A 49,339-nucleotide genomic window follows, 5' to 3' on the forward strand; every position below is an offset into this window, starting at 1 on the left:
GGACGTCCTCGACGGGGATGCCCGCGACCTCGTTGACGATCTCGGCGAGGTCGGCGCGGATCTCTTCGGTGGTGGCCATGTGCGTGGTTTCCTCTTCTCTGTTGTCACCATCGGTGGTGGCGGTTGTGGTCCGCGCCGTGCCTGGCGCGGGGCAAGGGTCTACGGCACGGTGATGACCTGGGCGGCGTACGCCAGGCCGGCACCGAACGCGATCAGCAGCGCGAGATCGCCGCTCTTGGCCTGGCCCTCCTCGATCATCCGATCGAGAGCCAGGGGGATCGAGGCCGCCGAGGTGTTGCCCTGGTCGGCGATGTCGCGGGCAACGGCGACCCCCTCGGGGAGCTTCATGGCGCGAGCCATGGCGTCGATGATGCGCATGTTCGCCTGGTGCGGCACGAAGACGTCGAGGTCGTCGGGCGAGATGCCGGCCTTGTCGAGCGCCTGCTGCGCGACCTTGGCCATCGTGAACGACGCCCAGCGGAAGACGGGGTTGCCCTGCATGGTCAGGTAGGGGAGCACCGGCCGCTCCATCGCGATGATGTCGCGCCAGTCCTCCTTCTGTCGGATCAGGTCGAACTGCTCGCCGTCGGAGCCCCACACCACCGGGCCGATGCCCGGGGTGTCGCTCGGTCCGATGATCGCGGCGCCGGCGCCGTCGGCGAAGATGAACGCGGTACCCCGGTCGGTCATGTCGGTGAGGTCTGAGAGCCGCTCCACGCCGATCACCAGCGCGTAGCGTGCGCCGCCACCGCGGATCATCTGGTCGGCGAGGGCGAGGCCGTGGCAGAAGCCGGCGCACGCGGCCGAGATGTCGAACGCCGCGGCCTGGTCGGTGCCGAGCTCGTAGGCGATCGCGGTCGCGATCGCGGGCGTCTGGAGCAGGTGGGTGACCGTGGCGACGATGACGCAGTCGATCTGGCCGGGGTCGATGCCGGCGTGGTCGAGCGCCTTCCTGGCGGCGCCCACGGACATCACCTGCACGGTCTCCTCCGGTGTGGCGAACCGTCGCTGCCTGATCCCGGAGCGCTGCTGGATCCACTCGTCGCTGGAGTCGATCGCCTCGATGACGTCGGCGTTCGGGACGACGCGTGACGGGCGGTAGCTGCCGAGGCCGAGGACCGCGGCGTACGTCGAGCCGCTGTCGGTCGTGAGCGTGGCCATCAGGCTGCTCCCACCGGGTGGAGCCGGACGAGGGGCTGGCCCGGCGAGACCAGGTCGCCGTCCTCGACCAGCCACTCCACGACCTGGCCGCCGTGCGGCGCCCGCACCTCGGTCCTGTCACGCGAGCTGGCGACGTCGCCGAGCGCGGCACCCGGCTCGAGCACGGTGGCCTCGCCGGCCTGCTCGGAGCGGTGGAAGGTGCCCTTGGAGGGCGAGACGACCATCAGCCAGGTGGGCGTGGTGTCGATCACCGACGCCTCACCGTGCTTGGCGCAGAACGCCCGGGCGTCGTCGAGCTGGTCGGGGGTCTTCAGGGCGAACGTCTCGACGCCGGGCAGGGCGCGCTTGGCGATGCCGGTGAGCGTGCCCGCAGGCGGCATCTCGAGCAGGCCGGTGACGCCGAGGTCGGTCATGGTCTCCATGCAGAGGTCCCAGCGGACGGGTTGCGCGATCTGGCCGACGATGCGCTTCATGATCTGGCGACCGTCCTGGATGACCTGACCGTCGCGGTTGGAGATCCACGGCGTACGCGGGTCATGGGTCGAGACCGAACGGGCCAGCGTCGCGAGGTGTCCGACGGCGGGGGCCATGTGCTCGGTGTGGAACGCGCCGGCCACGCTGAGGGGCACCAGGCGGGCCTTGGCGGGAGGTTTCTCCGCGAAGGCCTTCAGCTGCTCCATCGTGCCGGCAGCGACGATCTGGCCCGGACCGTTGTTGTTGGCCGGCACGAGGCCCTGGGCCTCGATGGCGGCCAGCACCTCGTCGGGGTCGCCGCCGAGGACGGCGGTCATGCCGGTCGCGGTCGCGGCGGCAGCCTCGGCCATCGCCTTGCCGCGCTCGCGCACGAGGACCATCGCCTGCTCGGCGGTGATGGCCCGGGCACCGGCGGCCGCGGCGAGCTCGCCGACGCTGTGCCCGGCGACGGCCCCGATCTGGCGGAACACGTCGGCCGGGTGCGGAAACACCTCGAGTGCCGCGATCAGCCCGGTGGCGACCAGCAGTGGCTGGGCGATCTGGGTGTCGCGGATCGTCTCGGCGTCCGCCTCGGTCCCGTAGTGCGCCAGATCGATGCCTGCGACGGTCGACAACCACTGGAACCGGGAGGCGAACGTCGGATCCTCGAGCCAAGGGGAGAGGAAGCCGGGGGTCTGGGCTCCCTGGCCGGGAGCGACGATGACGAGCACGGCTCCACCCTTCCGGGTCGGGGGTGTCCCGTGCGCGTCGGGCGCGCACGAAACTGACCACACGAACTTTGTAGGTTTCCTACAACGTTTCGTCCAGCGTACGAGGGTGCGCCTGGCGGCCGAGCACAAGGGCGAGCTGCAGCGTCAGCCCCTCCCGCGGATCTGTCGCGGAGAGGCCGGTCAGCTCGGCGGACTGGCGGAGCCGGTAGCGCACGGTGTTGGGGTGGACGAACAACGCACGGGCGGCCGCCTCGAGCGACTGGCCGTTCTGGAAGTACGCCGTCAGCGTGTCGATGAGCGTGTCCTTGGCGCCGCTCAGCGGCACGAACACCGCCTCCACGAGGTGGCGCCGGGCGTGCCCGTCACCGGCGAGCACCCGCTCCGGGAGCAGGTCGTCGCTGGCGACCGGCCGAGGCGCATCGGGCCAGCCGACCGCGGCCCGCAGCCCGGACAACGCGGCCCTCGCGGAGGCGTGGGCCGAGGCGAGGTCGTCGGCGCGTGGCCCCACGACCACCGGCCCGTCGCCGAAGAACCGGACGACGGTGTGGGCGGCCTTGTCGGCGTCGGTGACGCCACCGAGGATGACCACGAGCCGGTCGCCCTGGACGGCGCACAGCGCGTCCAGGCCGGCGCCGCGAGCAACCCGGCGTACCTGGTCGAAGAGGTCCTCGATGCGGGGAGAGGGCACCGGCCCGAGGACGACCGTGACGCCTTCGCGTTGGGCCCAGCCGAGCGCGCTGGCCCGCGAGGTGACGGCCTCGTCGGCCTCGGCGCGGATCACGGAGTCCACGACGAGCGCCTCGAGGCGGGCGTCCCATGCGCCGCGCGCCTCGGCGGCCCGGGCGTAGACCTCGGCGGTGGCGAAGGCGACCTCGCGGGCGAACCGGAGCACGGCGGCATGGACGGCCGGCGCGTCGGCCACGTCGACGACCTCGTCGACGTGGGCCTCGACGACCTCGATGCCCAACCGCACCAGGTCGACGGTCTGACCCAGGGTGATGACCCCGGTCATGCTGCGTGGTGCGGCTCCGAAGACCGCGGTCGCGGTGTCGCCCGGGAACGCGTTGTCGTCGCCCAGCCGGAACCAGTCGACGAACCCCTGGATGCCGGCGTGGAGGATCTGGCCGACCCAGGACCGGCTCTCGGCCGACAGCTCGGCGAACCACGGCACGTCGGTGAGCATCCGCGACATCGCGGCGGAGCTGAGGGCGCCGGTCGAACGGCGCAGCGCCGCGGCGGCACGTTCGCGCGAGCTCCCGTCGCCCGGGCTCGTGGGTACGACGCGCACGCTCACGTGCCGACCCTAGAGGTAGGCCTCCGACGGAGTCACGACGGACCGACGTCGGAGAAACCCGCCATGAACGCCGGGTTTCCTGAGCCCGACCAGCGGGTACGTCTGGTTGAATCTCGCAGGACCCGCGCCCGAACACCTGTCCTCGACCAGGAGGCCGACCCGCCGATGCGCCAGCACCGCGTGCAGCACGTGACCATCCACGGGCATCGGCGTGCGTACGTGAAGGCGGGGAAGGGGCCGACCCTGCTGCTGCTGCACGGCCTCGGCTGCACGCACCGCACCTGGCTACCGGTGCTTGACTCCCTGGCCCGTCGCTACACGGTGATCGCGCCCGACCTGCTCGGGCACGGGCAGTCCGACAAGCCGCGGGCCGACTACAGCATCGGCGCCTTCGCCAACGGGATGCGCGACCTGCTGACGGTGCTCGGGATCGACAAGGTCACGGTGGTCGGCCACAGCTTCGGTGGGGGCGTGGCCATGCAGTTCGCCTATCAGTTCCCGGAGCGCACCGAGCGGATGGTGCTGGTCGGTTCTGGGGGCCTGGGCCCCGAGGTGTCCGCCGCGATCCGCGCCATCACGACCACGGGCTTCTACCAGGTGATGGGTGCGCTCACCATGCCCGGCGTACGCCATCTCGGCACCGCCGGTCTCAAGGGTCTGTCCCGCACTGGGATCAAGGAGTTCCGCGACTTCGACGAAGTCGCCGAGATCTACCAGTCCTTGCGCGACCCGGCCGCGAGGGCCGCGACCAGGCACGTCGTACGCGCGGTCGTCGACTGGCAGGGCCAGATCGTGAGCATGGCCGACCGCGCCTACCTGACGGAGGCGATGCCGATGTGCGTGGTGTGGGGCGACCAGGACCGCGTGATCCCGGTCAGCCATGCGGCACGCGCGGCCGAGCTCGCGCCGAAGGCCCGGGTGGAGGTGATGCCGAATGCGGGGCACTTCCCGCACAAGGACCACCCCGAGCGGTTCGTGAGGATCCTCAACGACTTCGTCCGGAGCACGAGCCCCGCGACGTACTCCCGCGCCCGGTGGCGCCGCCTGCTCCAGCAGGGGGCGGCGTCGGCCGTGCCGCTCCGGGCGGTCGAGGCTCCGACCGCCTGATCGGGGAATCATCGCGTAGCGATCGACCTTCTCCTCACATGGAACTCGCCGATGCGCTCGAAGCCGCCCGCGCCACGCACCAGTCGGTGCTGACCACGCTGCGTCGGGACGGGAAGCCACAGCTCTCGAACGTGCTGCATACGGCGGACGCCGACGGCGTGATCCGGGTGAGCACGACCACCGACCGGGCGAAGTACCACAACCTCCGGCGCGAGCCCTGGGCGGCGCTCAAGGTCGACGGCGACAGCTTCTGGTCGTACGCCGTGATCGAGGCCGACGTGACGTTCTCCGAGGTGGCGACGGCCCCGGACGATGCCGCGGCCGACGAGCTGGTCGAGTACTACCGGTCGATCAGCGGCGAGCACCCGGACTGGGACGACTACCGGCGCTCGATGGTGGCCGACCACCGCGTCGTCGCCCGGCTGACCCCGACCCGGGCGTACGGCGCTCTCCGGTAGGCAGCGCGCCCCTAGTCGCGGGCCTTCACCGGCAGGCTGACGCGGATCACCGTGCCCTTGCCCTCAGGCCCGGGGGAGTCGATGTCGATCAGGCCGGCGTGGCGCTCGACCACGATCCGTCGGGCGATGTCGAGGCCGAGCCCGGTCCCCTTGCCGACGTCCTTGGTCGTGAAGAACGGCTCGAACGCGCGGGCGATGACCTCCGGTGGCATGCCCGATCCGGTGTCGGCGATCTCCACCACGACCCGGTCGCCCTCGACCCTGGTGCGCACCGTGAGGGTGCCCGCGCCGTCCATCGCGTCGACGGCGTTGTCGATCACGTTGGTCCAGACCTGGTTCAGCTCGCCGGCGTAGGCGTCGATCGGCGGGAGGTCGGCGTACTCACGGACCACCGTGACGCCGCCCTTGAGCTTGTGGCCGAGCATCGTCAGCGTGCTCTCGAGCCCGTCGCGGACGTCGGTGCGTTGCCGGGACGCCCGGTCGAGCTGGGAGTAGGAGCGCACGGCTGCGACGAGGTCGGAGATCCGGTGGACGGCGTCCTTCAGGTCGCCGAGCAGGGTCTTGGAGGCGATCGTGGCCGACACCCACTCCAGCCCGAGGGTCAGCGACCGGTCACCGAGCGCCTCGCGGGCGCGCTCGCACCAGTCGTCGTCGATGCCGCCGGCGGCCAGCTGCGTCGCGAGCCCCCACGGGTCGGCCACTCGATGTCGCTCCAGCCAGCCGGCGAGGTCGCTCTCGCGGTCGGCGAGTGCCAGGGAGTCCATGGGACCGGGCTCGGTCGTCTCGCGACGGAGCCCGTCGAGGGCGGTGAACTGGGCTGCCGTGATGTCGTCGCGGGCCAGCCGGGTCAGCGCCTCGAGCAGGGCGGTGCAGCACTGCCCGAGCTCGTCGACGGTGCGGCTCGCCGCGGCCGCCGGGTTGTTGATCTCGTGGGCCAGGCCGGCCGCCAGCGTGCCGAGCGTGACCAGCGCATCGCGCTGCCGCACGGTGGACTCGATCGAGCGGGCCGTGTGGTGGAGGCCGCCGATCAGGTGCCCGGCGAGCGGGAACCAGTGGTTGACCAGCTCGCGTAGCCGAGGCGCATCGAGCCGGAGCACCCGACCGGGCGTCGCGCCGCGACCGGTGGCCAGGTAGATCCCGTTGTCGTCCCAGGCCCGGAAGCCGCCGGCCCATCGGCCCGGGACGTCCATCCGGGCGACCACGACGTCCTCACGGCCGACCTTGCGGACCAGGTCGAGCGACCCCTCGAGCAGCATCCACCACTCGTCGGCGTGCTCGCCCTCGGTGAACAGCACGTCGCCCGGCTCGAACGGCACCTCGTCACCACCGGTGGCGAGCTCCGCCAGCTGGTCATCGGTCAGCCCGGTGAACAGCTCGATGTCGCGCAGCTCGTCGATGTCCATCGGTGGCCCTTCTCAGACCGTCGCCAGATAGCGGTGGACCAGGTAGATCGACATGGCACCCTCGCCGACCGCCGACGCGACCCGCTTCATCGACTCCTGCCGGACGTCGCCTGCAGCGAAGACGCCCGGCATGCTGGTCTCGAGGGCGTACGGCGCGCGGGCGAGGTTCCAGGGCGTGTCCGAGGTCGCCACCTCGGGACCGGTGAGCACGAAGCCGTGCGAGTCGCGGGCGACCTCACCGAGCCAGTCGGTGCGCGGCGACGCGCCGATGAAGACGAACAGCCACGAGGCTTCGACCTCCTCGCGCTGCCCCGATCCGCGCTCGACGAGCGTCAGCCGCTCGAGGTGGTCCTCCCCGTCGGCACCGCCCACCTCGGTGGCGCACCGGACGGTGATGTTGGCGGCGGAGGTGATCCGGTCCACGAGGTACGTCGACATGGTGGCCAGCAGGTCGGACCCGCGGACGACGAGCGTGACCTGCTTGGCGTGCCGGGCGAAGTTCAGCGCGGCCTGGCCGGCGGAGTTCGCGCCACCGACGATGTAGACCATCTCGCCGGCCGTCTGGGCCGCCTCGGCCGCGGTCGCCCCGTAGTAGACGCCCTTGCCGGTCAGCCCCTCGACGCCCTCGGCCTCGAGCCGCCGGTAGGAGACGCCGGTCGAGACGACCACCGAGCGCGCCTCCACCTCGGCCCCGCCCGCGAGCAGCACCGCCCGGACCGTGCCGCGTTTCTCGAGCCCGATGACCTCGCGTGCGAGCACCAGCTCGGCGCCGAACCGCGAGACCTGGGCGAGTGCGCGCTGGGCGAGGTCGGAGCCGCTCAGTCCCTTGGGGAAGCCGAGGTAGTTCTCGATCGCCGAGCTCTGGCCGGCCTGCCCGCCCGGGGCCTCGCGCTCGACGATGATCGTGCTCAGCCCCTCGGAAGCGGCATACACCCCTGCCGCGAGCCCGGCCGGGCCGCCGCCGACGATGCAGACGTCGTACAGCGGCTGCTGGGCCTCGACGTGGAGGCCGAGGGCGCCGGCGGCCTCGAGCAGCGTCGGCGACCGCAGCGGCTCGCGGTCGGGCACCAGCACCAGGGGCAGGTCCGTGCGCACGCCACCGGCCAGCTCGAACAGACGCCCGCCCTCCTCGTCGCGCTCCACGTCGTACCAGCGGTAGGGGACGTGGTTGCGGGCGAGGAACGTCTTCAGCTCGTGGGTGCGGTCGGACCAGCGGTCGCCGACCACCTGGATGTCGTTGGTGACCTCCGGGTGGCCCCGTCGCCAGTCGTCGAGCAGGTCGTCGATGACGGGGAACAGCCGGTCCTCCGGCGGGTCCCACGGCTTGAGCAGGTAGTAGTCGAGGCCGATGTCGTTGATCGCGGCGATCGCGACGTCGGTGTCGGCGTACGCCGTGAGCAGCAGGCGCTTGGCCTCGGGCGCGACGTTCTGCGACTCGCCCAGCAGCTCGATCCCGGTCTTCTCCGGCATCCGCTGGTCGCTCACGATCAGCGCGACCGGGTCGGTGCGCAACGCCAGGGCCGAGAGCAGCTCGAGCGCCTGGACGGCCGACGTCGCCGACAGCACGCGGTACGCCGAGCCGTACTGGCGCTTGAGATCGCGTGTCAGCGCGGCCGACACCTGCGGATCGTCGTCCACGGTGAGGATCGTCGGCCGGCTCATGTGTGGTCCCCCTGACTACGCGTCGGCTCCAGAGAGACTAGGCGTCGCCGCCCTCCTGCTTGACGCCGGACACCGCGGTCGGGTCGTCGATGCGGTAGTGATCGAGCGCCTTCTGCACCGTGTCGCGACCGACCTTCCCCTCCTCGGCCAGCCCGGCCAGGGCCTGGCAGACCACCGACTCCGCGTCGATCTTGAAGAAGCGTCGTGCCGCCGGACGCGTGTCGGCGAAGCCGAAGCCGTCGGCGCCGAGAGTGTGGAATCGCTGCGGCACCCAGCGCGAGATCGTCTGCGGCACGGCTCGCATGTAGTCACTGACGGCGACCACGGGGCCCGGCGCACCGTGCAGCTTCGAGCTGACGTACGGCGTTCGCGGCTCCTCCAGAGGGTGCATGAGGTTCCACTCCTCGGCCGCGAGAGCGTCGCGTGAGAGCTCGTTCCACGACGTGACCGACCAGAGGTCGGCCGCCACTCCCCAGTCGTCGTTCAGCAGTTGCTGGGCCCGCTGGATCCACGGCAGGCCGACTCCGCTGGCCAGCAGCTGAACCCGCGGCGCCTCGCCGGCCAGCCCCTCGAGCGGTCCGGCGAGGTGGTAGAGACCACGCAGCAGGCCGTCGACGTCGAGCCCCTGCGGCTCGACCGGCTGCGACATCGGCTCGTTGTAGACGGTGAGGTAGTAGATGACGTTCTCGCCGTGCGGGTGGTCGTCGGTGGGGCCGTACATCCGGTGCAGGCCGTCCTGCACGATGTGCGCGATCTCGTAGGCGAACGCCGGGTCGTAGTGCACGACGGCGGGGTTGGTCAGGGCGAGGAGAGGCGAGTGCCCGTCCGCGTGCTGCAGACCCTCGCCGGTCAGCGTCGTACGACCGGCCGTGGCGCCGATCAGGAAGCCACGGGCCAGTTGGTCGGCCATCGCCCAGATCGAGTCCCCGGTGCGCTGGAAGCCGAACATCGAGTAGAAGAAGTAGAACGGGATCATCGGCTGGCCGTGCGTGGCGTACGCCGAGCCCGCGGCCGTCGCGGACGCGACACAGCCCGCCTCCGAGATGCCCTCGTGGAGCATCTGGCCCTGCGGGGACTCCTTCCACGCCAGCAGGAGCTTGCGATCGACCGACTCGTAGAGCTGCCCGGCCGGGTTGTAGATCTTGGCCGAGCTGAACATCGAGTCCATCCCGAACGTGCGGTACTCGTCGGGTGCGATCGGCACGATCCGCCGGCCGATCTCGTCGTCCTTCATCAGGTCCTTGAGCAGCCGGACCAGCGCCATGGTGGTGGCGATCTTCTGCTTGCCGGAGCCCTGCTTCAGCTCGTCGTACATCGTGTCGCCGGGCAGCGTGATCTTCACCGGGTCGACGCGGCGCATGGGGTTGCCACCGCCGAGGGACCGCCGGCGGTCACGGAGGTACTCCAGCTCCGGGGAGCCCTCGCCTGGGTGGTAGAACGGCGCCGAGCCGTCGAACTCGTAGTGCTCGTCGATCTTCTGGTCGGAGATCGGCAGCTCGAGCCGGTCGCGGAACGCCTTCAGGGTCGCGGCGTTCAGCTTCTTCATCTGGTGGGTGGCGTTGCGGCCCTCGAGGGCGTCGATCGTCCAGCCCTTGATGGTGTGGGCCAGGATCACCGTCGGCTGGCCGACGTGCTTCGAGGCGGCCTCGAACGCGGCGTACACCTTGCGGTAGTCGTGGCCGCCGCGCGGCAGCAGCTCGATGTCGCGGTCGGTCAGGTTCTCGACCATCTTCCGCAGGCGCGCGTCGCCGCCGAAGAAGTGCTCGCGGATGTAGGCCCCGGTCTCGACCGAGTAGGTCTGGAACTGTCCGTCCGGGGTCTTGTTCATCTGGTTGACCAAGACTCCGTCGACGTCCTGGGCGAGCAGCGCGTCCCACTCGCGGCCCCAGACGACCTTGATCACGTTCCACCCAGCGCCACGGAAGTAGGACTCCAGCTCCTGGATGATCTTGCCGTCGCCACGGACCGGGCCGTCGAGCTGCTGGAGGTTGCAGTTGATGACGAAGGTGATGTTGTCGAGCTCCTCGCGGGCGGCCAGACCGATCGCGCCGAGGGACTCCGGCTCGCCCATCTCGCCGTCGCCGAGGAACGCCCAGACGTGCTGGTCGCTGGTGTCCTTGATGCCGCGGTTGTGCAGGTAGCGGTTGAAGCGCGCCTGGTAGAGCGAGTTCAGCGCGGCCAGCCCCATCGAGACCGTGGGGAACTCCCAGAACTCCGGCATCAGCCGCGGGTGGGGGTACGACGACAGCCCGGCGCCCGGACCGTGCTGCACCTCCTGGCGGAACCGGCCCAGCTGCTCGGCGGTGAGGCGCTGCATCAGGTAGGCGCGCGCGTAGATGCCCGGTGACGCGTGCCCCTGGATGAACAGCTGGTCGCCGCCGCCGGGGTGGCCCTTGCCGCGGAAGAAGTGGTTGTAGCCGACCTCGTACAGGCTTGCGGCCGAGGCGTACGTCGCGATGTGGCCGCCGACCTCGAGGCCCTTCCGGTTCGCCGACGACACCATCACCGCGGCGTTCCAGCGGATCAGCCGACGGATCTGGCGCTCCATCTCCTCGTCGCCGGGGAACCACGGCTCTCGCTCGGGCGTGATCGTGTTGATGAAGTCGGTGCTGCGCAGCGCCGGGACCCCGACCTGCTTCTCGCGGGCCCGTTCGAGCAGCCGCAGCATGACGTAGCGGGCACGCTCACGACCGTGGACGTCGGTCAGGTCGTCGAACGAGTCGAGCCACTCCTGCGTCTCCTCGGGGTCGATGTCCGGGAGCTGCGTCGGGAGGCCCTCGTGGATCACGGCACGCGTCTGGCCGGCCTCGCTGCCGGTCGATGCGCTGGCCGCGGGGGTGGCGGCGGAAGTCTCACTCACCTCTTCATCGTGTCACGCGGGTCACGCGCGTGAAACCGAGCCATCGGCTACCGGCGGGTAGGCCGGGCGACGCCCACCCGTCGGGACGGCTTGCGCACTCGCACGGAGTCGGGTGGACTACTGCCCACCACGCCGCCGGTCAGGCGGACCGGCGGCGGAGAAGAGGCATGGAGGAGACCGTTGAGCCCGACCGCTGGTGGCGGTACCACCCCTACCGACGCACTTGCTGGTCCGGCCGCGCGGCTCGGGTTCAGCAAGGGCATGGTCGTCCAAGAGCTCGGCTGGGACTCCGACACCGATGACGACCTGCGCGTCGCGATCGAGGACGCGCTCGACTCCGACATGGTCGACGCCGACTACGGGAACGTCGTGGACGCCGTCGTGCTCTGGTGGCGCGACGAGGACGGCGACCTGGTCGACGGGCTCGTCGACTCGTTGACCGACCTCGTCGGCGGCGGGGCGATCTGGCTGATGACGCCCAAGGTCGGCCGGCCCAACGCCGTCGACCCGGCGGACATCACCGAGGCGGCCCCGATCGCCGGGCTCGCCCTGACCACGACAGCCGCGGTGAGCAAGGAGTGGGCCGCCACGCGGCTCGTCACCCCGAAGTCTCGCGGGTGACGCCCACCTCTCTCGGGGCTCGTCCGGTCGTCAACCGGGTCGTGTCACGGACCCTCGGTCTGGCCGGCACGGTCGGTACGCCGGTGCGGGTCCTCGGCGGTTCCGGGATCCTGCGACCGCTCTCCCCGACCGTCCTCGCCCGCATCGGCAAGGCCGTCAAGGAGTGGGGGACCGGTCCGGCGGGCGGATTCATCGCGATGGCGTTGCGTGACCCCGACCGGGTCGGCCTGGTCGACGAGCTCGGTTCACTGACCTTCCACGAGATGCACCGCCGCTCCAACGCCCTGGCCCGGGCGCTCGCCGAGTACGGCGTGCGCGAGGGCGACAGCGTCGCGGTGATGTGCCGCAACCACCGGGGGTTCGTCGACGCGATCATCGCGACCGCGAAGTGCGGGGCCGACATCCTCCTGCTCAACACGGCGTTCGCCGGCCCTCAGCTGGTCGACGTCCTCGATCGTGAGCGGCCGCGGGTCGTCATCCACGACGAGGAGTTCACCGGTCTGCTCGAGAAGGCCGACGTCGAGACGCGGCTCCTCGGGTGGGTCGACAGCAAGGACGCCGCACCGGACTCGATCGAGTCGCTGATCCCGGCGTACGACGACGCCGATCTGAGCGCGCCCGGCCGTCACGCGCGCATCGTGATCCTCACCTCCGGCACGACGGGCGCCCCCAAGGGTGCACCGCGCAGCGAGGCCGGGATCGGTGCCGCGGTCTCCCTGATGTCGCGGATGCCGCTGCGCTACGGCTGGCGCACCCACATCGCCGCGCCGCTGTTCCACACGTGGGGATTCGCCCATCTGGCCCTGTCGATGCTGCTCGGCTCGACCGTCGTGCTCCGGCGCAGGTTCGACCCCGAGCAGTGTCTGAAGACGGTGGCCGACGAGCGGTGCGACTCACTGGTCGTGATCCCGGTGATGCTGCAGCGGATCCTGACGCTGCCCCAGGAGACCCTCGACCGCTACCCGCTGCCGACGCTCGAGGTCACCGCCGCCTCCGGCTCCGCGCTGCCCGGCGACCTGGCGCGGGAGTGGATGGACAACTTCGGCGACAACCTCTACAACATCTACGGCTCGACCGAGGTCGCCTACGCCTCGATCGCCACCCCTCGCGACCTGCGAGAGGCGCCGACCTCCGCCGGCAAGCCGCCCTGGGCGACCGTGGTGAAGATCCTCGACGAGGACGGGCACGAGCGACCGACGGGTGAGACCGGCCGGATCTTCGTCGGCAACGGCATGCTCTTCGAGGGCTACACCGGTAGCACCGAGTCCAAGGAGGTCGTCGACGGGCTGATGTCCTCCGGTGACGTCGGACGGTTCGACGAGAACGGCCGCCTGTACGTCGAGGGCCGCGACGACGAGATGATCGTCTCCGGCGGGGAGAACGTGTTCCCGCAGGAGGTCGAGGATTGTCTGTCGCGGCACGAGGCGGTCGTCGAGGTGGCGGCGATCGGCGTCGACGACGACCAGTTCGGCAAGCGGCTCCGGGCCTTCGTGGTGGTGGGTGAGTCGAGACCGAACGAGGACGACCTCAAGGATTGGGTGAAGCAGAACCTCGCTCGCTACAAGGTTCCGCGCGAAATCGTGTTCCTGGATGAGCTGCCTCGCAACGCGACTGGCAAGATTCTCAAGCGTGAGCTCGCTGAACTCGACTGACGGGCCGGCGCCCGAGGTGCGCGAGGGCTCTCCCGCGCCCGACTTCACCCTGCGTGACCAGTTCGGACAGGACGTGACGCTCTCGTCGTTCGTGGGCCAGAAGGCCGTGGCGCTGATCTTCTTCCCCTGGGCGTTCTCCAACGTCTGCACGAGCGAGATGAACGGGATCCGCGACCGGCTCGACGAGTTCCTCACCTTCGACACCGAGGTGCTCGCGATCTCGACCGATCCGACGTACTCGCTGCGGGTCTTCGCCGACACCGACGGGCTCAACTTCCCGCTGCTCAGCGACTTCTGGCCGCACGGCAAGGTGGCCGCGGCGTACGGCGTCTTCGATGACGACCTGGGGGTCGCCCGGCGCTCGTCGTTCGTGCTCGACAAGGACGGCATCGTGCGCTGGGTGGTGCACAACCAGCTGCCCGACGGCCGCGACCTGGGGGACCACCTGGCCCACCTTCATCAACTGGCCTAGACCAGCCGGATGATTTTCAATCAAATGGCCGTTTGAATGTTGGAACTGCCCGATCTCGTCGGTACTGTTCTGCTCGTCGAGCCGCTGGTGACCCGAGACGCCAGCGGCTCGACTCATTTCTGCCCACGGTCGCCGACTGCTCCGTAGCGCTAGGTTCGCCGCGTGAGGTCGCCCCGGATCGTCGTGGTCATGGGCGTCTCAGGCTCGGGCAAGACGACCGTCGGCATCGCTCTCGCCGACTCCCTCGGTTGGGAGTTCGTGGACGGCGACGACCTGCATCCGCCCGCCAACGTGTCGAAGATGGCCGCCGGTGTCCCGTTGACCGACGACGATCGCTGGCCCTGGCTGGAGACGATCGGACGGTGGATCGACGTACGGCGGAGTGCGGGCGCCGGCGCGGTCGTCGCCTGCTCGGCCCTGCGCCGCTCCTACCGCGACCTCCTGCGTCGGGGACGGCCCGAGGTGCAGTTCTGCCACCTTGCCGTGGACGCCGACCACCTGCGCGAACGGCTCGCGCACCGCCGCGGTCACTACATGCCGGCGTCCCTTCTCGCCAGCCAGCTGTCGAGCCTGGAGCCGCTCGACGAGGACGAGCCGGGCGTCACCCTCGACGGCCGCGAAGGGCTCGCGGAAGTCGTCGCCGAGGCTCGCGCGGCCCTGGGCCTCGGCGGCGGCGACGGTTCGGCCGAGGCGGCGTTGCTCCCGTAGTCTGTGCCGCGCTCGGCGGTCCATGTGCACGAGTTGAGGGCGCATAGCTCAGCTGGTAGAGCGCCTCCCTTACAAGGAGGATGTCAGGGGTTCGAGTCCCTTTGCGCCCACACCCAGGAGCCAACCGTTGGTCGGCCAGCGCCGGGAGCTGTCAACCGGTCCGAGCATCGGTGAGCACCCCACACCTTGGCGCCCCGAGATGCCGGCGGTCAGACCCCGGCGGCGGTGACGATCGCGTCGGTGAGGAAGCCGGCGAGCAGGCCGATCAGCACGCCCACATAGATCAGGTCCCGGCGGGAGCTGCGGCCGGCGATCGCGAGCAGCTGGATCACGACGTACAGGATCGACCCGGCGGCCAGGGTCAGGAAGATCACCGAGACCGGCTCACTGGTGAACGAGTGACCCACGGCGGTGCCGACGAACGTCGGGCCACCACCGATCGTGGCCAGCAGCAGGAGGAGGCCCCAGCTCGGACGTGCGGCCGAGTCGGCCTCCGCCTCGGCGGCCAGCGGCGCGACGATGCCGAAACCCTCGGTGGCGTTGTGCAGCGCGAAGCCGATCACCAGGAGGGTCGCGAGCGCGATCTCGCTGCTCGCCGCTGCCTGTCCGATCGCGAGGCCCTCGGCGAAGTTGTGCAGCCCGATCCCGACGGCGATCAGCAGGGCCAGCTGCTTGCCCGGTGACCATGCCGCGATGCCGCGCGGGCGCAGTTCCTGGCCGGCCATCGCGCCGGGCCCCATCGACTGGCGGGTCCGGCGTACCCGACGGCCCATCCAGGCCTCGTACTGCTGGAGTCCGAGCAGGCCGACGGTGAGTCCGCCGGCGAACAGGAGCCCGTACCCGAACGTCGGGCCGAGGCCGGCGCCGGTCTCGTGGTGGGCGGCCAGGCCTTCGTCGATCGGCTCCCAGGCCGCCGACAGCACGTCCCAGACCAGGAAGATCAGCACGCCGATCGCCAGCGCGTTGAGAGACACCCGCAGGGCTTCGCTCGGCCGTCGCATGCGGCCAAGCGGCATCCCGATCAGAATCGTCACCCCGGCGATGAAGCCGAGGAGGAGGGTCTTGCCGAGGCCCATGCGGGTCCTTCCGGGGAGCGGGCGCAAACTTAGGCAAAGCTAACCTAGGGGTTTTCGGCTCGGCAATGGGGCCAACCATGGACCGACGTACCGGGGATAGATTCCTTCGCATGATCGTCCCGTTCAGTGTCAACGACTTCCTGGACCGCGCGACGGCGGTCTTCGCCGACCGCATCGGCATCGCAGACGAGCCGGACCAGCCGGCGGACTCGCTCGGCGACCTGAGCTACGACCGCGTCCAGGCACTGGCGGCCGCGATGGCGGCCAGGCACGACCAACTCGGACTCGACGTGGGCGACCGGGTCGCGTTCGTGTCGCACAACAGCGCCCGGTTGTTCACGGCGTTCTGGGGCGTCTGCGGCTATGGCCGCGTGCTGGTGCCAGTGAACTTCCGGCTCTCCTTCGACGAGGTGCAGTACATCGTCCAGCACTCCGGCTCTCGGGTCGTGTACGTCGACCCGGAGCTGAAGGACGCGCTCTCCGGACTCGAGGCGGAGCACGTGTTCGTGCTCGGTGACGACGACGACCTCTTCCTGGAGGGGGTGGAGCCGCGGGCCTGGGAGCCCGACGAGAACGCGACCGCGACGATCAACTACACCTCCGGCACCACCGCCCGACCGAAAGGCGTGCAGATCACGCATCGCAACATCTGGACCAACGCCGTGACGTTCGCGCTGCACGCCGGCGTCACCGACCGCGACGTCTACCTGCACACGCTGCCGATGTTCCACGCCAACGGCTGGGGGATGCCGTTCGCGATGACGGGCTGCGGTGTACCCCAGGTCGCGCTGCGGAAGGTCGACGGCATTGAGATCCTGCGCCGTGTCGAGAAGTACGGCGTCACCGTCATGTGCGCGGCCCCGGCGGTCGTCGCTGCGGTGCTCGCCGCGGCACCCGACTGGGACGGTGAGATCCCCGGCCGCGACCGGACCCGGATCATCGTCGCCGGTGCGCCGCCGCCGACGAAGACCGTGGCGCGGGTCGAGGCCGAGCTGGGCTGGGAGTTCGTGCAGATCTACGGGCTCACCGAGACCTCGCCGCTGCTGACGGTGAACCGGTCGCGGTCGGAGTGGGACGACCTCGACCCGGAGGAACGCGCGCGCAAGCTGGTGCGGGCCGGGACCCCCGCCATCGGCGTGAGCCTGGAGGTCGACGACGAGGGTGAGGTGCTCGCCCGTTCCAACGTCTGCCTCGAGGGGTACTGGCGGCAGCCGGAGGAGTCCGCCCGAGCGCTCGCGGACGGCTGGTTCCACACCGGCGACGGCGGCTTCATCGACGGCGACGGCTACCTCGTGATCGCGGACCGCAAGAAGGACGTGATCATCACCGGCGGCGAGAACGTCTCGTCGATCGAGGTCGAGGACGCGATCTTCAGCCATCCGGACGTCGCGGAGGTCGCCGTGATCGGCGTTCCCGACGAGAAGTGGGGCGAGACGATCAAGGCGCTCGTGGTGAAGGCCGAGGGGTCGGCGCTCACCGAGCAGGAGCTGATCGACTTCGTGAAGGGCAAGGTCGCCCGTTACAAGGCGCCCACGTCGGTGGAGTTCCGCGACGTCCTTGCCCGGACGGCCACCGGGAAGCTGCAGAAGTTCAAGCTGCGTGCGCCGTACTGGGAGGGCCGCGAGCGCCAGGTCAACTAGTGTCGCTACGTGCCGACGCTGGGTGAGGTGGTGGACCTGGTCCACGGGTGGTACCCGCCCGAGACCGCCGACGACTGGGACGCCGTGGGACTGACCGCCGGTGACCCCGACGCCGACGTACGTCGCATCGTGCTGGCGGTCGACCCGGCGCTGCCGACGGCCCGTGAGGCGGCCGACTGGGGGGCCGATCTGCTGCTCACCCATCACCCGCTCTTCCTGCGCGGCGTACACGGAGTCGCCGAGTCGACCGCCAAGGGCCGGACCCTGGCCACGCTGACGCGGGCGCACTGCGGTCTCCTCACCGCCCACACCAACGCCGACCACGCCGACCCCGGCGTCTCCGACGCGCTGGCCCGCGCGCTCGGGCTGCGCGACGCCCGGCCGGTCGACCCGAGCGGCCGACCGCTCGACAAGCTCGTCGTGTTCGCGCCGCCCGGTGACGCCGACCCGATCCGCGAGGCGATCGCCGAGGCGGGCGCGGGCCGGATCGGCGACTACGACAGCTGCTCGTGGATGGTCACCGGCGAGGGCCGCTTCCGTCCGCTCGAGGGGGCGCAGCCGGCGATCGGCCGGGTCGGCGAGCTCGAGCAGCTGGCCGAGGTGCGCATCGAGGCCGTGCTGCCGCGGGCACGTCGCGCGGCCGTCGTACGCGCGATGCTCGCGGCCCACCCCTACGAGGAGGTCGCCTTCGACGTGATCGAGCTGGCCGACGCCGGCACCGCGAGCACGGGCGCGGGCCGCGTCGGGGAGGTCGACGAGACGACGCTCGGGGAGTTCGCCGACCACGTCGCCCGGATCCTGCCTCCGACCGCCCGCGGCGTGCTGGTCGGCGGTGACCCCGACCGCGTCGTACGCCGAGTGGCCGTCTGCGGAGGAGCCGGCGACTTCCTGCTCACCGAGGCACTGGCCAGCGGGGCCGACGTGTACCTGACCAGTGACCTGCGCCATCACGTCGCGGGGGAGTTCCTCGAGACGGGCGGGCCCTCGCTGCTCGACGTGAGCCACTGGGCTGCCGAGTGGACGTGGCTGCCGGAGCTGGCCAGGCGGCTGGGCGAGGAGTGGGGCGATACGGTGGAGGTCCGGGTGAGCACGATCTGCACCGACGTGTGGCAGGCCCGCAGGTGAGACACCCCCGACCGTCCCCCCTCACAGCACAGGAGCCCGCGTGAAGGCCGACCCGTCCGCCCAGGTGAGACTGCTGGACCTGCAGGACCTGGACGCTCGCGCCGACCAGCTCCGCCACCGGCGCCGGTCCCTCCCCGAGCACGCACGCCTCACCGAGCTCGCGGCGAGCAGGAGCCGGATCGACGGCCAGGCCCAGGACGCGCGGATCGCCGTCGACGACCTCACCGTCGAGCAGACCAAGGTCGACGCGGACGTCGAGCAGGTCAAGTCGCGCCGCGAGCGCGACCAGCAGCGGATCGACCAGGGTCTGGTGAGCAACCCCAAGGACATCCAGCGGATGCAGCAGGAGATGGTCTCGCTCGAGCGGCGGATCACCTCCCTGGAGGACGACGAGATCGAGGTGATGGAGCGGCTCGAGGAGGCTCAGGTCGCCCTCGACAAGCTGTCCGGCGAGCTCACCGACACCGACGCCCAGATCACCGAGGCCACGTCCGCCCGCGACGCCCAGCTGGCCGAGATCGACGGCTCACTCGGCGAGCTCGACGCACAGCGCGGTCCGATCGCGGCGGAGCTCCCGGCCGACCTGATCGCCCTGTACGACCGGCTCCGCGAGAGCAAGGGCGGCGTGGGCGCGGCCCTGCTGCGCGCCGGCAGCTGCAGCGGCTGCATGCTCGACCTCGACAACGCCGAGCTGGCCACGATCCGGGCGGCCGCGGACGACGACGTGATCCGGTGCGAGGAGTGCAGCCGGATCCTGGTCCGCACCTCCGAGAGCGGTCTATGAGCACCGCTTGGCTCCTGGCGATGTGATGCGGGACCGGATCAAGCGCGTCATCGTGGAGGCCGACGGCGGCTCGCGTGGCAACCCCGGCAGGGCGGCGTACGGCGCGCTGGTCAAGGACGCCGACACCGGTGAGGTGCTCGCGGAGGAGGGCACCACCCTCGGGGTGGCCAGCAACAACGTGGCGGAGTACCGCGGACTGATCGCCGGACTCACCATGGCCGCCGAGATCGCCCCCGATGCCGACATCGAGGTCCGGATGGACTCCAAGCTGGTCGTCGAGCAGATGAGCGGCAACTGGAAGATCAAGCACCCCGACATGCGGCCGCTGGCCATGGAGGCCAACCGCCTGACGAGCAGCAGGCGAGGCGGCACGACGTACACCTGGGTGCCGCGCGAGCAGAACAAGCACGCCGACCGGCTGGCCAACGAGGCGCTCGACGGCAAGCGGACCGGGATCACCTGGCACATCGGTGAGCACGCGCGCCCGGGGGCCGACGAGGAGGCGGACTCCGCGGTCGAGGAGGCGCAGAGCCCCGAGGGGCAGCGGTCGATCCAGACCGAGGTGTCCGGCTACCGCGGCTGGTCACCGCCCGGCGGGCCGGTGACGACGCTGATCCTGGTGCGGCACGGCGCCACGTCGCTGACGGCCGAGAAGCGGTTCTCCGGCGGGCTCGCCGGCAGCAATCCCGGACTCACCGACGAAGGCCGAGCCCAGGTCCGCGAGGTCGCCGACTGGCTCGCTCCGATCGGCGAGGCGGTCGACGTCGTGGTCACCTCGCCCGTACGCCGGACCCGCGAGTCAGCCGAGATCGTGGCCGAACGCCTCGAGGCGGCCCTGGTCGAGGAGCCCGGGTTCGCGGAGATGGAGTTCGGCAGCTGGGACGGGATGACGTTCGCCGAGGTCCGCGACCGGCGCCCGGACGAGATCGATGCCTGGCTCGGCCACCTCGACGTCGCTCCCGGTGGTGGTGAGACGTTCCGCGAGGTCGAGAAGCGGGTGGAGGATGCGCTGTCGCGCGTGCTCGAGACGTACGTCGGCAAGACCGTCGTCGTGGTCAGCCACGTGACGCCGATCAAGATCCTGGTCGCCCACGCCGTCGATGCCCCGCTGTCCGCGCTGTTCCGGATGGAGCTCTCGACCGCGTCGGTCAGCGTCGTGTCGTTCTTCCCCGAGCCGAGCAGCGACGGCGTCCGCGGCTCGATGCGGCTCTACAACGCCCAGCCACCCGGTGCCGGCCAGATGCTCGACCCGCAGCGCTGGTGAACCCGTCAGAGCTCGCTGACGACGACGTCGAGCCGGATGCCGGTCCTGGTCGCCGGCCCGGTCTCGACGATCCAGCCGAGGTCGGCCAGCAGGGTCGCGAGCGCCGTCGCCGTGCGCGCGTCGCGGCCGTTCTCGAGGACGGTGCGGACCAACCGTCCCTTGGTGGCCTTGTTGAAATGGCTGACCACCTGGCGGCTGCCGTTCATCTCGTGCAGCACCCGGAGTCTGACCACCCGGCGGGCCAGGTCGGGTGCGGGCCGCCAGAACGCCGCGTACGTCGTCGAGCGCAGGTCGACGACGAGCCCGCTGCCGGCTCGCCCTCGCACGACCGGGTCGAGATGGGTCCGCCAGTGCGCCGCCACGCCGCCGAGCCCGGGCAGCGTGACGCCGCCCCCGAGCCGGTACGGCGCGATCCGCTCACCCGGGCGGACCAGCCCGTACAGCGACGACACGATCGCCACCCGGGCCAGGGCCCGTCGATGGGCCGAGGCGTCGAGGGCCGTGAGGCCGAGGGCGTCGTAGAGGACGCCGGTGTAGATCCGTTCCGCGGGTGCCGCCGGCAGCGCCCCGAGCCGCGCGTTACGTCGTACGTCGTCGACCTGGCCGGGGCTGAGCCCCAGCACCCGGATCGCCTCGTCCTCGGGGCCCCGGCACAATCCGACCAGGGCCTCGAGCACCTCCCGACGCGCGTCCGCCAGGACTCCGGCGCCGAGGTCGATCGGCTTCCCCCGCTGCGGCTCGGCCTTGCCCTCGCTGGGCGGCAGCAGGATCAGCACGCGGCGAGGCTAGCGCCCGAACCTCATCACTAGGGTGGGGGCATGTCCTCGAGCCGAGTCGTGCGTGTCCACGCCCGAGACGAGGTCGCCGCGCAGTCGTTGCGCGACGGGATCGCACGGATCCAGTCGGAGCTCGAGGTGACGCCGGCGTTCCCGGCCGAGGTCGAGGAGGCGGCGAGCCGGGCCGCAGCGGCGCCGCGGCTGCCCGATCTCGACCGCACCGACATCCCGTTCGTGACGATCGACCCGGCGTCGTCGATGGATCTCGACCAGGCGCTCCACATCGAGCGTGAGGGCTCGGGCTACGTCGTGCACTACGCGATCGCCGACGTCGCGGCGTTCGTGCGATCCGGCGACGCCGTCGACGTCGCCTCCCACGCACGCGGCGAGACGTTGTACGGCGCCGACTCCAAGATCCCGCTCCACCCGACGTCCCTCTCGGAGGGCGCCGCCTCTCTGCTGCCCGATCAGGTGAGGCCGGCCCTGCTCTGGACGATCCACGTGGACGACACCGGCGAGGGCACCGACGTCCACGTCGGCCGCGCGCAGGTCAGGTCGCGGGCGAAGCTCGACTACGTCGGTGTCCAGCAGGCCATCGACGACGGCACGGCCGACGAGGTGCTGCTGCTGCTCAAGGAGGTCGGCGAGCTCCGGCTGCAACGTGAGGCGGCGCGCGGCGGCATCTCGCTGCCACTGCCCGAGCAGGAGGTCGAGATCACCGGAGACCGGTGGTCGCTGGAGTTCCGTTCGATGATCCCGGCCGAGACGTGGAACGCCCAGATCTCGATGCTGACCGGCTTCGCCGCGGCGTCCCTGATGGTCTACGCACGCGTCGGCCTGCTGCGCACGCTGCCTCCGCCGCGCCAGCACGACTTGCAGCGCCTGCACCGCGTCGCGCGGGCGCTCCACATCGACTGGCCCGCCGAGCAGCTGTACCCCGACTTCATCCGCAACCTCGACTCCCGCAAGCCCGCCGAAGCCGCGATGATCACGGCCTGTGCCAGGCTCCTGCGCGGCAGTGGGTACGTCGCGTTCGACGGCGAGATGCCGGCCGACCCGATCCACGCGGCACTCGCCTCGGAGTACGCCCACGTGACCGCCCCCCTGCGCCGGCTCGGTGATCGGTACGCCGGCGAGATCTGCGTGGCGCTGTGCGCCGGCACCGACGTCCCGACATGGGTTCTCGCCACGCTGTCGGAGATCCCCGACGTGATGAAGGACGCCGGACGCCGAGCCGCCCAGTACGAAGCCATGGTGCTCGGCCTGGTCGAGGCCGGGATCCTGCATCAGCGGGTGGGAGAGACCTTCGAAGGGGTCGTCACGGACGTCGACGAGAAGGACGACACCCGCGGCAGGATCACGATCCAGGACCCCGCCGTCGAGGCGCGCGTGACCTCCTCCGCCGCGCTGCCCCTGGGCACCGAGGCCGAGGTGCGGCTGACCCAGGCCGACATCGACTCCAGGTCGGTCGTCTTCCAGATCGACTGACCCGGGCGCGTGTGAGCGAGGTCCCACACCGCGAAGTTGCCGAGGATTTCGCGCTGAGCGACGAATGCGCTTAACCTTCTGTTGAGACTTCGTCGGGTTGCGACCGACCGGCAATCCCCCCCTCGCCGGACCACCGGGAGCGCCCGACGATGGGCCCAGACACCCCCCAAGACTGTGGCCCTCAAGACGACCGCCCCACCCGCGCGCCTCGCGCTGCCGGTGGGGCGGTCTGTCTGTGGCGGCAACGGCCGCTGCCCCGGCATCGTGCGCGAGCTGCTGCGCGACGCGCGGATCTGCCGCGGGGGCGCGCCGTCGTACGCCGTCGCGTGGCCGGACCAGCCGTCGGTGGTCAGCTCGGAGGCGGCTGGCGGGGTGTGAACGTCACCGCGGCCGGCTCCTCACCGGGCCAGCTCAGGGTGGTGACCGGTGCCGGAGTGGTGGCGACGACCCGGCCGTGTGCGACGACGTGGGTGGGGCGCACCTGGCGCCGCACCGCGTCGTACCCGTCGACCGCGGGCAGCAGCAGGAAGCTCGCCGGCGCGCCGGCGCGGACGCCGTACGCATCGCCGAGCCCGAGCACGGCGGCCGCGCGCGAGGTGACCATCCCGAAAGCCTCCTCGATCTCGTCGCGCGAGAGCAGCTGCGTGGCGTGGGTGCCGACATGGGCGACCTGGAGCGAGTTGGCGGTGCCGAGCGGGTACCACGGGTCCATCACGTCGTCGTGCCCGAAGGCGACGTTGACCCCGGCGGCCAGCAGCTCCTTGACCTGGGTCAGCCCGCGGCGCTTCGGGTAGTCGTCGAAGCGGCCCTGCAGGTGCAGGCTCACCATCGGGTTGCAGACCATGTTGATGCCGGACCGGGCGATGATCCGGTGCAGCTTGTAGCTGTACGCCGGGTTGTACGAGCCCATGGCCGTCGTGTGGCTGGCGGTCACCCGCTCGCGCAGGCCCGACCTGGCCGCCCGCGTGGCGAGCACCTCGACGAACCGCGACTGCTCGTCATCGATCTCGTCGCAGTGGGCGTCGACGCGCAGGCCGTGCCGGTCGGCGAGGTCGACGGCGATCTCCACCGAGCGCACGCCGTCCTCCCGGGTGTCCTCGAAGTGCGGGATCGCACCGATCACGTCGACGCCACGCCGGGCCGACTCGGTCAGCAGCTCCTCGCCGCCCGGGAACGAGCAGATGCCCTCCTGGGGGAAGGCCACCAGCTGCAGGTTCACCACGTCGCGGACCCGGTCGCGGACCTCGAGGAGTGCGTCGAGCGCGACCAGTGACGGGTCGGTGACGTCGACGTGGCTGCGGACGTGGAGGGTGCCGTTCGCGGCGTACCAGCGCAGGGTCTGCTCGGCCCGTTCGATCACGTCCTCGCGGGTGAGCATCGGCTTGCGCTCGGCCCAGCAGGCGATGCCCTCCCATAGCGTGCCGCTCTTGTTCCAGCGCGGCTGACCGGCGGTGAGCGCCGCATCGAGGTGCACGTGCGGCTCGACGAACGGCGGGGTCGCCCAGGCGCCGCCGCCCGCGATGACCTCCCGGGCCTCGACCGGATCGTCGGCGACGGGGGTAGCGCCGACGATCCGGCCGCCGTCGACGTGGAGGTCGACGGCCGAGAGCTCGCCGGTCTCCTCGTCGCGGACCCGGACGTCTCGGACCAGCAGGTCGATCACGAGCCGCTCTCCGGACGTGCCATGAGGCAACAGATCTCGAACCCGAGCGTCGCCGCGGCCAGCGACGTGATCTCGGCGTGGTCGTAGGCCGGGCTGACCTCGACCAGGTCGGAGGCGACGATCTGCTCGCGGGGCAGGGCGCGCACCAGCGCAAGCAGCTCGCGCGAGGTCAGACCTCCCATCTCCGGCGTTCCGGTGCCGGGTGCGAACGCCGGATCCAGGACGTCGATGTCGATGGAGAGGTAGATCGGGTTGTCTCCGACGCGACGTCGTACCCGCTCGGCGACCTCGGCCACGCCGAGCCGGTCGATGTCGTCGGCCCGGATGATCTCGAAGCCGAACCGGGCGTCGTCGACGAGGTCCTGCGCACTGTAGAGCGGGCCGCGGATGCCGACATGGCTGCCGGCGTCCTGGATCAGCAGTCCCTCCTCGTGCGCGCGCCGGAAGATCGTGCCGTGGGTGCGGTCCGCCCCGAAGTAGCTGTTCCAGGTGTCGAGGTGCGCGTCGAAGTGGATCAGCGCGACCGGACCGTGCTTGCGGGCGACGGCGCGCAGGCCACCGAGGGCGATGGTGTGGTCGCCGCCCAGCATGACCGGGCGCCCCTCGGACGCGAGCAGCTCGTGGACGCCGTCGTCGACCTGTTGGAGGGCGGCGTCGATGTCGAACGGGTTGCACGGCACGTCCCCGGCATCGACCGCCTGCAGCACGGCGTACGGCGAGACGTCCTGGGCCGGGTTGTACGCCGGCCGGAGGTGCCGGGACGCCTGTCGGATCGCGCTCGGACCGAAGCGGGCGCCGGGGCGGAACGAGACGCCGCCGTCGAACGGCGCGCCGAGCAGCGCGACGTCGAAGCGGCCGACCTCGTCGATCCGGGGGAGGCGGGCGAACGTCGAGGCACCGGCGTACCGCGGCACCTGGGTGCCGTCGACGGGTCCGAGAGGTGTGTCGGTCATGGGGTGCTCATCGGATCTCCGGCTGGGGGAAGACGCGGGGGGTCAGCGCGAGCGAGCGGACGTGCTCGGCGATCTCGCGGCCGGTGGCGAACCAGAGTCCGGACAGGCCGGCCATGGTCTCGATCAGGGTCTCGAGCGCCCGGAGGCGGCCGAGGCGCCCGCTCAGGAAGGGGTGGATGGTCAAAGTGAAGCACGAGCCGTGCCGGTGTGCCTCGGTCAGCTCGCCGGTCCACAACGCGAGCGCCTTCGCGGGGTCCTCGATGACTCCGGGGCCGAACAGGTCGGGCACGAACGCGAACTGCTCCCAGTCGTCGAGCGCCCACGCGACCGGGATCTCGACGATGCTCCTCGCGCCGGCGCCCGGGCGCTCGGCCAACTCGTAGGGAAGGTCGGAGTCCATCAGGCTGGAGTCGTAGACGAACCCGCGGTCGAGCAGCAGCTCGGCGCTGGCGTACGTCGTCTCCCACATGGGGGCGCGGTACCCCACCGGCCTGACCCCGACGACCCGCTCGAGCGCGTCGAGGCCGCGGTCGAGCACGTCGGCCTCCTGCTGCCGGGTCATCCCGGCGATGGCCTCGTGGAGGTAGCCGTGGTGGGCGATCTCGTGGCCCTCGTCGCGCACCCGCCGGAGCAGGTCGGGGTAGCGCTCGGCGGTGTAGCCCGGGCAGAAGAACGTCGCGCGCAGGTCGTGCCGCGTCAACAGGTCGAGGACTCGCGGCATCCCGGTCAACGGCCCGTACGCCTGGTGAGACATCGCCGAGAGCCGGTTTCGGCTCTCGGGGTCGACGGTGAGCGCGACGTCCTCGGCGTCCATGTCGAAGCCGAGGAACGCCGCGGCGCGTCCGCCGTCCGGCCAGGCGACCGGTCCGGCCGGCTGGGTCACGTCGTGGGTCTGCTCCTCGTCGGGACCCGGCATCACGCGCTTTCGGCGCCGAGGGCGGGCGTCGCGGGGGCAGTACGACGCGACAGTGCGACGTAGGAGAGGAAGCCGGCCACGATCGCACCCGCCAGCCAGGACAGGTCGATGCCACCGAGGTGCTTGGCGGCCGGACCCTGGAGATAGGACGGGATGCCGTACTCGAACATCCAGGTCGCCACCATGCCGAGCAGGAACGGGATGATCGCCTCCCAGATCACGTCCGGGACGTGGGGAGAGCCCGGTGGCTCGAAGAGGGCGTTGACGTCGATCTGCTGCTTGGCGATGCCGTAGTAGTACACGAGCATGATCGCGCCCCACGGCGCCACCCAGGTGACAAGCCCGGCGAGCCAGCCGTCGAGGTTCGTCGCGAAGTCGCCGTTGAGGATCAGGTAGATCGTGAAGATCGTGGCGAGGACGCCCACGCCGTACGACAGCCGACGTCGGTCGATGTTCCAGTCGAGGGTCTGCGCGCACAGGCCGCACGAGTAGATGTTGAGCACGTTCGTGGCGATCGGCCCGTGGAGCACCAGCAGGAGCACGGGGATCGCCAGGCCGCCGAACGCATTGACGACGAGCTGACCGGGGTCGATGTCCTGCGAGACGGTGGCCAGGGTGGCGCCGAAGATGCCGAGCCAGACGGTCGGGATGAACTGGCCGAGCACGCTGCCGAGGTAGAGCTTGCGGCGCGACACACTCCGCGAGACGAAGCGCGAGTAGTCCGACGCGTACGCGAACCAGGTGATGCCCCACCCGATGCCGATCGCGGTCATCAGGGTGGTCAGCGAGCTCCACAGCGCCTTGCCGTGCAGCCCGGCGCCGGCGTAGCCCCAGTCGACGTTGGTCGTGTCGGACGTCCAGGCCACGATCGTCATCGCCAGCAGCACGAGGATCGTGATCGGCACCGTCCAGCGCTCGAAGCGGGCGATCGCCCGGAAGCCGATCGCGGCCAGCCAGACCTGGATCGCCATGATCACGATCGCGACCGTGATCTTGAGCCCGTCGCCGCCGTGGATGCCGATCTTGTCGAAGAGCGCGACGACCAGGTCGAGGATGATCCAGGTGTTGATGGCGCACCAGCCGATGGCCAGCAGGCCCTGGAGGGCGGCGGGAAGGTAGGCGCCGCGCCTGCCGAACGCCGCGCGCGAGAGCACCATCTGGCTGACCGCGGTCTGCTGGCCCATCAGCACGAAGAAGCCGAAGACCGCCATCCCGATCAGGTTGCCGATGACCAGGACCCCGACCGTCTGCCACAGGCTCAGGCCGAGGTAGATGCCCAGGGCGCCGAGCACCCAGTTGATCGGGGCGATGTTGGCGCCCATCCAGATCCAGAACTGGTGGGCGACGGTGGAGGTCCGAGCGTTCTCCGGGATGGGGACGAGGGTGTGTTCGACGGCTTCGGTGACACCGAGCTCATCGGCGTTGATCGACACGGTTCCTCCGGGTCTGACGGGTGTTCGGCTGCCGGGCAGTCAATTCCCGCCTTGCATCATCTGTCAAGGTATGTTGTCGCATCAGTCAACGTCGTCACGTCCGTGCGCCGTGCCGATCTGCCGGTCCCGGGGAGGATGGTCATGTCGGTCGAGCCGCAGTCCGCGCCGCCCGACGGTGAGGTGGGCCCGCGACTGCGTCAGCTCCGGGAGCTGAAGGCGCTGTCGGCGCGCCAGGTGGCAGAGCGCGCCGGGGTGTCCGCGGCGTACCTCAGCCGCCTCGAGAACGGCCGGATCAGCCCGACCGTCGCCACCCTCGCCCGCCTGGTCTCGGCGATGGGGGAGACGATGGCGACGCTCTTCCAGGACGCCCCGGGCGTCGCGACCCCCGTCGTACGCCGCGCCCAGCGCCACCTGATGCGCAGCCGCGGCGTCTTCGACTCGCAGGTGACGCCGGGCTGGGCGACCCGGCTGGAGATCCTCGAGTCACTCGTCGAGCCCGGCGGGGGGAGCAGCGGCCGGCTGCACACCCACGCCGGCGAGGAGGAGTGCGTGCTCGTGCTCGAGGGCGAGCTCGAGCTCTGGCTCGCTACCGACCGCCACCACCTGGACGTCGGCGACTCCGCCACCTTCGACTGCCGTACCCCCCATCGTTGGCGCAACCCGTCCACCGAGCCGTCGCGGGTGCTCTGGATCATCACCCCGGCCAGCTACTGACGGGTCCGTCGGCGAAACGTTGGTTTCTCTGGGTGGCCGCCCGGGCCCAACAGGGGCACACTGGGGCGCGACCCTTTGACGTTCTCCGGGGGGATGAACGCGTGGATGACCGAGATGTGGCGTCGTTGGTAGGCGGTATCGCGATCGTGACCATGCTGATGGTCATCGGCTGGCTGCTGGTGGTGCGGGCTTCCGGCCCGAGCAGCGGCCCCGATCAGGCAGGTCTCAGCGGTGCGCTGTCCTCCGCTACCCCCTCCCTGCAGCAGCAGGTTCAGCCGGACCAGGTGCGGCGCTGCATCGAACCGGACCAGGCACGGCGCCCGCACGGGCACTCCACGAGCATGTTCCGGATGGGCAAGATGTCGCTGCCCGCGAGCCGGATCTGGCTGGCGTACGGCGTGCCCTGGTGCGCCTCCGCGGTGCCCTTGTCGTCCGCGGGGCCGTCGTCGACGGCGCCCTTCTCGTCCCTCGTGCCCTTCCAGTCCCTGATGCCCTTCCCGTCCGCGGCTCCCTCCACGTCCGCGGCGCCATCCACGTCCACAAGTCCATCCCCGTCCGAGCTGCCCTTCCCGTCCGGGCTGCCCTTCCCCTCTGGGCTGCCGTACTCGTCCCCGCCGTCGTCGTCGTCCGCCCCGCCGTCGTCGTCCGCCCCGCCGTCGTCGTCCGCACCGCCGTCGTCGTCCGCACCGCCCTCGTCGTCCGCACCGCCCTCGTCGCTCGCGTCCAGCTCGCCGTGAGTGCCGGTCTCGCCAGGGCTCGTCGACAGGGTCGCGTCGTCGTACCGTGACCGTCGTACGGTGGGGAGATGGCAGCCGGCGCGCTCCCGACGACCGCCGCCCTGGTGATGGCGGCGGCGTTGCTGGTCTCCTGTGGTGAAGCCTCCAGCCGGTCGAAGGAGTCGGCCCCACAGCCGGCACAGCGGCCGGCACAGCGGCCGGCACAGTCGTCGCCGCGTGCGCCGTCCGCACCTCCGTCGGTGCGCGATGCCGTCGAGACGAAGGTCTCTCGGGTCACGGTCAGCGACGGGCGACCACGGCCGGCGACGCTGACCATCCCTGCCCTGGGACTCCATGACCTGGCTGTCGTGCCCTATCGCGGCCGGACCGACGACGCGCACGGCACCCTCATCCAGGACGGCGGCGCGGCAGCGAGTCCGTTCGGTGCCCACGGAGGCGTCGGCCCGGGTGGGCTCGGCAACTACCAGATCACTGCCGCGGTGCCGGGCCGTCCGGGTGCGCCGCCCAGGCGGGCGTTCCTCACCCTGTCCACCTGCGCGACGTGGGAGGACCATGCCGCTGGCAACTACTGGGTCGACGAGCTCCACAACCCCGAGCACCGCCTCGACAAGATCGGCGTGCTCGTGCGGACCGTGTCGATCTAGCGGGTCTCCCACGTCGGAAGCGCCTGCTGCGCGATGACACTCATCCGACCAGGATGACGCTAGGTCGTCCAGATCGCCGGAGGGTTGGGTTCCGACAACGCCGGAGCGAGGGGATAGGGCCCGCGTGAACCTTCTCGTCGGCCTTGCCGTGATGATCGTCGTCACCGCCCTGACCGTCTCATCGATGCTGTTGGTGCGTCGACGCGCACCGGAGGGCAGCTACTTCACCGACGGTGATCGTGCCTCGGGAGTGTTCGGGGTTCTGGCCACGGGTTTCTCGGTGCTGCTCGGGTTCATCATCTTCCTGGGGTTCACGTCGTACGACGCCTCGCGGTCGGGCGCCGAGGAGGAGGCGACCATCGTGGCGCAACAGGTCCAGACGGCTCAGTTCCTCCCCGGGGACTCACCGACGAGGCTCACCGGGGAGCTGACCTGCTACGCCCGTTCGGTGGCGGGGACGGAGTGGAACGCCCAAGGCGACGGAACCCTGGGCGACCAGATCAACCCGTGGGGTGCCGCGATGTTCAAGACGATCTCGCAGGTCCACCCACGGACGGCGACGGAGCAGTCCGCCTACGACCGCTGGATGGACCAGACCTCGGATCGTGAGCAGGCGCGGATCGCGCGGGTGCACGGCGCGGAAGGGATCATCCCGGCGCCCCTGTGGGTGGTCCTCTTCGTGATCTCCGGTGTCATCTTCGGCTATCTGTTGTTCTTCGCCGACCCGGCAGAGGGCGCCGTCACGCAGGGCATGCTCATCGGCAGCGTGACGGTCGTGATCACGCTCCTCCTGATGCTCCTGGTGTTCTTCAACCACCCGCACGGCGCAGGGGTGGGCAGGCTTCAGCCCACGGCGATGGAGCGAACCATCCGACTGATCGACACGGAGGTCGGGGTGGCCGGACTCACGGTGACGCCTCCCTGTGACGAGGACGGGAATGTCCGCTAGCGAACCGGTGACCGAGAGCCGGTCCTGGCAGGAGCTACTGGTCACCGTGCTGCTGGTGGTGGCCGCGCTTGGCACGTCGTGGAGCAGCTACCAGGCCACCCGGTGGAACGGCGAGCAGGCGGCCGCGGCGGGGCGCACCAACGCCATCCGGATCGATGCCGCGCGGGCCCAGGGCCTGTCCCAGTCCCAGACGCAGGTCGATGTCGCCACCTTCATCGCGTGGGCCGACGCGCACGGGCAGGGGGACCGCAAGCGCGCCGACTTCTTCGTGGAGCGCTTCCGCGACGAGTTCCGGCCGGCGTTCGAGGCGTGGATGGCGACCAGGCCGTTCACGAACGCCGATGCGCCGCCGACGCCGTTCGCCATGGACGAGTACCAGGTCGCCTCCCGAGACGAGGCGGCGCGGCTCGACGCCTCCGCCGAGGCGTCGGCTGCGGAGGTGCGTCTCGACATCCAGCGGTCCAGCAACTACGTGCTGACCGTCGTGCTCTACGCTGTGGTGCTGTTCTTCGCCGGGATGAGCACGAGGCTGCGGAACCGTCGCCTGCGCTGGGTGCTGACGGTGGCGGGATGTGCCGTCCTGGTCGCCGCTCTCACCTGGGTCGCGACCCTCCCGGTGAGCGTCGCGGTCTGAGACCACGTGGGCCGCAGGTGACGGGGCCGGGATTTCCCGGCCTAGGGTCGTCGACACCATGAACCGCGACGACGTCCTCGCCTTCTGTCTCGGTCTTCCCGGGGCACAGGAGACCTATCCCTTCGGAGACGGCGTGGCCGTCTGCAAGGTCGGCGGGAAGATGTTCGCCCTGGTGAACCTCGAGGACGACCCCGTCGTCAACCTCAAGTGCGATCCGGCCCGCGCTCTCGAGCTGCGCACGGCGTACCCCGGCATCCGCCCGGGATACCACCAGGACAAGCGGCACTGGAACTCGGTCGACCTCGACGGATCCATGGAGGACGACGTGGTCCGCGGCCTGATCGAGGACTCCTACGACCTCGTGGTCGCCGGCCTCACCCGAGCCGTGCGCGACCAGTTGCGGCTCGCGGCGGCATCGGCATCTGAACGGTGCCGGGGACGCCGCGATGGCGGAGGGGCTGGTCTGTAGGCCGGGTTCTGTTCCCGGGTGCCTCGCGGCGTCCCGTTCGGCGGCCATCCATCTCGGACCACCGTTGCCGATGGTCTCGTGCGGTCCACCCGCGCACTCGGGCGGGCAGCCCTCGGACGTGCGCTGTTCGACCTTGCTCCGGGCGGGGTTTGCCAAGCCGGTCCGGTCGCCCGGGCCGCTGGTGGTCTCTTGCACCACCGTTTCACCCTTACCGCGGTCCGAAGACCACGGCGGTCTGTTCTCTGTGGCACTGTCCCGCGGATTGCTCCGGGTGGGTGTTGCCCACCGCCCTGCCCTGGGGAGCCCGGACCTTCCTCGACGTAAGCAGTACGCCGCGGCCGCCCGACCAACCCCTCCGCGCCGACATCGTAGGGCCATCGGGATGTGCCCGGGAAATGGCGGAACGCCGGGCCGACCCGGTGAGGGTGGTCGACCCGGCGTTCCAGATGTGACGCCCGAGGGCGTCGGGTCAGCCGATCCCGAGCATCAGCTGAGGTTCAGCGAGGTGTCGTCGATGACGAAGTTGCTGGCCAGCGAGACGTCCTCGGTCCCGGTCCACTTGATCGTCACCGTCGTGCCCGCGTACGACGACAGGTCGTAGGTGTGCACGGCGTACCCCGTGTTGTGGTTGAGGTTGCTGAACGTCGCCTTGGAGGCGCCGTTCGTGGTGAGCGTCAGCTTGTCGTACGCCGTGGTGCCCGTCGTCTCCGCGGTGTCGACGTGCAGGTAGAACGACAGCGATGCGTGACAGCCCGCCGGGATCGCCACCGACTGCGACAGCGTGTCGGTGTGGGTGGTCCCGTAGCCGTCCAGCCAGGCCTTCCAGCTGCCGGAGCGAGCCGGCTCACCGGTCGAGCTGTCGATGACACCGGACGTCGTGGCCCACACGGTGTTGCCGGACTCGAAGCCGGGGTTGCCCAGCCTCTGGCCGGAGCAGCCACCGCCACCACCGCCGCCGATCGTCCACGTGAACCCGATCGACCCGAAGGCGCCGGTCGTGTCCGTCGCCTTGACCGTCGGGTTGTACGTCGCAGCCGTGGTGGGCGTCCCGGTGATCAGGCCGGTCGAGGAGTTGATCGACAGACCCGCGGGCAGACCGGTCGCCGACCAGGTCAGCGTCTGGCCGGACTGCGAGTCGGTGCCGGTCATCTGCAGAGACGCGGCCGTGCCGACCGTGCCGGCCTGGTTGCCCGGGTTGTTCACGGTGACGGTGTTGGTGCCGCCACCACCGGTGCAGGTCGGGTCGCCGGACTGGGCCGGCACCGACACGGCGTTCCACGCGGCCTTGGTGGCGTTGAACAGCCCGCAGGTCGCGTCGAGGTTCTTCGCCGCGGTCAGCGTCCAGGTGCGGTACTTCAGGTACGACGACGAGCTGGTCTTCATCTGCATCGCGTTGTACATGATCTGCTCGGCCTTCTGGATGCCGACCCCGGTCACTGACGAGCTGTTGCAGGTCGGGCTGGTCGGCTGCCCGTTGGTCGGGCTGGTGCCCTCGGCCAGCAGGTAGAACCAGTGGTTGCCCGGACCGGCCGCCGCGTGGACCTCCTCGTTCGGGATGGACGACGAGTAGCAGTTGTCGTCACCGGCGAGCGAGGGGTTGTACATGTAGCGGATCGGGCCCGAGCCGACCAGGTTGACCGTCTCGCCGACCGTGAAGTCCGGGGTGTCGATCGGGTTGTTGGCGTACCACTCGGTCGCGGCGCCGAACGTGTCGGCGACGAACTCCTGGGTGCCGTTGCCCGAGATGCCGCCCGGGGTGTGGTCGTCGACGCCGTGACCCTGCTCATGGCCGAGCACGTCGAGCACCGGGATCCACTGGCCCTGGGTGTTGTGGCCGATCTGGACCTGGGTGCCGTCGTAGTAGGCGTTCTCGTCGTCGAGGCCGATGCGGATCGGCCAGCCGCCGCCGGAACCGTTCAGGCCGTTGCGGCCGTCCCACGTCGAGAGCATGTTGTTCTCGACGTTCTCGACGTACATCGCATCCACACATGCCGTCTCGCGGTCGGTCTTGACGCCGGTGCCCCAGTTGTCGTCCGGGCCAGTGAACGTCGTGTTGTTCGACGCGTTCTGGCACGAGATCGACGGGTGGTTCGGGTCGGTCATGGAGTACGTCGATCCCGAGTGCGTCGTCGGGATCGTCAGGCTGCTGCCGTCCCAGGCGGAGTTTCCGGTGCCGTCGGCGACGCGCTCACGGGCCTGCAGGACCTTGCCGCTGCGGGCGTTGACGACGACGTCCTTGATCGAGGGCTCAACGCCTCGGTGCCCGGTGACCCGCGTCTCCCAGCCGAGCCGGGACGTGGCGTTGTGCTGCCAGACGACGAGGTGGGCCGGGGTGTTGCCGGTGACGTTCGGGACCTGGCGCCGCGCCGTGCGCACCGCCGCGGCCTTGCCGAGGGTGGGCTCGACGGAGCGGAGGTGGACCTGGTGGGACTGAGCCACGGAGGTGCCGAGGATCTGGCCGTCGGAGTTCGTGACGACGACGAAGTCGCCGCCCACGACCGGCAGGCCGCGATAGGTGCGGTCGTACGGCGCGTACTGGATGCCGTGCGAGGACACGACGGGCTTGGCCTGGAACGCGTCGTGCGCGCTGACCTTGAGTGCCGGCGGCTTGCTGGCCACCAGCTGGCGTGCCGACTGGGCCGCCAGAGCACGCGCGCTCTGCCCGTGCGTCGGGGCGGCAGCGTTCGCGCCGTGGGGGACCGCGGCGAGTGCCGCCCCCACCAACGCAGCGGCCGCGAGCCCGCCGAGATGACTCCTGCTCATGCTGTCTCCTGGATCCGGGCCGTGGCCCTTCCGGACGGTTCCGCTCGGGGGGCGGATGCCGTCAGCGATGGCTCGACCGGGTGACGGCCGGGCCCACGGTCGCCCCGGGGTGCGGGGCGACCGTTGCGAACAGTGGCCCTCGCCGGGAGGGGGGTCAACGAGTCCCGATCTGCAGGTTTGTGCATTGCACGAAGATGAGCAGGAAGCCGCCGCGCCTCGGGTCTGCGCCGTACGGCGCGGGATGAACGGTCCAAGGGACCGGGCGACGACGAAAGAGTCCGCGGGGCGACCCAGGGCCGACGGAAAAGCTACGGCAGGGTCAGGATCTCGGCGCCGTCGTTGGTCACCAGCAGGGTGTGTTCGAACTGGGCGCTGGGCCGCCCGTCGGCGGTGACGACGGTCCAGCCGTCGTCCCACATCACCCACTCGTGCGTGCCCAGGTTGAGCATCGGCTCGATCGTGAAGGTCATCCCCGGCCGGATCTCGTCGTCGAAGCGGGGGTCGTCGTAGTGGGGGATGACCAGGCCGCTGTGGAACGACGTGCCGATGCCGTGGCCGGTGAACTCGCGCACCACGCCGTACCCGAACCTCCTGGCGTAGGCCTCGATCACGCGACCGACGACGTTGACACGGCGTCCGGGCTTGACGGCCCTGATCGCCCGCTCGAGCGCCTCGCGGGTGCGCTCGACGAGCAGGCGGGTCTCCTCGTCGACGTCGCCGGCGAGGAACGTGGCGTTGGTGTCTCCGTGCACGCCGTTGAGATAGGCGGTGATGTCGATGTTGACGATGTCGCCGTCCTCGAGCACGCGGGCGTCCGGGATGCCATGGCAGACGACCTCGTTGACGCTCGTACACAGCGACTTCGGGAAGCCCTTGTAGCCGAGGGTCGACGGGTAGGCGCCGTGGTCGCAGAGGTACTCGTGGCCGACCCGGTCGAGCTCGTCGGTAGTGACGCCGGGAGCGACGTGCTCGCCGACCACGTCGCGTGCCTGCGCGGCCAGCCGGCAGGCGATCCGGATCTTCTCGATCGTCTCGGCGTCCTTGACCTCGTTGCCGGTGAACGGCGCGGGCGCGGGCTTGTCGACGTACTCCGGTCGGGCGATGGACTCCGGCACGGAGCGACGCGGCGAGATCGTGGCCGGGGCGATCGCGGTCGTGGACATGGGTCGAGTCTACGGACGCTCGACCAGTCGGTCGTAGGCTCCTGTCCATGGCCAAGTACTGGTTCTGCGTCAAGCACCATGCGGTCGAGACGGGCCCCGACATCTGCCCGCCGATCGATCGATTGGGGCCCTACGACTCCGTGGCCGAGGCGGAGCGGGCGCTGGAGAAGGCGCAGGAGCGCAACGAGGAGTGGGACAACGACCCGGAGTGGAGCGACGAGACCGACTGGGCCGGGCTCCCGAAGCGCCGTCGCCCGGAGTGACGCCGGCAGCTCCGCGGCAGCCGTCGCGCCCCACCCAGCCGCCCGCTCCGCCACGGCTCTCGCCGCTGCCGTTCGCCGGGATGATCGGCCTGGCATGCGTGCTGTTCCTCGATCTCGGCAGCACGGTCGTGCTGCCGTGGTGGGGGGTCGCCCTGCTCGTGCTGGCCTGGGTGGCGCTCTTCGTCGTGGCGTGCGCCTGGTGGACGCCGCACCCGCGCCGGCTCCCGTGGCTGGCTGTCGTCGGGGTCGTGCTCTGGATCGTGGTCGTCGTCGGCGTCAACCTCGCGACCCGGTGAGCCTCGGATAGTACGTATCAAAAGGCCGGTCGCCGCACCCGGGCCACCCGCGGATTGATACGTACTATCGCCTAGAGCCACCCGTGGGAGGTGGCGATCTGGACGGCCTCGGAGCGGTTCGCGGCGCCGGTCTTGCCGATGGCCGAGGACAGGTGGTTGCGGACGGTCCCCTGGGAGAGATGGACCCGACCGGCGATCGTGGCCACGGCGGCGCCGTCGGCGGCGGCCCGGAGGACGTCGGTCTCGCGCTCGGTCAGGGGCGAATCACCGATGGTGAGGCTGTCCATGGCCAACGCCGGGTCGACGACGCGCAACCCTTGGTGCACCCGGCGTACGGCGTCGGCGAGCTGGGCCGCAGGTGTGTCCTTCACGATGAACCCGTCCGCACCGGACTGCATCGCCCGACGCAGGAACCCGGGGCGGCCGAACGTCGTGACGATCAGCACCCGCGTGGACGGTGAGACCCGTCGTACCTCGGCGGCCGCGCTGATCCCGTCGAGGCCCGGCATCTCAACGTCGAGGAGCGCGACGTCGGGCCGGTGTTCGAGCACGGCCGGGACGACCGCGTCGCCGGAGGCGACCTCGGCGACGACCTCGAGGTCGGGCTCGAGGCTCAGCAAGGCCGAGAGGGCGCCGCGCACGAGCGCCTGGTCATCGGCCAGGAGGATCCGGATCGTCACGGGACGACGACCCTGAGCGAGAAGCCCGGGCTCAGCGACTGGGTGACGACCGTGCCACCGAGGGCGGCCGCGCGTTCGCGGAGACCGGTCAGGCCGTTGCCGACACCGGCGGCCTCCGCGCCGCGTCCGTCGTCGCGGACCTCGACCTCGTGCTCGCGGAGGACCACGGTGCAACGTCGGGCGCCGCTGTGCCGGATGACGTTGGTGATGCCCTCGCGCACCGCCCACGCGAAGAGCTCGCGCCGGTCACTCGGGATGTCGTCCGTCGTGTTCGGGAGCTCGGCGGTGATCTCGGCCGCGGACAGAGCCACCCGCGCGCGGGAGAGCTCGCCGGGGAGCGTCAGCTCGCGGTACCCCTCGACCGCGCGTCGTACGTCGGACAGCGCGTCGCGCGAGAGCCGCTCGAGGTCGGCCAGCTCGGCCCGTGCGCGGTCGGCGTCCACGTCGATGAGCCGGTTGGCCAGCTCGGCCTTCACCGTGATCACGGTCAGGGAGTGGCCGAGGATGTCGTGCAGGTCGCGGGCGAACCGGTTGCGCTCGTCGTCCAGGGCCAGCCGGGCGTTCTCCTCGCGGACGGCCAGCACCTCGGTGTTGCGGTTGATGGACTGCGAGATGCCCCAGATAGCCAGGGTCGCGACCAGCGTGCCAAAGAGGATGCCCTCGTCGCGGTGCCAACCGGGCACCCACACGGTCGCGGCGTACGCCGAGAGCGCCACGACGATCGACACCAGCCACGCCCAGCGGGTCTGTAGGCACATCACGCAGGCCACCGCGATGTAGACGGCCGCGGCATCGCCCTTCTGCCCGATCGTCGCGCTCATGATGACCGCCAGGACGATCAACGCGAGCACGACCGCGAGTCCCTGTGAGGCGCGCAGCGGTGACCGGAACGGCATCCCGGTACGCCGCCAGCGCATCGCCACGAAGACCGTCAGGTAGATCGCGGCGAACACCAGCGTGGCCACGACCCCGATCCAGCCGCGTAGGTCCTGCCGGTCCCACGCCGCGGCCAGGGGGGAGAGCAGGTAGAACAGCCAGATCGCGGCGAACATCAGCCCCCACCGACGCGGACCGGTGGGCCGGTCCGCGTCGACGGGGGTGGTGCTCATGGCCGACACGCCAGTCAGGCTAGTCACACGCGGGCCGTGTCCTTGCTCATCCGCCAGGCGGCGCCCGCCACGAAGATCGCGAACCAGCCGACCGCGTTGACGACGGCGTACCAGGGCAGCTCCTGCGTCAGTAGCGAGCGGGCGATCTCGGCGACGCCGTACATCGGGGTCCAGTAGGCGATGTGGCGCACCACGTCGCTGTACTGGTCGAGCGGGATGAACACGCCCCCCAGGAAGGACAGCAACGCAAGCCCGGGGCCGAGGATCTGCATCGCGTTCTCGCCGGGCACGACGTACCCGATGAAGACGCCGAGCGCGGCGAAGGTGAGGGTGCACGCCAGGGTCAGCAACGGCGTGAGGATCCAGACGTACGTGGGCATCTCGGCCTTGCCCTGCAGGACGCCGACGACGTTGACCGCCGTGATCGCGAGGGCACCCATGACGAGGGCGACCAGGGCCTTCGTCACGATGTAGACGACAGGGTTGAGCGGCGTCAGCCGCAGCTGCCGCGACCACCCGAGCGACCGCTCCAGGGCGACCATCGAGCCGCCCGCGGCTGCCGTGAGGGCCGCGCCGTACAGGGCCATCGAGATCAGGATGTACGCCGCCACGTTGCCCGAGCCGGACGGGTCGTCCCATCCCTTCTGGCCGCCGAAGCTGAGCAGCAGCGCCGCGGGCAGGATCAGCGTGAAGATGATGGTCCGCCGGTTGCGGAGCATCCGCCTGAGCTCGATCCCGAGCACGGTCAGGTTGAAGCCACCGAGGGGCGGGACCCGGCGGACGGTCGGGTCGATGGTCTGCGTGGTCATGCCGAGACTCCTTGGTCAGCTGTGGCGGTCGCGGTGGGAGTGGTGTCGCGGTCGTCGCCGGTGAGGCTGAGGAACGCGTCCTCGAGCCCCCGGGCGGTGATCTCGAGGTCGTGCGCGCCGGTCTCGGTGAGGAGGTAGCGCGCGATCTCGTCGGTGTCCTTCGCGTGGATGTAGACGGCGTCGCCGCGCACGTCGACGCTCTCGACCCCGGCCAGCCCGGAGAGACGGCGCGGATCGGCACCCGGGAGCGTGGCCCGCACGGTGCGGCCCGCGGCCAGGGCCTTGATCTGGCTGCCGGTTCCGTCCGCGACGATCCGGCCGTGGCTGATCAGCACGATCCGGTCGGCGTACTGGTCGGCCTCCTCGAGGTAGTGCGTCGCGAAGAGGACGGTGCGGCCCTTCTCGGCATCGCTGCGGATGGCCGACCAGAAGGCGCGCCGGCCCTCGACGTCCATGCCGGTGGTCGGCTCGTCGAGCAGGAGCAGGGCCGGGTCCGGCAGCAGGGCCATCGCGAACCGCAGCCGTTGCTGCTCGCCGCCGGAGGACTTGCCGACCTTGCGGTCCGCGATGTGCTCGATGCCGGCCCGCCGGAGGACCTCTTCGACGGGCGTCGTGTCGGCGAACAGGCTCGCGGTGTACTGCACGGTCTCGCGGACGGTGAGGTCCTTCAACAGGCCACCGGTCTGCATGACGGCCGAGACGAGGCCGCGGGCGATGGCCTGGCGCGGCTGGAGGCCGAGCACCTCGACCGAACCGGTGGTCGGGTGCGAGAGCCCGAGGACCATGTCGATGGTGCTGGTCTTGCCGGCGCCGTTCGGGCCGAGGAAGGCCACGATCTCGCCCTGCTCGAGAGTCAGGTCGATCCCGCGGACGGCGTGGACGGAGCCGAAGTCCTTGGTGACCCCGGCGATCTGGACGGCGGGCACGTCCTCGGCGGTGGTGCCGGGCGTTCCCGAGAGGCTGGTCTGTGTCATGGCTCAAGACTGGCCGAGCGGGCGCCGCGAGCCCTCACACAGCCATCACGACTTGGCCGTGACGTTTGTCAGGTCTCGAACCTAGGCGTGGGGACTGATCCTGAGCACCTTGTCCCGACCACTGCCGTTGTCGGTGGTCACCAGCAGGTCGCCGTTGGGGGCGGTGGTGACCGCACGAAGCCGGCCGGCGTGGGTCAGTGCGCTCGGCACCCTCACCCACCGGAGGTGACCCGAGTGGTCGAACCACAGGAACAGCAGTCGCGACGCCTTGAGCGCCGCCACGGCCAAGGCGCCACGGTAGGAGCCCCATCCCGAGGCGCGCCCCGTAGGCACCCAGTCGGCGCCGCTCGTGGCCAGGGTGGGGAAGCCGGACGACCACCGCGCCGCTACCTGGGGGCCCGGCAGCGACCGGTCGGTCATCGGGACCGACTCGTTGTAGCCGGGCACCGGGTTCCAGCCGTAGTCCGCGCCGTTGCGCAGGAGGTTGACCTCGTCGTCGCGGTCCGGGCCGTGCTCGACCGACCACAACGTGCCGTCGGTCCGCTGGCTCAACCCCTGGACGTTCCGGTGGCCCCACGTGTGGATGTAGCGCTTGGCCTGGTTGTGCGCGTGACCCCAGCGGTTGCCGGGCCACGGCTTGCCGCTGAACCGGTCGAGCCGGAGGGTCTTGCCGCCGAACGACCCGAGGTTGCGTGGGTTCGTACCGATGGCGGCGTCGCCGGTGCCGACGAGGAGAGCGCCACTCCGGGTGACCAGCAGGCGGCAGCCGCCGTGCCGGCCGCTGCTGGTGGGGAAACCGCCGACGAGAGTCTTGATCCGCTTCACCTTCCGGTCGGCGACGTTCAGCCGCCAGGCGGTGACGTGTACGTCGTGGCCGCCGCTCGCCAGCGTGCCGCCCTGGCAGATGTAGAGGCGGTGGTTCTGGGAGAAGTCGGGGTCGACCGCCATGCCGAGCAGGCCGGTCTCACCGGACACCCAGACCCTGCGACTCGGGAAGTCGATGGTGTGGCGTCGTCCGTTCTTGACCAGGGAGAGACGCGCCCGGTCGCGCTCGGTCACCAGCAGTCGGCCGTGGCCGATCGACGCGACGTCCCACGGATGGTCGAGACCGCCGACGACGGTCTTCACCCGGAGGTCCGGGACGCCGCGCGCCGGTGCCGCGGGGCCGATCGAGTCGGCCCGGTCGTTGTCGTCACAGGCCGTGAGAGCGCCGGCCAGCGTGAGGGGGAGGGTGGCCAGGATCGCGCGGCGCATGCCCCAGGGTACGCCGGTCGATGGAGCTCCTAGAACGTGTGCTCCGGGCCGGGGAAGGTGCGGTTCTTGACATCCTCGTCGTACGCCTTGGCCGCCCTGAGCAGCTCGCCGTGGAGGTCGGCGTACTGCTTGACGAAGGTGGCCATCCTCCCCGAGCGCACCCCGAAGGCGTCGGTCCAGACCAGGACCTGGCCGTCGCACTCGACGCCGGCGCCGATGCCGATCGTCGGGATCACCAGCTCCTTGGTGATCTGCGCGGCCACGTCGCCGGGCACCATCTCCATGACGACGGCGAACGCGCCGGCGTCCTCGACGGCGTGCGCATCCGCGAGGACCCGTTCGGCCGCGTCGCCGCGGCCCTGGACCCGGTAACCGCCGAGCGCGTGCTCGCTCTGCGGCGTGAACCCGATGTGGGCCATCACCGGGATCCCGCCCTGGCTGAGCCGGGTGATCTGCGGGGTCATCTCGACGCCGCCCTCGAGCTTCACGCAGTGGGCGAGGCCCTCCTTCATGAACCGCGCGGCGGTGCCGTAGGCCTGCTCGGGCGAGGCCTGGTAGGAGCCGAACGGGAGGTCGCCGACGACGAGCGAGCGGTGGACCGACCGGCTCACGGCGCGGGTCAGCGGGAGCAGCTCGTCGACGCTGATCGGGACCGTGGTCTCGTAGGCGTAGACGTTGTTGGCCGCCGAGTCCCCGACCAGGAGCACGTCGATGCCGGCCTCGTCGAAGGTGGCGGCCGTGTACTGGTCGTAGGCGGTGAGCATCGAGAACCGCTCGCCCTGCTCCTTGAACTGGCGGAGGTGGTGCGTGCGGACCCGCCGCACGGGGGTGCTGGTCTTCGCGGGACCGGTGCCGTACGGCGCGGCGACCTCGTCGTTCATCGGTGCTCCTCAGTGCCGAGAGTGGGCTGTCATCGCGGCTCCCTGGTGGAGTCCACGCAACGTCTTCCAGGCTAGTGACGTGTCCACCGGATGCGACCTGTGTCGCTCGTCACGGGCGAGCCAGCTCGTCCCGCAGTCCGCCGAAGGCGATCTCGTCGTCGCGGGTGCCGGTGTGCGGGGCGGCGAACCACGCGGCGTACTGACTGATCTCGTCGAGCCGCCACTCGAGGTCGAAGAGCTCGACCATCTCCGGATCCGCGCCGATCTCGGCGGGCGGCACCCCGTTCTCGACGAGGGTGCGCAGGTCGAGCTCCGCCGGGGCGAGGCGGAGCGTGTCCCAGTCGACCAGGAAGCGGCCCTCCGCCGTCAGCAGCTGGTTGCCGTCGTGCGGCTCGCCGTGCGCGGCCACCCAGGGACGGCCGCGAGCCACGTCGCCGAGGTGGTGGTAGCGCTCGGTCCAGCGCTCGATCTCGCGGAGCCGTCCGCGGACGGCTCCGCGGGCGGTGTCCGCGAAGGGACCCGGTCCCCACTCCTGCCGGGTCAACCGGGTCGTGGTCTCCGCGAAGTCGGGGTCGACCTTGGGTCGCCACCTCGGGAGACCCGGAGGAGGTGGGGCGTCGTGCAGGCGGCGGAGGACGGCCGTCGTCCACGAGACGTCCAGGGGCGGTTCCGAGGTGCCGTCACGCCATGGCGAGCAGCTGAGGGAACCGCGGGCGAACGGCACGGTCAGCCGCCCGATGGCCGTGGCCAGCGGCGCGAGCACGAACTCCAGTCCGCCGGCGCGCAGCGCGACGGCACCGGCGTACGCCGCTTCGAGGTCGGCCGCGGCCTCCGCGCCCTGCGGCTCGTCGTAGGTCACGAAGAGCCGGGGCTCGGCGCCGACGTAGGCCGCCCAGTGGTGGGCGCCGAAGCCGACCTGCTGGTAGGCGAGCCGGTCGACGTCGCCGTCCCAGGCACGCCGTAGCTCCGCGAGGACGTCGGCGTCGTCGACGCCGGGTGGCGGCTCAAGCACGGGCGGCCCGCCTGGCCCGGAGCCGGTCGAAGGCGCGCTCCTTGGGTGGGTTGCGGATGAGCTCGAGGAGGGCGGCGGTCGGCTCGTCGGGACCGTACGTCGTGTCCACGGTCAGGTCGCAGTCGCCGTGCAGGAATACCAGGCGCTGTTGGTGCAGCGCCGTGCCCGGGTCGCGGTCGCCTCGTTGCTTCTCGCGCCGTCGCAGCTCCTTCTGCGAGCAGGTGACGTGCACCAGCAGCACGTCGAGGCCGGCGGTCAGTCGGAGCAGGTCGTCGAGGCGCCACGGCTCGTTGAGCACGTGGTCGGCGAGCACGGGCATGCCGGACGACGCGGCGCCGACCAGGGCGCGGTGGTACGCCGCGCGTGTGCGGTGGAAGACGTCGTGCCACTGCCGGTCGGTCAGATCTGCGTCGGGCCGGGTGCGGATCTGGTGGAACAGATCCACCGGCAGCACCAGCCAAGGCGTGGCCAGCCGGCGGGCGACGGCCTGGGCGAGTGTCGTCTTGCCGGCGCTCGACGGCCCGTTGAGGAGCACGATCCGACCCGACGCCATGCCGCTGACGCTATCGAGGAAAGGCGCCGCGCCTCAGCAGATCTCGTCGACTGCAGGCACTCGGCCGCGTCAGTCGGCCTTCTCGTCCTCGCTCTTGCCCCCGCGCGGCGGGCGCAGGACCCGGGCCGCGCGCTCGGCGACGCCGTCCCGTCCCGCCAGGTCCGGACTGATGAACACGACGTTGTAGCTGTGGAGGCGTTGGATGTCCCGCATCGCGGGGAACTTGCCGAGCGTCCGGAAGAACGCAGCGACGTCGACGTCGAGCCACTGGCCCTCCCACACCTCCCTGTCCTCGACCTCGATGTAGACGGCATCGGCACGAGCCATCAGCTCTTCGCTCCCGCCTAGCACGGCGTCGGACGCCCCCTCGACGTCGATCCATGCCACGACCCGGTCGTCGTCGGTCAGGTCGACGATGTCGTCGACACGCACGGCCTCGACGTCCACGGACTCGTGGCCGACGGCGCGGTGATGGACGCCGAGGCTGGCCATCCGGTTCGCGCGGTCCTTGACCTTGTTCCCGATCCGCGTGGGGATGTTGATCGTCACCGTGGCGTTCGTGGCCGCAGCCGCCAGGTGGCGATACTCCACACCGATCTCGTCCATGTCCTCCCTGTGCTCGCGGTGGACGTACGGGTTCGCCTCCAGGGCCAGGCACCGGGCGTCGGGGAACGTTCGCTTGGCCCACTTGGAGAACCGGCCCTCGTGGGCACCCAGCTCGAGCACCACGGTGGGCTCGAGCATGCGACACAGATCGTGGAACATCCGCCGCACCCGCAGGTCGATCACCTTGGTCGGCTGACGGGTGTTGCGGGCTTGGGCAGCCGTGTACTCGGCCCAGAACCGGTACCACTGATGATCGGTGGGCGAAGGGGGATCACCGAGATCGAGCGCCATGCGGCACCCTAACCCGGCTTCGGGGGAAGGCTCGTCCCTAGACTGGGAAGGTGGAGTTCTACTCGGCGTACGCGCAGGGGTTCGCGCGGGTCGCGGCGTGCACGATGCCCGTGGCGCTGGCCGACCCCGAGGCGAATGCGCGGACGGTTCTCGAGATCGCGCGTGAGTGCCACGAGGACGGCGTCGCGGTCGCGGTGTTCCCCGAGCTCTGCCTGAGCGGCTACTCCATCGACGACCTCCTGCTCCAGGACGTCCTGCTGAACGCCGTGCAGACGGCGATCGCGACGGTGGTCGAGGCGTCGGCAGACCTGGTGCCGATGCTCGTGGTCGGTGCCCCACTCCGGCACGGCACCCGCCTCCTCAACTGCGCGGTCGTGATCAAGGGCGGGCGCGTCCTCGGCGTCGCGCCGAAGTCCTACCTGCCGAACTACCGTGAGTTCTACGAGCGCCGCCACTTCGCCGCCGGAGACGACCTGCGGGGTACGACGATCCGCGTCGCCGGCAGCGACGTACCCCTGGGGCCCGACCTGATCTTCGTCGCGTCCGACCTGCCCGACCTGCGGCTCCACGTGGAGATCTGCGAGGACATGTGGGTACCGGTGCCGCCGAGCGCCGAGGCCGCGCTGGCCGGAGCGACTGTGCTCGCCAACCTGTCGGGCAGCCCGATCACCATCGCCCGGGCCGAGGACCGCCGGCTGCTGGTGCGCAGCGCCAGCTTCCGGAACAACGCGGCGTACGTCTTCGCGGCGGCGGGTCAGGGCGAGTCGACGACCGACCTGGCCTGGGACGGCCAGACCATGGTCTACGAGTGCGGTGACCTGCTGGGGGAGACCGAGCGCTTCCCGGTCGGACCGCGCCGGACGGTCGTCGACGTCGACCTCGACCGGATCCGCCAGGAGCGACTCCGTCAGGGCACGTTCGACGACAACCGTCGTGGCCTCGACACCGGTAGGCCCGCGCGGTCGCAGGTCCACGAGGTCGGTTTCGAGCTGGCACCCCCGACCGGTGACATCGGGCTGCGCCGCAAGCTCGACCGGTACCCGTTCGTCCCCGACGACCCCGAACGCCTGGCGCTGGACTGCTACGAGGCCTATCACATCCAGGTCGCCGGCCTGATGCAGCGGTTCGAGGCGATCGGTGCGCCCAAGGCGGTGATCGGCATCAGCGGCGGGCTCGACTCGACCCACGCGCTGATCGTCGCGACCCGCGCCATGGACGCGCTGGGCCGGCCGCGCAGTGACGTGCTGGCCTTCACCATGCCGGGGTTCGCGACCGGAGACACGACGAAGTCCCTGGCGACGCGGCTCGCGACGTCGCTCGGCGTGACGTTCGAGGAGATCGACATCAAGCCGGCGGCCGAGCAGCTGCTGAAGGACCTCGACCACCCAGCGGCCGGCGGCGGCGCGACGTACGACGTCACCTACGAGAACGTCCAGGCCGGGCTGCGCACGGACTATCTCTTCCGGCTGGCCAACCAGCGCGGCGGCATCGTCGTCGGCACGGGCGACCTCAGTGAGCTCGCCCTCGGCTGGTGCACGTACGGCGTGGGCGACCAGATGTCGCACTACAACGTGAACGCCGGTGTCCCGAAGACGCTGATCCAGCACCTCATCCGCTGGTCGATCGACAGCGGACAGTTCGACGACGCGGCCAACGAGGTGCTCGGCGAGATCCTCGAGCAGGAGATCACCCCCGAGCTGATCCCCACCGTCGAGGGGCAGCGGACGCAGGCGACCGAGGACACCGTCGGCCCCTACGCGCTCCAGGACTTCACGCTCTACCACGTGCTCCGGCGCGGCTACCGACCGACCAAGATCGCGTTCCTGGCCTGGCATGCCTGGCACGACGCGGCGGCGGGGGAGTGGCCGCCGGGCTTCCCGGACGACCGTCGGCCGGCCTACCAGCTGAGGGAGATCCGGCACTGGCTCGAGGTGTTCTGCCGCCGGTTCTTCGCCAGCCAGTTCAAGCGCAGCGCCCTGCCGAACGGGCCGAAGGTCTCCGCCGGCGGCACGATGAGCCCGCGCGGTGACTGGCGGATGCCGAGCGACGCCGCAGCCACGGCCTGGCTCGCCGACCTGGAGCGCGTCCCGACCTCGTGACCCGATCGTGACCCGATCGTCCGTCCGGCATGCAACATTCCCCACTCCTGCTGAGTCGTAGTGGACATCGGCGGCACGGACGGGGGGCCGCCACGACTTTCGGGAGAGACCACATGACTGGAGTACGACGGACGCGCGGGATCGCAGCGGTCCTGGCGACCATCGTGGCGGCCACCCTGGCCACCACGGCCCAGAACGACGCACACGCAGCCACCGGTTCCGGCGATGCGGCCGCTCAGAAGCCGGCGAAGACGAGACTGCACATCCACGTGACCGGTTGCGACCGCTGCTCCGTCCAGCTCCAGCACGCGGTGAACGGCAAGCTGAACGTCTGGACGTCCAAGGAGCAACGCATCGGCTCGGACCACAACGCGGTCTTCCACCTCCGCACCTCACGTACGCACGGGTTGTCCTTCGTGGTGCGGGCGCCGTGGGAAGGCAACACCGGAGCAGTGGAGAACATCGTCACCCGGTATGCCGGCCAGGCGGTCGACTCGGGTGTCGGTCGCCACTCCGCCCGCCATGCGCAGAAGGCCCAGGGGTGCTGGGCCGGGACGAGGCTCGACGACGTCCGCCTCGACTTCCACGTCGCGCGGGTGGCAGCCAAGACCCTGGACGGCCACCCGACCCAGATCCCGCTGGCCTACGCCACGCACACGATGTCGAGCTGGAAGCCGACCGTGAAGACCTACAAGGGCACGATCGGCAACCAGGACGCGTTCTACTGCAGCAAGCCGCCGACCACGAAGCTGACTCTGACCGCCGCGAACTGCACGGGCTGCCAGGTCGGCGTGATGAACGGGGCGACGCGGGTCGAGAACACCTGGTCGGCCGAGCCGAAGACGATGAACAACGGACAGGTGACGTTCCGGGTGCCACGCAACCTGACCCGTGGCATCACCACCACGGTCTACGGACCTTGGGAGGGCAACACCGGCTACACGGCCCTGGTCGCCTGGAGGTACGCCGGAGAGAACGTCGGCGACGCCGTCTCGTTCAAGACCGCCCGCGCGGCCGGACACGGCTCGGCCTGCTGGGGCGGGACGGACGCGAAGTCGCTGACGATCCCGCTGACGATCCGCAAGGTGCGCACCGGCGGCAACACCGGCCCCACGAACGGGACCCTCGCCTACGCGCAGGTCACCCAGGCGTGGCTGAAGCCTCGCATGCAGGCCGACCGGGGCATCCTCGGCACGCAGGAGGTCATCGCCTGCCAGAAGTGACCCTGGCCCGATGCCCCGCCGGAACCGGACCCGGCGGGGCGTCGTGGTCTCGTCACGCTCGACCGACGGCGGGCCCGGCGGCCGCGGCGCAACATCGCCGTAACACGGCTGAGACAGACTGCGCGGCATGGGCAAGCAGGAAGACTTCGTGCTGCGGGCGCTCGAGGAGCGTGACGTCCGGTTCGTGCGGCTGTGGTTCACCGACGTGCTCGGGTTCTTGAAGTCGGTCGCGGTCGCGCCGGCCGAGCTCGAGGGCGCGTTCGCCGAGGGGATCGGCTTCGACGGCTCGGCGATCGAGGGCTTCGCGCGGGTGTACGAGGCCGACATGCTGGCCAAGCCCGACCCCGCGACGTTCCAGATCCTGCCGTGGCGCAGCGGCGACGGGCCGAGCACGGCGCGGATGTTCTGCGACATCGTGATGCCCGACGGGTCGCCGTCGTACGCCGATCCCCGGCACGTGCTGAAGCGCACTCTCGGCAACGCGGCCGAGCAGGGCTTCACCTTCTACACGCACCCCGAGATCGAGTTCTACCTGTTCAAGGACAGCCCCACACCCGGCGGCGAACCCGTGCCGGTCGACCGCTCCGGCTACTTCGACCACACCGCCCAGTCGCAGGGAGCCGACTTCCGGCGCGAGGCGATCACGATGCTCGAGTCGATGGGCATCTCGGTGGAGTTCAGCCATCACGAGGGTGGGCCGGGCCAGCAGGAGATCGACCTGCGGTACGCCGACGCGTTGTCGACCGCCGACAACATCATGACCTTCCGCACCGTCATCCGTGAGGTCGCGCTGAGCCAGGGCATCTGGGCGACGTTCATGCCCAAGCCGTTCACCGCCCACCCCGGCTCGGCGATGCACACGCACGTGTCCCTCTTCGAGGGCGACCGCAACGCGTTCTTCGAGGCGGGTGCGGAGTACCAGCTGTCCAAGACCGGCCGCCAGTTCATCGCCGGCGTCCTTCGCCACGCCAGCGAGATCGCGGTGGTCACCAACCCGTGGGTGAACAGCTACAAGCGCCTGCTCGGTGGCGGTGAGGCTCCGTCGTACATCTGTTGGGGGCACAACAACCGCTCCGCCATGGTGCGGGTCCCGATGTACAAGCCGCAGAAGGGCGTCTCCACCCGGATCGAGGTGCGCACGATCGACTCGGCGTGCAACCCCTACCTGGCGTACGCCGTGGTGCTCGCCGCCGGCATGAAGGGGATCGAGGAGGACTACGAGCTCCCCCGCGAGGCCGAGGACGACGTGTGGTTGCTGACCGAACGAGAGCGCAAGTCACTCGGGATCGAGCCGCTGCCGACCAGCCTGTCGGACGCGATCCGGGTCGCGGAGGACTCCGAGCTCCTCGCCGAGACGCTGGGCGAGCACGTCTTCGACTTCTTCCTGCGCAACAAGCGGACGGAGTGGCAGGAGTACCGCACCGAGGTCTCCACCTTCGAGCGCGACCGGATGCTGCCGGTGCTGTGAGTCGGCCCAGTAGTTCGGCCCAGTAGGTTGAGCCTGTGACTGCACGTG

General features: G+C 70.7%; 45 protein-coding genes, 1 tRNA gene, 1 other RNA gene and 2 pseudogenes. 23 read left to right on the plus strand and 26 right to left on the minus strand.

Features of this window, described 5'->3' with window-relative positions; translation table 11 throughout:
• The 4 genes and pseudogenes from VGJ24_RS02090 to VGJ24_RS02105 all read right to left on the minus strand — a co-directional run.
• Nucleotides 1-79, minus strand: a pseudogene (locus tag VGJ24_RS02090) (acyl carrier protein); the annotation flags it as partial.
• Nucleotides 80-159: 80 nt separating this feature from the next.
• A complete protein-coding gene (locus tag VGJ24_RS02095) occupies nucleotides 160-1,161 on the minus strand; it encodes a beta-ketoacyl-ACP synthase III (RefSeq protein ID WP_331498817.1) in 1,002 nt (333 codons plus the stop codon).
• The gene (locus tag VGJ24_RS02100) at nucleotides 1,161-2,345 is read right to left on the minus strand and encodes an acyltransferase domain-containing protein (RefSeq protein ID WP_331498818.1); all 1,185 of its coding nucleotides are present in this window, start codon (nucleotides 2,343-2,345) and stop codon (nucleotides 1,161-1,163) included. Before VGJ24_RS02100 ends, VGJ24_RS02095 begins: the two co-directional genes overlap by 1 nt.
• A gap of 79 nt (nucleotides 2,346-2,424) precedes the next feature.
• Nucleotides 2,425-3,639, minus strand: a complete 1,215-nt coding sequence (locus VGJ24_RS02105) for a helix-turn-helix domain-containing protein (RefSeq protein ID WP_331498820.1) — start codon at nucleotides 3,637-3,639, stop codon at nucleotides 2,425-2,427.
• Nucleotides 3,640-3,702: 63 nt separating this feature from the next.
• Between VGJ24_RS02105 and VGJ24_RS02110 the strand changes: the two genes are divergently transcribed.
• Nucleotides 3,703-4,746 (plus strand): alpha/beta fold hydrolase, encoded by a 1,044-nt coding sequence (locus tag VGJ24_RS02110; RefSeq protein ID WP_331498821.1) that lies wholly within the window; start codon nucleotides 3,703-3,705, stop codon nucleotides 4,744-4,746.
• A 38-nt stretch (nucleotides 4,747-4,784) separates the two neighbouring features.
• Nucleotides 4,785-5,204, plus strand: a complete 420-nt coding sequence (locus VGJ24_RS02115; protein WP_331498823.1) for a PPOX class F420-dependent oxidoreductase — start codon at nucleotides 4,785-4,787, stop codon at nucleotides 5,202-5,204.
• Nucleotides 5,205-5,215: 11 nt separating this feature from the next.
• Here VGJ24_RS02115 and VGJ24_RS02120 read toward each other — a convergent pair whose 3' ends face one another.
• Genes VGJ24_RS02120 through aceE form a run of 3 tightly spaced genes read right to left on the minus strand, consistent with a single transcriptional unit; the run spans nucleotide 5,216 to nucleotide 11,129 of the window.
• Entirely contained in the window at nucleotides 5,216-6,607 is a 1,392-nt protein-coding gene (locus tag VGJ24_RS02120; protein ID WP_331498824.1) for a sensor histidine kinase, read from the minus strand.
• Between the two features lie 12 nt (nucleotides 6,608-6,619).
• Nucleotides 6,620-8,269, minus strand: coding sequence for an FAD-dependent oxidoreductase (locus VGJ24_RS02125; RefSeq protein WP_331498825.1), 1,650 nt, complete (start codon nucleotides 8,267-8,269; stop codon nucleotides 6,620-6,622).
• Nucleotides 8,270-8,306: 37 nt separating this feature from the next.
• Nucleotides 8,307-11,129 (minus strand): pyruvate dehydrogenase (acetyl-transferring), homodimeric type, encoded by a 2,823-nt coding sequence (gene aceE / locus VGJ24_RS02130; RefSeq protein WP_414691032.1) that lies wholly within the window; start codon nucleotides 11,127-11,129, stop codon nucleotides 8,307-8,309.
• A 180-nt stretch (nucleotides 11,130-11,309) separates the two neighbouring features.
• Here aceE and VGJ24_RS02135 point away from each other — a divergent pair, with 180 nt between their 5' ends.
• From VGJ24_RS02135 to VGJ24_RS02155, 5 genes are all read left to right on the plus strand, one after another.
• On the plus strand, nucleotides 11,310-11,750 hold the full coding sequence (locus tag VGJ24_RS02135; protein WP_331498827.1) for a DUF3052 domain-containing protein: 441 nt from the start codon (nucleotides 11,310-11,312) through the stop codon (nucleotides 11,748-11,750).
• Nucleotides 11,747-13,402 (plus strand): AMP-binding protein, encoded by a 1,656-nt coding sequence (locus VGJ24_RS02140; protein ID WP_331498828.1) that lies wholly within the window; start codon nucleotides 11,747-11,749, stop codon nucleotides 13,400-13,402. Before VGJ24_RS02135 ends, VGJ24_RS02140 begins: the two co-directional genes overlap by 4 nt.
• Nucleotides 13,380-13,874: a peroxiredoxin gene (locus VGJ24_RS02145; protein ID WP_331498829.1), complete on the plus strand. Its 495-nt coding sequence runs from the start codon at nucleotides 13,380-13,382 to the stop codon at nucleotides 13,872-13,874. Before VGJ24_RS02140 ends, VGJ24_RS02145 begins: the two co-directional genes overlap by 23 nt.
• A gap of 162 nt (nucleotides 13,875-14,036) precedes the next feature.
• Nucleotides 14,037-14,582 carry a gluconokinase gene (locus VGJ24_RS02150; protein ID WP_331498830.1) on the plus strand — a complete coding sequence of 182 codons (546 nt, stop codon included), beginning with the start codon at nucleotides 14,037-14,039 and terminating at the stop codon, nucleotides 14,580-14,582.
• Nucleotides 14,583-14,619: 37 nt separating this feature from the next.
• A tRNA-Val gene (locus tag VGJ24_RS02155) sits at nucleotides 14,620-14,692 on the plus strand.
• 99 nt (nucleotides 14,693-14,791) lie between these two features.
• On the opposite strand, the gene VGJ24_RS02160 is transcribed toward VGJ24_RS02155, so the two are convergent.
• Complete coding sequence (locus tag VGJ24_RS02160) at nucleotides 14,792-15,658, minus strand: ZIP family metal transporter (RefSeq protein WP_331498831.1); 867 nt, start codon at nucleotides 15,656-15,658, stop codon at nucleotides 14,792-14,794.
• 110 nt (nucleotides 15,659-15,768) lie between these two features.
• On the opposite strand from VGJ24_RS02160, the gene VGJ24_RS02165 reads away from it, so the two are divergent.
• From VGJ24_RS02165 to VGJ24_RS02180, 4 genes are read left to right on the plus strand one after another with little or no spacing between them, the layout of a single operon-like run.
• Entirely contained in the window at nucleotides 15,769-17,298 is a 1,530-nt protein-coding gene (locus VGJ24_RS02165) for an AMP-binding protein (protein WP_331498832.1), read from the plus strand.
• A gap of 9 nt (nucleotides 17,299-17,307) precedes the next feature.
• Nucleotides 17,308-18,423 (plus strand): Nif3-like dinuclear metal center hexameric protein, encoded by a 1,116-nt coding sequence (locus tag VGJ24_RS02170; protein ID WP_331498833.1) that lies wholly within the window; start codon nucleotides 17,308-17,310, stop codon nucleotides 18,421-18,423.
• A gap of 40 nt (nucleotides 18,424-18,463) precedes the next feature.
• A complete protein-coding gene (locus tag VGJ24_RS02175; protein WP_331498834.1) occupies nucleotides 18,464-19,207 on the plus strand; it encodes a zinc ribbon domain-containing protein in 744 nt (247 codons plus the stop codon).
• Nucleotides 19,208-19,214: 7 nt separating this feature from the next.
• Nucleotides 19,215-20,471, plus strand: a complete 1,257-nt coding sequence (locus tag VGJ24_RS02180) for a bifunctional RNase H/acid phosphatase (protein WP_331498835.1) — start codon at nucleotides 19,215-19,217, stop codon at nucleotides 20,469-20,471.
• A 5-nt stretch (nucleotides 20,472-20,476) separates the two neighbouring features.
• Here the strand turns inward: VGJ24_RS02180 and VGJ24_RS02185 are convergent, their stop codons facing one another.
• Entirely contained in the window at nucleotides 20,477-21,247 is a 771-nt protein-coding gene (locus tag VGJ24_RS02185; protein ID WP_331498837.1) for a peroxide stress protein YaaA, read from the minus strand.
• A gap of 42 nt (nucleotides 21,248-21,289) precedes the next feature.
• On the opposite strand from VGJ24_RS02185, the gene VGJ24_RS02190 reads away from it, so the two are divergent.
• Together VGJ24_RS02190 and VGJ24_RS02195 are read left to right on the plus strand one after the other, a co-directional pair.
• The gene (locus VGJ24_RS02190) at nucleotides 21,290-22,735 is read left to right on the plus strand and encodes an RNB domain-containing ribonuclease (RefSeq protein WP_331498838.1); all 1,446 of its coding nucleotides are present in this window, start codon (nucleotides 21,290-21,292) and stop codon (nucleotides 22,733-22,735) included.
• A 174-nt stretch (nucleotides 22,736-22,909) separates the two neighbouring features.
• Nucleotides 22,910-23,113 carry a hypothetical protein gene (locus VGJ24_RS02195; RefSeq protein ID WP_331498839.1) on the plus strand — a complete coding sequence of 68 codons (204 nt, stop codon included), beginning with the start codon at nucleotides 22,910-22,912 and terminating at the stop codon, nucleotides 23,111-23,113.
• On the opposite strand, the gene codA is transcribed toward VGJ24_RS02195, so the two are convergent.
• The 4 genes from codA to VGJ24_RS02215 are packed head-to-tail and all read right to left on the minus strand — an operon-like array spanning nucleotide 23,085 to nucleotide 27,700.
• Nucleotides 23,085-24,398 (minus strand): cytosine deaminase, encoded by a 1,314-nt coding sequence (codA, locus tag VGJ24_RS02200; protein ID WP_331498840.1) that lies wholly within the window; start codon nucleotides 24,396-24,398, stop codon nucleotides 23,085-23,087. The genes VGJ24_RS02195 and codA overlap by 29 nt on opposite strands.
• Entirely contained in the window at nucleotides 24,395-25,351 is a 957-nt protein-coding gene (gene speB, locus VGJ24_RS02205) for an agmatinase (protein ID WP_331498841.1), read from the minus strand. Before speB ends, codA begins: the two co-directional genes overlap by 4 nt.
• 7 nt (nucleotides 25,352-25,358) lie before the next feature.
• A complete protein-coding gene (locus VGJ24_RS02210; protein WP_331498843.1) occupies nucleotides 25,359-26,267 on the minus strand; it encodes a polysaccharide deacetylase in 909 nt (302 codons plus the stop codon).
• Nucleotides 26,267-27,700, minus strand: a complete 1,434-nt coding sequence (locus VGJ24_RS02215) for a cytosine permease (protein WP_331498844.1) — start codon at nucleotides 27,698-27,700, stop codon at nucleotides 26,267-26,269. The genes VGJ24_RS02210 and VGJ24_RS02215 overlap by 1 nt, the downstream gene beginning before the upstream one ends.
• 141 nt (nucleotides 27,701-27,841) lie before the next feature.
• Between VGJ24_RS02215 and VGJ24_RS02220 the strand changes: the two genes are divergently transcribed.
• Complete coding sequence (locus tag VGJ24_RS02220; protein ID WP_331498845.1) at nucleotides 27,842-28,414, plus strand: cupin domain-containing protein; 573 nt, start codon at nucleotides 27,842-27,844, stop codon at nucleotides 28,412-28,414.
• A gap of 271 nt (nucleotides 28,415-28,685) precedes the next feature.
• Here VGJ24_RS02220 and VGJ24_RS02225 read toward each other — a convergent pair whose 3' ends face one another.
• Nucleotides 28,686-28,949, minus strand: a complete 264-nt coding sequence (locus VGJ24_RS02225; protein ID WP_331498846.1) for a hypothetical protein — start codon at nucleotides 28,947-28,949, stop codon at nucleotides 28,686-28,688.
• Between the two features lie 270 nt (nucleotides 28,950-29,219).
• On the opposite strand from VGJ24_RS02225, the gene VGJ24_RS02230 reads away from it, so the two are divergent.
• The 4 genes and pseudogenes from VGJ24_RS02230 to VGJ24_RS19585 all read left to right on the plus strand — a co-directional run.
• Nucleotides 29,220-29,795 carry a sortase gene (locus VGJ24_RS02230; protein ID WP_331498848.1) on the plus strand — a complete coding sequence of 192 codons (576 nt, stop codon included), beginning with the start codon at nucleotides 29,220-29,222 and terminating at the stop codon, nucleotides 29,793-29,795.
• Nucleotides 29,796-29,919: 124 nt separating this feature from the next.
• On the plus strand, nucleotides 29,920-30,744 hold the full coding sequence (locus VGJ24_RS02235) for a hypothetical protein (protein WP_331498849.1): 825 nt from the start codon (nucleotides 29,920-29,922) through the stop codon (nucleotides 30,742-30,744).
• A 7-nt stretch (nucleotides 30,745-30,751) separates the two neighbouring features.
• Nucleotides 30,752-31,378, plus strand: a complete 627-nt coding sequence (locus VGJ24_RS02240; RefSeq protein WP_331498850.1) for a hypothetical protein — start codon at nucleotides 30,752-30,754, stop codon at nucleotides 31,376-31,378.
• A 58-nt stretch (nucleotides 31,379-31,436) separates the two neighbouring features.
• Nucleotides 31,437-31,727, plus strand: a pseudogene (locus tag VGJ24_RS19585) (MmcQ/YjbR family DNA-binding protein); the annotation flags it as partial.
• A 101-nt stretch (nucleotides 31,728-31,828) separates the two neighbouring features.
• Here the strand turns inward: VGJ24_RS19585 and rnpB are convergent.
• From rnpB to map, 3 genes are all read right to left on the minus strand, one after another.
• Nucleotides 31,829-32,201: RNase P RNA component class A (gene rnpB / locus VGJ24_RS02245), an RNA gene on the minus strand.
• A 132-nt stretch (nucleotides 32,202-32,333) separates the two neighbouring features.
• Nucleotides 32,334-34,610 (minus strand): M4 family metallopeptidase, encoded by a 2,277-nt coding sequence (locus tag VGJ24_RS02250; protein ID WP_331498851.1) that lies wholly within the window; start codon nucleotides 34,608-34,610, stop codon nucleotides 32,334-32,336.
• 308 nt (nucleotides 34,611-34,918) lie between these two features.
• On the minus strand, nucleotides 34,919-35,773 hold the full coding sequence (map, locus tag VGJ24_RS02255) for a type I methionyl aminopeptidase (RefSeq protein ID WP_331498852.1): 855 nt from the start codon (nucleotides 35,771-35,773) through the stop codon (nucleotides 34,919-34,921).
• Nucleotides 35,774-35,820: 47 nt separating this feature from the next.
• Here map and VGJ24_RS02260 point away from each other — a divergent pair, with 47 nt between their 5' ends.
• On the plus strand, nucleotides 35,821-36,036 hold the full coding sequence (locus tag VGJ24_RS02260) for a hypothetical protein (RefSeq protein WP_331498853.1): 216 nt from the start codon (nucleotides 35,821-35,823) through the stop codon (nucleotides 36,034-36,036).
• Nucleotides 36,033-36,332 (plus strand): hypothetical protein, encoded by a 300-nt coding sequence (locus VGJ24_RS02265; RefSeq protein ID WP_331498854.1) that lies wholly within the window; start codon nucleotides 36,033-36,035, stop codon nucleotides 36,330-36,332. Before VGJ24_RS02260 ends, VGJ24_RS02265 begins: the two co-directional genes overlap by 4 nt.
• A 71-nt stretch (nucleotides 36,333-36,403) precedes the next feature.
• Here VGJ24_RS02265 and VGJ24_RS02270 read toward each other — a convergent pair whose 3' ends face one another.
• The 9 genes from VGJ24_RS02270 to VGJ24_RS02310 form a co-directional block, all read right to left on the minus strand.
• The gene (locus VGJ24_RS02270) at nucleotides 36,404-37,012 is read right to left on the minus strand and encodes a response regulator transcription factor (protein ID WP_331498856.1); all 609 of its coding nucleotides are present in this window, start codon (nucleotides 37,010-37,012) and stop codon (nucleotides 36,404-36,406) included.
• Nucleotides 37,009-38,121, minus strand: a complete 1,113-nt coding sequence (locus VGJ24_RS02275) for a sensor histidine kinase (RefSeq protein WP_331498858.1) — start codon at nucleotides 38,119-38,121, stop codon at nucleotides 37,009-37,011. Before VGJ24_RS02275 ends, VGJ24_RS02270 begins: the two co-directional genes overlap by 4 nt.
• Before the next feature lie 23 nt (nucleotides 38,122-38,144).
• Nucleotides 38,145-38,930, minus strand: coding sequence for an ABC transporter permease (locus tag VGJ24_RS02280; protein ID WP_331498859.1), 786 nt, complete (start codon nucleotides 38,928-38,930; stop codon nucleotides 38,145-38,147).
• A complete protein-coding gene (locus tag VGJ24_RS02285; protein WP_331498860.1) occupies nucleotides 38,927-39,904 on the minus strand; it encodes an ABC transporter ATP-binding protein in 978 nt (325 codons plus the stop codon). The genes VGJ24_RS02280 and VGJ24_RS02285 overlap by 4 nt, the downstream gene beginning before the upstream one ends.
• 81 nt (nucleotides 39,905-39,985) lie before the next feature.
• The gene (locus VGJ24_RS02290) at nucleotides 39,986-41,158 is read right to left on the minus strand and encodes a PQQ-dependent sugar dehydrogenase (protein WP_331498862.1); all 1,173 of its coding nucleotides are present in this window, start codon (nucleotides 41,156-41,158) and stop codon (nucleotides 39,986-39,988) included.
• Nucleotides 41,159-41,187: 29 nt separating this feature from the next.
• A complete protein-coding gene (gene panB / locus VGJ24_RS02295; RefSeq protein WP_331498864.1) occupies nucleotides 41,188-42,039 on the minus strand; it encodes a 3-methyl-2-oxobutanoate hydroxymethyltransferase in 852 nt (283 codons plus the stop codon).
• Between the two features lie 109 nt (nucleotides 42,040-42,148).
• Nucleotides 42,149-43,051, minus strand: a complete 903-nt coding sequence (locus VGJ24_RS02300; protein WP_331498865.1) for a phosphotransferase — start codon at nucleotides 43,049-43,051, stop codon at nucleotides 42,149-42,151.
• Nucleotides 43,044-43,604: a chloramphenicol phosphotransferase CPT family protein gene (locus VGJ24_RS02305; protein WP_331498867.1), complete on the minus strand. Its 561-nt coding sequence runs from the start codon at nucleotides 43,602-43,604 to the stop codon at nucleotides 43,044-43,046. The genes VGJ24_RS02300 and VGJ24_RS02305 overlap by 8 nt, the downstream gene beginning before the upstream one ends.
• A 69-nt stretch (nucleotides 43,605-43,673) precedes the next feature.
• Nucleotides 43,674-44,501, minus strand: coding sequence for an FkbM family methyltransferase (locus tag VGJ24_RS02310; RefSeq protein ID WP_331498868.1), 828 nt, complete (start codon nucleotides 44,499-44,501; stop codon nucleotides 43,674-43,676).
• A gap of 50 nt (nucleotides 44,502-44,551) precedes the next feature.
• Between VGJ24_RS02310 and VGJ24_RS02315 the strand changes: the two genes are divergently transcribed.
• The 3 genes from VGJ24_RS02315 (at nucleotide 44,552) to glnA (ending at nucleotide 49,291) form a co-directional block, all read left to right on the plus strand.
• Nucleotides 44,552-46,600 carry an NAD(+) synthase gene (locus VGJ24_RS02315; RefSeq protein ID WP_331498869.1) on the plus strand — a complete coding sequence of 683 codons (2,049 nt, stop codon included), beginning with the start codon at nucleotides 44,552-44,554 and terminating at the stop codon, nucleotides 46,598-46,600.
• A gap of 113 nt (nucleotides 46,601-46,713) precedes the next feature.
• The gene (locus VGJ24_RS02320) at nucleotides 46,714-47,823 is read left to right on the plus strand and encodes a hypothetical protein (protein WP_331498871.1); all 1,110 of its coding nucleotides are present in this window, start codon (nucleotides 46,714-46,716) and stop codon (nucleotides 47,821-47,823) included.
• A gap of 127 nt (nucleotides 47,824-47,950) precedes the next feature.
• On the plus strand, nucleotides 47,951-49,291 hold the full coding sequence (gene glnA, locus VGJ24_RS02325) for a type I glutamate--ammonia ligase (RefSeq protein ID WP_331498872.1): 1,341 nt from the start codon (nucleotides 47,951-47,953) through the stop codon (nucleotides 49,289-49,291).
• Nucleotides 49,292-49,339 lie beyond the last annotated feature (48 nt).

It is taken from the genome of Nocardioides sp., assembly GCF_036493135.1.
Lineage (GTDB): Bacteria > Actinomycetota > Actinomycetes > Propionibacteriales > Nocardioidaceae > Nocardioides.

What these genes read in the sequence shown, in the direction of transcription:
- VGJ24_RS02095 (WP_331498817.1), bottom strand. Translation starts at nt 1,161, where the DNA reads ATGGCCACGCTCACGACCGACAGCGGCTCGACGTACGCCGCGGTCCTC.
- VGJ24_RS02110 (WP_331498821.1), top strand. Translation starts at nt 3,703, where the DNA reads ATGAACGCCGGGTTTCCTGAGCCCGACCAGCGGGTACGTCTGGTTGAA.
- VGJ24_RS02115 (WP_331498823.1), top strand. Translation starts at nt 4,785, where the DNA reads ATGGAACTCGCCGATGCGCTCGAAGCCGCCCGCGCCACGCACCAGTCG.
- VGJ24_RS02120 (WP_331498824.1), bottom strand. Translation starts at nt 6,607, where the DNA reads ATGGACATCGACGAGCTGCGCGACATCGAGCTGTTCACCGGGCTGACC.
- VGJ24_RS02125 (WP_331498825.1), bottom strand. Translation starts at nt 8,269, where the DNA reads ATGAGCCGGCCGACGATCCTCACCGTGGACGACGATCCGCAGGTGTCG.
- VGJ24_RS02160 (WP_331498831.1), bottom strand. Translation starts at nt 15,658, where the DNA reads ATGGGCCTCGGCAAGACCCTCCTCCTCGGCTTCATCGCCGGGGTGACG.
- VGJ24_RS02165 (WP_331498832.1), top strand. Translation starts at nt 15,769, where the DNA reads ATGATCGTCCCGTTCAGTGTCAACGACTTCCTGGACCGCGCGACGGCG.
- VGJ24_RS02190 (WP_331498838.1), top strand. Translation starts at nt 21,290, where the DNA reads ATGTCCTCGAGCCGAGTCGTGCGTGTCCACGCCCGAGACGAGGTCGCC.
- speB (WP_331498841.1), bottom strand. Translation starts at nt 25,351, where the DNA reads ATGACCGACACACCTCTCGGACCCGTCGACGGCACCCAGGTGCCGCGG.
- VGJ24_RS02210 (WP_331498843.1), bottom strand. Translation starts at nt 26,267, where the DNA reads ATGCCGGGTCCCGACGAGGAGCAGACCCACGACGTGACCCAGCCGGCC.
- VGJ24_RS02220 (WP_331498845.1), top strand. Translation starts at nt 27,842, where the DNA reads ATGTCGGTCGAGCCGCAGTCCGCGCCGCCCGACGGTGAGGTGGGCCCG.
- VGJ24_RS02230 (WP_331498848.1), top strand. Translation starts at nt 29,220, where the DNA reads ATGGCAGCCGGCGCGCTCCCGACGACCGCCGCCCTGGTGATGGCGGCG.
- VGJ24_RS02250 (WP_331498851.1), bottom strand. Translation starts at nt 34,610, where the DNA reads ATGAGCAGGAGTCATCTCGGCGGGCTCGCGGCCGCTGCGTTGGTGGGG.
- map (WP_331498852.1), bottom strand. Translation starts at nt 35,773, where the DNA reads ATGTCCACGACCGCGATCGCCCCGGCCACGATCTCGCCGCGTCGCTCC.
- VGJ24_RS02260 (WP_331498853.1), top strand. Translation starts at nt 35,821, where the DNA reads ATGGCCAAGTACTGGTTCTGCGTCAAGCACCATGCGGTCGAGACGGGC.
- VGJ24_RS02275 (WP_331498858.1), bottom strand. Translation starts at nt 38,121, where the DNA reads ATGAGCACCACCCCCGTCGACGCGGACCGGCCCACCGGTCCGCGTCGG.
- VGJ24_RS02280 (WP_331498859.1), bottom strand. Translation starts at nt 38,930, where the DNA reads ATGACCACGCAGACCATCGACCCGACCGTCCGCCGGGTCCCGCCCCTC.
- VGJ24_RS02285 (WP_331498860.1), bottom strand. Translation starts at nt 39,904, where the DNA reads ATGACACAGACCAGCCTCTCGGGAACGCCCGGCACCACCGCCGAGGAC.
- VGJ24_RS02290 (WP_331498862.1), bottom strand. Translation starts at nt 41,158, where the DNA reads ATGCGCCGCGCGATCCTGGCCACCCTCCCCCTCACGCTGGCCGGCGCT.
- panB (WP_331498864.1), bottom strand. Translation starts at nt 42,039, where the DNA reads ATGAACGACGAGGTCGCCGCGCCGTACGGCACCGGTCCCGCGAAGACC.
- VGJ24_RS02305 (WP_331498867.1), bottom strand. Translation starts at nt 43,604, where the DNA reads ATGGCGTCGGGTCGGATCGTGCTCCTCAACGGGCCGTCGAGCGCCGGC.
- VGJ24_RS02310 (WP_331498868.1), bottom strand. Translation starts at nt 44,501, where the DNA reads ATGGCGCTCGATCTCGGTGATCCCCCTTCGCCCACCGATCATCAGTGG.
- VGJ24_RS02320 (WP_331498871.1), top strand. Translation starts at nt 46,714, where the DNA reads ATGACTGGAGTACGACGGACGCGCGGGATCGCAGCGGTCCTGGCGACC.
- glnA (WP_331498872.1), top strand. Translation starts at nt 47,951, where the DNA reads ATGGGCAAGCAGGAAGACTTCGTGCTGCGGGCGCTCGAGGAGCGTGAC.